The organism is Bradyrhizobium sp. UFLA05-109 (genome assembly GCF_054185165.1).
The window spans coordinates 115,344-171,144 of sequence record NZ_JBBIAR010000011.1 but is presented as its reverse complement, the minus strand read 5'-3'; the positions used below and the strand labels follow the sequence as shown (position 1 = coordinate 171,144).

At 61.3% G+C, this 55,801-nt stretch carries 59 protein-coding genes and 1 tRNA gene (1 of these 60 running past the window's edge); 25 read left to right on the top strand and 35 right to left on the bottom strand.

Annotated features, from left to right (window positions below):
• The 6 genes from Q3C01_RS10710 to Q3C01_RS10685 all read right to left on the bottom strand — a co-directional run.
• Positions 1-257, bottom strand: partial view of an enoyl-CoA hydratase-related protein gene (locus tag Q3C01_RS10710; RefSeq protein ID WP_458145286.1) — the 5' end (the start) only. The gene continues 580 nt to the left of window position 1, outside the view; only the first 257 of its 837 coding nucleotides appear in the window; its start codon is at positions 255-257; the stop codon falls past the left edge of the window.
• 58 nt (positions 258-315) lie between these two features.
• Positions 316-1,536, bottom strand: coding sequence for an acyl-CoA dehydrogenase family protein (locus tag Q3C01_RS10705; RefSeq protein WP_458145285.1), 1,221 nt, complete (start codon positions 1,534-1,536; stop codon positions 316-318).
• A gap of 681 nt (positions 1,537-2,217) precedes the next feature.
• Positions 2,218-2,562, bottom strand: coding sequence for a hypothetical protein (locus Q3C01_RS10700; RefSeq protein ID WP_458145291.1), 345 nt, complete (start codon positions 2,560-2,562; stop codon positions 2,218-2,220).
• A gap of 195 nt (positions 2,563-2,757) precedes the next feature.
• Positions 2,758-4,212, bottom strand: coding sequence for an NAD(P)/FAD-dependent oxidoreductase (locus tag Q3C01_RS10695; RefSeq protein ID WP_458145284.1), 1,455 nt, complete (start codon positions 4,210-4,212; stop codon positions 2,758-2,760).
• Positions 4,209-4,445: a hypothetical protein gene (locus Q3C01_RS10690; RefSeq protein ID WP_458145283.1), complete on the bottom strand. Its 237-nt coding sequence runs from the start codon at positions 4,443-4,445 to the stop codon at positions 4,209-4,211. The genes Q3C01_RS10695 and Q3C01_RS10690 overlap by 4 nt, the downstream gene beginning before the upstream one ends.
• A 167-nt stretch (positions 4,446-4,612) precedes the next feature.
• Positions 4,613-5,605, bottom strand: a complete 993-nt coding sequence (locus tag Q3C01_RS10685) for a helix-turn-helix domain-containing protein (RefSeq protein ID WP_458145282.1) — start codon at positions 5,603-5,605, stop codon at positions 4,613-4,615.
• A gap of 196 nt (positions 5,606-5,801) precedes the next feature.
• Between Q3C01_RS10685 and Q3C01_RS10680 the strand changes: the two genes are divergently transcribed.
• Positions 5,802-6,845, top strand: coding sequence for an AraC family transcriptional regulator (locus Q3C01_RS10680; RefSeq protein ID WP_458145281.1), 1,044 nt, complete (start codon positions 5,802-5,804; stop codon positions 6,843-6,845).
• Positions 6,846-7,422: 577 nt separating this feature from the next.
• Here Q3C01_RS10680 and Q3C01_RS10675 read toward each other — a convergent pair.
• The 20 genes from Q3C01_RS10675 to Q3C01_RS10580 form a co-directional block, all read right to left on the bottom strand.
• Positions 7,423-7,731, bottom strand: coding sequence for a hypothetical protein (locus Q3C01_RS10675; RefSeq protein ID WP_458145280.1), 309 nt, complete (start codon positions 7,729-7,731; stop codon positions 7,423-7,425).
• Positions 7,732-8,021: 290 nt separating this feature from the next.
• Positions 8,022-8,981, bottom strand: coding sequence for a class I SAM-dependent methyltransferase (locus Q3C01_RS10670; RefSeq protein ID WP_458145279.1), 960 nt, complete (start codon positions 8,979-8,981; stop codon positions 8,022-8,024).
• Positions 8,982-8,987: 6 nt separating this feature from the next.
• The gene (locus tag Q3C01_RS10665) at positions 8,988-9,482 is read right to left on the bottom strand and encodes a GFA family protein (RefSeq protein ID WP_458145278.1); all 495 of its coding nucleotides are present in this window, start codon (positions 9,480-9,482) and stop codon (positions 8,988-8,990) included.
• Between the two features lie 126 nt (positions 9,483-9,608).
• Positions 9,609-10,619: a methyltransferase gene (locus Q3C01_RS10660; protein ID WP_458145277.1), complete on the bottom strand. Its 1,011-nt coding sequence runs from the start codon at positions 10,617-10,619 to the stop codon at positions 9,609-9,611.
• Between the two features lie 72 nt (positions 10,620-10,691).
• Positions 10,692-11,807, bottom strand: coding sequence for an NAD(P)H-dependent flavin oxidoreductase (locus tag Q3C01_RS10655; protein ID WP_458145276.1), 1,116 nt, complete (start codon positions 11,805-11,807; stop codon positions 10,692-10,694).
• Between the two features lie 10 nt (positions 11,808-11,817).
• Positions 11,818-12,537, bottom strand: a complete 720-nt coding sequence (locus Q3C01_RS10650) for an SDR family NAD(P)-dependent oxidoreductase (RefSeq protein WP_458145275.1) — start codon at positions 12,535-12,537, stop codon at positions 11,818-11,820.
• Positions 12,538-12,685: 148 nt separating this feature from the next.
• Entirely contained in the window at positions 12,686-13,651 is a 966-nt protein-coding gene (locus Q3C01_RS10645; protein ID WP_458145274.1) for a helix-turn-helix domain-containing protein, read from the bottom strand.
• A 753-nt stretch (positions 13,652-14,404) separates the two neighbouring features.
• Positions 14,405-15,118, bottom strand: coding sequence for an SDR family NAD(P)-dependent oxidoreductase (locus tag Q3C01_RS10640; protein WP_458145273.1), 714 nt, complete (start codon positions 15,116-15,118; stop codon positions 14,405-14,407).
• Between the two features lie 119 nt (positions 15,119-15,237).
• Complete coding sequence (locus Q3C01_RS10635; protein ID WP_458145272.1) at positions 15,238-16,755, bottom strand: FAD-dependent oxidoreductase; 1,518 nt, start codon at positions 16,753-16,755, stop codon at positions 15,238-15,240.
• 137 nt (positions 16,756-16,892) lie between these two features.
• Complete coding sequence (locus Q3C01_RS10630; RefSeq protein WP_458145271.1) at positions 16,893-18,011, bottom strand: enolase C-terminal domain-like protein; 1,119 nt, start codon at positions 18,009-18,011, stop codon at positions 16,893-16,895.
• A 3-nt stretch (positions 18,012-18,014) separates the two neighbouring features.
• Positions 18,015-18,638, bottom strand: coding sequence for a GTP cyclohydrolase I FolE (folE, locus tag Q3C01_RS10625; RefSeq protein ID WP_458145290.1), 624 nt, complete (start codon positions 18,636-18,638; stop codon positions 18,015-18,017).
• Between the two features lie 158 nt (positions 18,639-18,796).
• On the bottom strand, positions 18,797-20,215 hold the full coding sequence (locus Q3C01_RS10620; protein WP_458145270.1) for an MFS transporter: 1,419 nt from the start codon (positions 20,213-20,215) through the stop codon (positions 18,797-18,799).
• Positions 20,212-20,499 (bottom strand): DUF1427 family protein, encoded by a 288-nt coding sequence (locus tag Q3C01_RS10615; protein ID WP_458145269.1) that lies wholly within the window; start codon positions 20,497-20,499, stop codon positions 20,212-20,214. Before Q3C01_RS10615 ends, Q3C01_RS10620 begins: the two co-directional genes overlap by 4 nt.
• Positions 20,500-20,519: 20 nt before the next feature.
• Entirely contained in the window at positions 20,520-21,179 is a 660-nt protein-coding gene (locus Q3C01_RS10610) for an isochorismatase family protein (protein WP_458145268.1), read from the bottom strand.
• 165 nt (positions 21,180-21,344) lie between these two features.
• Positions 21,345-22,301 carry a LysR family transcriptional regulator gene (locus Q3C01_RS10605; protein WP_458145267.1) on the bottom strand — a complete coding sequence of 319 codons (957 nt, stop codon included), beginning with the start codon at positions 22,299-22,301 and terminating at the stop codon, positions 21,345-21,347.
• Between the two features lie 16 nt (positions 22,302-22,317).
• On the bottom strand, positions 22,318-22,491 hold the full coding sequence (locus Q3C01_RS10600) for a hypothetical protein (RefSeq protein WP_458145266.1): 174 nt from the start codon (positions 22,489-22,491) through the stop codon (positions 22,318-22,320).
• A 192-nt stretch (positions 22,492-22,683) separates the two neighbouring features.
• Positions 22,684-23,793, bottom strand: coding sequence for a quinone oxidoreductase family protein (locus tag Q3C01_RS10595; RefSeq protein ID WP_458145265.1), 1,110 nt, complete (start codon positions 23,791-23,793; stop codon positions 22,684-22,686).
• A 27-nt stretch (positions 23,794-23,820) separates the two neighbouring features.
• The gene (locus tag Q3C01_RS10590; RefSeq protein WP_458145289.1) at positions 23,821-25,311 is read right to left on the bottom strand and encodes an enoyl-CoA hydratase-related protein; all 1,491 of its coding nucleotides are present in this window, start codon (positions 25,309-25,311) and stop codon (positions 23,821-23,823) included.
• Positions 25,312-25,449: 138 nt separating this feature from the next.
• Complete coding sequence (locus Q3C01_RS10585) at positions 25,450-26,769, bottom strand: epoxide hydrolase family protein (RefSeq protein WP_458145264.1); 1,320 nt, start codon at positions 26,767-26,769, stop codon at positions 25,450-25,452.
• Positions 26,770-26,800: 31 nt separating this feature from the next.
• The gene (locus Q3C01_RS10580) at positions 26,801-28,519 is read right to left on the bottom strand and encodes a GMC family oxidoreductase (RefSeq protein WP_458145263.1); all 1,719 of its coding nucleotides are present in this window, start codon (positions 28,517-28,519) and stop codon (positions 26,801-26,803) included.
• Between the two features lie 111 nt (positions 28,520-28,630).
• On the opposite strand from Q3C01_RS10580, the gene Q3C01_RS10575 reads away from it, so the two are divergent.
• Complete coding sequence (locus Q3C01_RS10575; RefSeq protein ID WP_458145262.1) at positions 28,631-29,677, top strand: GlxA family transcriptional regulator; 1,047 nt, start codon at positions 28,631-28,633, stop codon at positions 29,675-29,677.
• A gap of 39 nt (positions 29,678-29,716) precedes the next feature.
• On the opposite strand, the gene Q3C01_RS10570 is transcribed toward Q3C01_RS10575, so the two are convergent.
• Both Q3C01_RS10570 and Q3C01_RS10565 read right to left on the bottom strand, forming a co-directional pair.
• Positions 29,717-30,004, bottom strand: coding sequence for a DUF1330 domain-containing protein (locus tag Q3C01_RS10570; RefSeq protein WP_458145261.1), 288 nt, complete (start codon positions 30,002-30,004; stop codon positions 29,717-29,719).
• Between the two features lie 94 nt (positions 30,005-30,098).
• The gene (locus Q3C01_RS10565) at positions 30,099-31,031 is read right to left on the bottom strand and encodes a LysR family transcriptional regulator (RefSeq protein WP_458145260.1); all 933 of its coding nucleotides are present in this window, start codon (positions 31,029-31,031) and stop codon (positions 30,099-30,101) included.
• 100 nt (positions 31,032-31,131) lie between these two features.
• Here Q3C01_RS10565 and Q3C01_RS10560 point away from each other — a divergent pair, with 100 nt between their 5' ends.
• The 10 genes from Q3C01_RS10560 (at position 31,132) to Q3C01_RS10515 (ending at position 39,873) form a co-directional block, all read left to right on the top strand.
• On the top strand, positions 31,132-31,458 hold the full coding sequence (locus tag Q3C01_RS10560) for a hypothetical protein (protein ID WP_458145259.1): 327 nt from the start codon (positions 31,132-31,134) through the stop codon (positions 31,456-31,458).
• Between the two features lie 38 nt (positions 31,459-31,496).
• On the top strand, positions 31,497-32,333 hold the full coding sequence (locus tag Q3C01_RS10555) for an alpha/beta fold hydrolase (RefSeq protein WP_458145258.1): 837 nt from the start codon (positions 31,497-31,499) through the stop codon (positions 32,331-32,333).
• Positions 32,334-32,505: 172 nt separating this feature from the next.
• On the top strand, positions 32,506-33,036 hold the full coding sequence (locus tag Q3C01_RS10550) for a VOC family protein (protein WP_458145257.1): 531 nt from the start codon (positions 32,506-32,508) through the stop codon (positions 33,034-33,036).
• A gap of 39 nt (positions 33,037-33,075) precedes the next feature.
• On the top strand, positions 33,076-33,597 hold the full coding sequence (locus Q3C01_RS10545; RefSeq protein WP_458145256.1) for a DUF4142 domain-containing protein: 522 nt from the start codon (positions 33,076-33,078) through the stop codon (positions 33,595-33,597).
• A gap of 10 nt (positions 33,598-33,607) precedes the next feature.
• Positions 33,608-33,928, top strand: a complete 321-nt coding sequence (locus Q3C01_RS10540) for a cupredoxin domain-containing protein (protein WP_458145255.1) — start codon at positions 33,608-33,610, stop codon at positions 33,926-33,928.
• A 79-nt stretch (positions 33,929-34,007) separates the two neighbouring features.
• Positions 34,008-34,478, top strand: a complete 471-nt coding sequence (locus Q3C01_RS10535) for a (2Fe-2S)-binding protein (RefSeq protein ID WP_458145254.1) — start codon at positions 34,008-34,010, stop codon at positions 34,476-34,478.
• Positions 34,479-34,480: 2 nt separating this feature from the next.
• A complete protein-coding gene (locus Q3C01_RS10530; protein WP_458145253.1) occupies positions 34,481-36,652 on the top strand; it encodes a xanthine dehydrogenase family protein molybdopterin-binding subunit in 2,172 nt (723 codons plus the stop codon).
• A 58-nt stretch (positions 36,653-36,710) separates the two neighbouring features.
• Positions 36,711-37,316: a cytochrome P460 family protein gene (locus Q3C01_RS10525; protein ID WP_458145252.1), complete on the top strand. Its 606-nt coding sequence runs from the start codon at positions 36,711-36,713 to the stop codon at positions 37,314-37,316.
• 1,300 nt (positions 37,317-38,616) lie between these two features.
• Positions 38,617-39,387 (top strand): hypothetical protein, encoded by a 771-nt coding sequence (locus Q3C01_RS10520; protein ID WP_458145251.1) that lies wholly within the window; start codon positions 38,617-38,619, stop codon positions 39,385-39,387.
• Between the two features lie 27 nt (positions 39,388-39,414).
• Positions 39,415-39,873: a tyrosine-type recombinase/integrase gene (locus tag Q3C01_RS10515; RefSeq protein WP_458145250.1), complete on the top strand. Its 459-nt coding sequence runs from the start codon at positions 39,415-39,417 to the stop codon at positions 39,871-39,873.
• 270 nt (positions 39,874-40,143) lie between these two features.
• On the opposite strand, the gene Q3C01_RS10510 is transcribed toward Q3C01_RS10515, so the two are convergent.
• Positions 40,144-40,220, bottom strand: a tRNA-Pro gene (locus Q3C01_RS10510).
• Between the two features lie 80 nt (positions 40,221-40,300).
• Between Q3C01_RS10510 and Q3C01_RS10505 the strand changes: the two genes are divergently transcribed.
• The 6 genes from Q3C01_RS10505 to Q3C01_RS10480 all read left to right on the top strand — a co-directional run bounded on the left by Q3C01_RS10505 (position 40,301) and on the right by Q3C01_RS10480 (position 46,272).
• Complete coding sequence (locus Q3C01_RS10505) at positions 40,301-41,278, top strand: L-threonylcarbamoyladenylate synthase (protein ID WP_458145249.1); 978 nt, start codon at positions 40,301-40,303, stop codon at positions 41,276-41,278.
• A 102-nt stretch (positions 41,279-41,380) separates the two neighbouring features.
• Positions 41,381-42,808, top strand: a complete 1,428-nt coding sequence (locus Q3C01_RS10500; protein ID WP_458145288.1) for an FAD-binding oxidoreductase — start codon at positions 41,381-41,383, stop codon at positions 42,806-42,808.
• Complete coding sequence (locus Q3C01_RS10495) at positions 42,805-43,260, top strand: GNAT family acetyltransferase (RefSeq protein ID WP_458145248.1); 456 nt, start codon at positions 42,805-42,807, stop codon at positions 43,258-43,260. The genes Q3C01_RS10500 and Q3C01_RS10495 overlap by 4 nt, the downstream gene beginning before the upstream one ends.
• An 8-nt stretch (positions 43,261-43,268) precedes the next feature.
• Positions 43,269-43,850, top strand: coding sequence for an NUDIX domain-containing protein (locus Q3C01_RS10490; protein ID WP_458145247.1), 582 nt, complete (start codon positions 43,269-43,271; stop codon positions 43,848-43,850).
• Positions 43,851-44,133: 283 nt separating this feature from the next.
• A complete protein-coding gene (locus Q3C01_RS10485) occupies positions 44,134-45,063 on the top strand; it encodes a glycine reductase (RefSeq protein ID WP_458145287.1) in 930 nt (309 codons plus the stop codon).
• A 15-nt stretch (positions 45,064-45,078) separates the two neighbouring features.
• Complete coding sequence (locus Q3C01_RS10480; protein WP_458145246.1) at positions 45,079-46,272, top strand: CaiB/BaiF CoA transferase family protein; 1,194 nt, start codon at positions 45,079-45,081, stop codon at positions 46,270-46,272.
• A gap of 126 nt (positions 46,273-46,398) precedes the next feature.
• On the opposite strand, the gene Q3C01_RS10475 is transcribed toward Q3C01_RS10480, so the two are convergent.
• Positions 46,399-47,157, bottom strand: a complete 759-nt coding sequence (locus Q3C01_RS10475; RefSeq protein ID WP_458145245.1) for an SOS response-associated peptidase — start codon at positions 47,155-47,157, stop codon at positions 46,399-46,401.
• A gap of 63 nt (positions 47,158-47,220) precedes the next feature.
• On the opposite strand from Q3C01_RS10475, the gene Q3C01_RS10470 reads away from it, so the two are divergent.
• From Q3C01_RS10470 to Q3C01_RS10455, 4 genes are all read left to right on the top strand, one after another.
• Positions 47,221-47,721 (top strand): hypothetical protein, encoded by a 501-nt coding sequence (locus tag Q3C01_RS10470; RefSeq protein WP_458145244.1) that lies wholly within the window; start codon positions 47,221-47,223, stop codon positions 47,719-47,721.
• A 10-nt stretch (positions 47,722-47,731) separates the two neighbouring features.
• Positions 47,732-48,154, top strand: a complete 423-nt coding sequence (locus Q3C01_RS10465) for an NUDIX hydrolase (RefSeq protein ID WP_458145243.1) — start codon at positions 47,732-47,734, stop codon at positions 48,152-48,154.
• Between the two features lie 54 nt (positions 48,155-48,208).
• Positions 48,209-48,586 carry a TIGR02301 family protein gene (locus tag Q3C01_RS10460; protein WP_458145242.1) on the top strand — a complete coding sequence of 126 codons (378 nt, stop codon included), beginning with the start codon at positions 48,209-48,211 and terminating at the stop codon, positions 48,584-48,586.
• 385 nt (positions 48,587-48,971) lie between these two features.
• Positions 48,972-49,238 (top strand): hypothetical protein, encoded by a 267-nt coding sequence (locus Q3C01_RS10455; RefSeq protein WP_458145241.1) that lies wholly within the window; start codon positions 48,972-48,974, stop codon positions 49,236-49,238.
• Between the two features lie 157 nt (positions 49,239-49,395).
• Here the strand turns inward: Q3C01_RS10455 and Q3C01_RS10450 are convergent, their stop codons facing one another.
• The 5 genes from Q3C01_RS10450 to Q3C01_RS10430 all read right to left on the bottom strand — a co-directional run bounded on the left by Q3C01_RS10450 (position 49,396) and on the right by Q3C01_RS10430 (position 53,484).
• Positions 49,396-49,713, bottom strand: a complete 318-nt coding sequence (locus Q3C01_RS10450) for a cupredoxin domain-containing protein (protein ID WP_458145240.1) — start codon at positions 49,711-49,713, stop codon at positions 49,396-49,398.
• A 10-nt stretch (positions 49,714-49,723) separates the two neighbouring features.
• Positions 49,724-50,257: a DUF4142 domain-containing protein gene (locus Q3C01_RS10445; protein ID WP_458145239.1), complete on the bottom strand. Its 534-nt coding sequence runs from the start codon at positions 50,255-50,257 to the stop codon at positions 49,724-49,726.
• An 88-nt stretch (positions 50,258-50,345) separates the two neighbouring features.
• Entirely contained in the window at positions 50,346-51,068 is a 723-nt protein-coding gene (locus tag Q3C01_RS10440) for an RNA polymerase sigma factor (RefSeq protein WP_458145238.1), read from the bottom strand.
• 40 nt (positions 51,069-51,108) lie between these two features.
• Entirely contained in the window at positions 51,109-51,981 is an 873-nt protein-coding gene (locus tag Q3C01_RS10435; RefSeq protein ID WP_458145237.1) for a sulfurtransferase, read from the bottom strand.
• Between the two features lie 168 nt (positions 51,982-52,149).
• Entirely contained in the window at positions 52,150-53,484 is a 1,335-nt protein-coding gene (locus Q3C01_RS10430) for a dihydroorotase (protein WP_458145236.1), read from the bottom strand.
• Positions 53,485-53,587: 103 nt separating this feature from the next.
• Here Q3C01_RS10430 and ygfZ point away from each other — a divergent pair, with 103 nt between their 5' ends.
• The 3 genes from ygfZ to Q3C01_RS10415 are packed head-to-tail and all read left to right on the top strand — an operon-like array spanning position 53,588 to position 55,706.
• Positions 53,588-54,469, top strand: a complete 882-nt coding sequence (gene ygfZ, locus Q3C01_RS10425; RefSeq protein WP_458145235.1) for a CAF17-like 4Fe-4S cluster assembly/insertion protein YgfZ — start codon at positions 53,588-53,590, stop codon at positions 54,467-54,469.
• Positions 54,466-55,092, top strand: coding sequence for a DNA-3-methyladenine glycosylase I (locus tag Q3C01_RS10420; protein ID WP_458145234.1), 627 nt, complete (start codon positions 54,466-54,468; stop codon positions 55,090-55,092). Before ygfZ ends, Q3C01_RS10420 begins: the two co-directional genes overlap by 4 nt.
• The gene (locus Q3C01_RS10415; protein WP_458145233.1) at positions 55,089-55,706 is read left to right on the top strand and encodes a YfbR-like 5'-deoxynucleotidase; all 618 of its coding nucleotides are present in this window, start codon (positions 55,089-55,091) and stop codon (positions 55,704-55,706) included. Before Q3C01_RS10420 ends, Q3C01_RS10415 begins: the two co-directional genes overlap by 4 nt.
• Positions 55,707-55,801: the final 95 nt, after the last annotated feature.

The following is a 55,801-nucleotide window of genomic DNA, read 5'->3' as shown; positions in this document are numbered from 1 at the left end:
ATGTCGGCGCCGGCGATGAAGGCTCTGTCGCCCGCTCCCGTCAGAATGACGCCGCGCACATCCGGGTCGTCTTGCGCACGCTCGAAAACGATGCGTAGTTCCTGCCAGGTCGCCCCGTTCAATGCGTTCAGCACCTTGGGACGGTTGACCGTCACATAAGCCAGCCCGTCCTTCTTTTCGTAAAGGACGTTCGCAAGCGCTTGTGCCGGCGTTGACGAGACGGGTTGCGAGGCGACTATTGCTACTGTCGATGACATCGTGACTGCTCCTGTTTGATGGACGGGCCGGAAAAGTGTTGCCGGCCCGTCGGTGACCTCACACGAAGGCGCTGAACCCGGTGGCGGCCTTGGCGACGATCAGGTTCTGCATCTGGAACGTGCCTTCGTACGAATACAGAGCCTCGGCATCGGAGAAGAAGCGCCCGACATTGTTGTCGACGACGATGCCGTTGGCGCCGCACACCTCGCGTGCCCAGGCCACCGTCTCGCGCATCCGCGCGGTCGTGAACGCTTTCGCGAGCGAGGCATGCTGGTCGGTCAGCTTGCCCGCTTCTTCGATCTCCGCGAGGCGCAGCATCATCGACTGGCAGGCGGTGACATTGGCGAGCATCCTCGCGATCAGATCCTGGATCATCTGAAACGAAGCGATTGGCTTGCCGAACTGCAGGCGCTGCTGCGTGTATTTGAGCGCGGCTTCATAGGCGCCCATCTGCAATCCAGTCGCCATCCAGCCGACCGCGGATCGGGTCAGGCGCAGCACGTGCGCCGTGTCGCGGAACGAATTGGCGTGCTGCAGGCGGTTCGCCTCCGGAACGCGGCAGTCCGTCATGGTGATCAAGCCGTTCTGGACCACCTTGAGGGCCATCTTGTTCTGGATCTTTTCGACGGTGAAGCCGGGCGTCGCCTTGTTCTCGACGATGAAACCCTTGACCTGATGATCCGCGAGGTCGCGAGCCCAGATGATCGACACGTCGCACCAGGGCGCGTTGCCGATCCACTTCTTCTGGCCATTGAGAATCCAGGTGTCGCCTTCGCGCTTCGCGGTCGTGGTGAGACCGCCCCCGGTTCCGGAGCCGACCAGCGGCTCGGTCAGGCCGAAGCAGCCGATCTTCTCCAGGCGCGCCATCGGCGGCAGCCACTTCGCCTTCTGCTCCTCCGAGCCCAGGACGGCGATCGTGCCCATGGCCAGGCCGATATGGACCCCGAAGAACGTCGAGAACGACGCATCGACCTTGGTCATCTCCATGATCAGCATGCCGTGCAGCTTGTCGCTGGCGCGCTTGTAGCCGTAGCCATCGACGCCGAGGCCGCCGATATTGAGCTCCTTCAGCGCGGGCAGCACTTCGAACGGGAAGGCGTCTTCGACCCAATACTTGTTGATGATGGGCGCAACATTGGCCTCCATGAACTCACGCACCTTCTTGAGGATGGCCTGTTCATCGGCACTCAAAATTCCGGTGATCTGATAGAAGTCGCTGTTCGGCGCCGGAAGCGGCTTGTGGGCAGCGGTCGGCTTCAGTGTTGTTACCGTCGTCATATGGGTCTCCATTCGTTTTGCTTGGATCCTCTGCCGATCACCATGACGGGTTCGGCTTCCCACGGGTTATGGGGGATTTTGCCCTCCGCGGCTTTGATCTGGTTGCCATGGCTTTGCCCTTGGTTGCTGTTGGTGCTTGGGCTGCGCAAAGCTCCATGCGCTGTTCGTCGCACTTCGTTGCCTAGGATGGTCGGACAGAGCGCCGACCCCCTAACGCCTGGCGCATGCAAGCAAGCTCGGCCACGTCACCGCGAGCTATCTCAAACTCGTTCTAGATCATGATGGAGGCGTTCGAGATGAGGCCGTCAGCTACCTGCTTGCGGCTTCGCAACAAGGAACGATCGTCGTCATCACACCGACGACAGGCTCAGACCTGGCTCGGGGGACTGCAATCCCGGTCGGCGTAGCGCGATCATCGAGAGACCAATGGTCGATCTGTCAGCCGCACAACGCGCGAGTTCGAATGCAGTTTTGCGGCGCGCCTGAATGCGCTCGACAGACTTGGCCCATCAGAGTATCGCATGCGCAGATCCGAGCACCTCGACAGTTGCCGTGCCTCACGCAACGAACTCGTTCGGCTCGTCCGCACTGCGACCGCCATTCGGACGGGACACGCCTGGGTCGGTAGGCGCATCTTTTCAGATTCTACCGGTGCTGGCGGCAGTCAAACAATCATCGTCGCTAAATCGCGGCGCTTATCCTGGCACCCGGGGGCAGCGTTTCGGCGTGCAGCAGATCGAATGACGCGACACGGTTGATGTCGGCAAGGCGCCGATCCGAGTTCGCTGCCAGATCGAGACTTCCCAACAAGTCCAACAGACGATGATGGACGAGGTCGGCGACCGCCACCGGCAATGGCTCCTCGTCGAACGTTTCGATATAGCCGCCGACGAGATTGCTCAAAAGCCGATAGAGCCCGCGCTGCTCGGGCTCATCCCTGCTCAAAGTTTCGAGTTTTTGCTGGAAGGTTTTGAAGGTCCGCAAACCGTGGTGCTGTTGCGAAACCCAGCTATATAGTTCGTTCATGTCAGCCTCTTCAAATGATAGAAGAAGCTGTGGGTGGTTACACCGGACCGCGTTGTCGGACAAATCACAATTTTGAGCGCTCGGATTGTAGGGCCCGCGGCAAAAGCCGGCCTTCCGTGGCTTGGAAGGGTTACTTCCACGTTCACCACGTTGAGGCCGGCTCTTCCTTCCTTTTGCATATGCGTGGATGCCATCTCAGCAATTGCTCGCCGTGGGCCTGCACTGCCGGTTACATTCGGCATTCGCTGCACTCGGGCCGTGCTCGCGCAAGTGAATGCGCTTATTCGGCTCACGCAATCCCGCCGAGGGCTCCGGAATCAACTGCGAACTGCGCTGTCCGGTGAAATAGGACCAGAACCACTGACGCTGCACCCTCAATCGGTTTTGCAATTGGGGAAGAGCCATCAGATGCACGGTGGCCCAGACGAGCCAGGCGAAAAAGCCACCCACTCGAACGTGTCTTGTCTCCAGGATGGCAAAATTCTTGCCCACAACCGCCATGCTACCCTTGTCGGCGTAGCGGAACGGGGCCTTCGGCGTTCGCCCTTTCAGGTGACCCGCGATGACGCGTGCCACGTAGCGGCCTTCCTGGATCGCGGCCTGCGCCACACCGGGCACCGGAAGTCCATCGCTGACTGTCGAGGATGCATCGCCGACTACGAATACGCCGGAAGCGCCCTGGACGTTCATGTATGGGCCGACGGCCACCCTACCCGCCCGATCGGTTTTGGCGCCGAGCAGCTTGAGGAGCGGCGATGCGGCGACGCCAGCGGTCCAGAGCACCGTCGCGGCAGGAATTCTCTTCCCGTTCGCGACGACGCCGTCTGCATCGACCTTCTCAACTTTCACTCCGGTCAGGATCCGGACGCCGAGTTTTTCGAGCCGCCTCGCGGCCTTCGCCGCCAGGCGATCGGAAAACGTTGGGAGAATGCGCTTGCCGCCCTCGATCAGAATGATCGAACTTTCCGCGGGATCGATGCACCGAAACTGGCCGCGCAAGGTGATGGTGGCGAGCTGCGCTATTGACGCTGCGAGCTCCACGCCGGTCGGCCCCCCGCCAACCAGCACGAACGTCGTCTGTCGTGCACGCAGCGCTTCATCATTGGTCGTCTCAGCCGCTTCATAGGCACCCAGAATTCTTGCTCGAATGGCCTCGGCGTCGCCCAATGTCTTGAGACCGGGTGCATACCTCGCAAATTCGTCGTGATTGAAATAGCTCGGCTGCATCCCCGTCGCGACAACCAGATAATCGAACGGGATCTTGAGGATCCCGGATCCGGGACTTTCAGCTTCGATCGTTCTAGTTTCCAGATCCACACCCGTGACATCCGCCAGCAAGACGTTGACGTTTTCCTGTTCGCGCGCGAGTTGGCGGATCGGCGCCGCAATTTCGGAGGGCGCAAGGACGGCGGTTGCGACCTGATAGAGCAGCGGTTGAAAGATATGGTGATTGCGTCGATCGATAAGTATGACGTCCGCATCTGCCCCCTTCAGCCCGCGTGCCGCGGCAATCCCTGCAAACCCGCCGCCGACGATGACGATCTGCTTGCGCAGCATGCGAGTAGCGCGCACTGGCGACAGGACATTCCCGACTTGCGTGGTCGTGACATCGAAAATGGTTCGGCAATCTGCCCACATTGCTTTACTCATTGCCTTCTCTCGCCGATCGATTGGTTACCGTTCGAGTTCGACTGACCTGCGCCGCGCTGCATACGGCTGACGAACGATTGTTCGTTCAACTGAACGCGCTCCGTGACACGGCCGCGCGGGGGTTTCACCGGTGCCTGCACCGCCCCGATGCCCTCGGGCCGAAGGCTGGCCGCGAACACGGCGAGGCACAGGATCTTGCCGGCAAACGTGGCCAGGCTGAAAATGTCTTTCATGGTTGGTTCCTCAATCGAGTGTGACTGCGCCTGCAATACGATGCCTGACGGGCGGCGGCTTTGACCGGATTGCGCAAGGTTTGTCGTTCGTTGCTGACAGGATTGGCTCGCAGCGGCCTCCCTGGTGGGTTGAGGTCGTGAGCGCGTCGCCTCGTTGAACATGGGGTTCAAGCCAAGACCGGTAGAGATCGGCCGACGTCGACTGGCGAAGGTTTCGATCGCAGCAAACCGCCCGTTTGGCGATATCGGCCGGGGGGCTGACCTGTCGCCTGCGTAAAAGCGCGGGTAAAATGGGCTTGACTGGAAAAACTGAGTCCCAGCGCGATATCCACCAACGACCGATCGCCCTGAATCAACAGAACTTTCGCTCGTTCAAGCCGCTTGGCGCTGACGTAGCGAAAAGGAGATTGCCCGACCGCCTGCTTGAACGCACGGGCAAAGTGATAACGGCTCAGACATGCAGTCGACGCCATCCCATCAAGACTGAGATCGCCCTCCAGATTTGCTTCGATATAATCCAGCACACGAAGGAGCCTGCGCCGATCGAGCCCTTGTCCCGTCGGGGACGCGATGGCTTGGGCGGCTGGCGTGGTGGCGTGCATTTGAACCAGTCTTACGGCCATGCTGTTGGCTAGGGACTCAACAAGCAGCTTGCCGGCAGATGTTTCACATTGCAGTTCGGAGGTAATGGCTCGCGCCGCCCCGCCCAGCAGCGGGTCCTTGAAGGCGTTTTCATATCTCAGCGCGCTAAGCACCGAATCATCGCTGTCTATCCCAAGCTTGTTCTGGGAGAACTGGCCCGGGTGAAGATAGATATGAATGACCTCCGGCTGGTCGTCGGCGAACTCGACTGTGCCTTCCTGCCAACCGGCGGGACTAAGCCAGACCATATCGCGACCGGTTGCCATCTGGTCGACCATCCCGGAAGCTCGGCGCGTGATGAGCGATCCTTTCGGTCCGCGAATACCAACGCAAATTGCGGTATCGGACCGCGCACCCCGCCAAGGGATTACGCCTTTGTCATGAGCCCATAACTCGGCCGACAAGCCCGACCAGCCACGATCTACGGAAGACGACAGCAGCTTCGTCAGACCACGGCTCTGAAAAACGTCGCAGTAAGGCCGTGGCTCGCGGCTGACTGTGGCCAGTTGCTTCTGCATTATCTCCACGACACGCTCCTATAAAAAGGCATGCAATGCGGCGGGGTGAATATTTTCAAGCTTGGACATGGCAGTATCCTCTTGATTTCGCGTGGTGAATTTAGTTCGTTTTGGATGCTGGCAGGTAAGGACTGGACTGCCCTGAACAATGATGTCGGGAAGCCAAATGACTGGCTTGGGAAGGCCACACGAAACGGTGAACAAGCGCACGACGTCATCCACTTGGATGCGCGGTGTCGCCAACACGCTTTCCGCGCAGGGGCTGGACGCGGCCGCGTTATTCGCGCAAGCCGGACTCCAGATTGAGAATCTTGACCATTGCGATTTTCGCTGGCCGAGCGAACGAATCAGCAAACTTTGGACGATCGCGGCCGAACGCGCGGGCAATCCGGATATCGGTCTGTTCGACCCGCACAAGCCGCGGCCCGACCAGTACGGCGTCGTCGGCTATGCCATGATGTCGAGTCCCGACCTGGAGACCGGCCTTGCACGCTTGATTCGCTACCTCAGCCTTGTTAGCGACGCTGTGACGCTCACGCTGGATCCGGAAACGAGCGGCAAGTGGGCGCGCGTGGAATTGCTTGGCGGCGAATGTCCGATTCCCCGTCAGCGCTACGATTATGTGATCCTGACCCTCCTGACCTTCTGCCGCTGGATGCTCGGCCGCCCCCTGCGGCCCTTGGCTGCCGCCTTCAGGTACCCGGTGCCGAGCTCGCTTGCCGCCCATAACGAAGCCTTCGGCACGCCGTTGCGATTCAACGCGCCGTTCAACGGTTTGCTAATCTCCAGGGAGGATCTTGCGAGCAAGCTTCCGACCGCTGCCCCCGAACTTGCCGACTTGCACGACCGCATGGCCGTGCAGGCGCTGCGCGCGCTGGAAAAAGCCGGCATCAGCCATCGCGCACGCCAAGCGGTCGCACGCCATTTGCCGAACGGCGCGCCGCTGCGCGCGACCATCGCCGCAGAGCTGAAGATGAGCGATCACACGCTCCAGCGCCGTCTCGCGAACGAAGGCACTTCGTTCACCAAGCTTGTCGACGAAACCCGGTGCGAGCTCGTCCAGCATCATCTTTCCGATACCCAGTTGAGCTCTTCCGAGATCGCTTACCTCCTGGGATATGCCGACCAGAGCACCTTCTTTCGCGCGACTCTTCGCTGGTTCGGCGAGTCGCCGGGCGAATACCGCGCGCGTGTAACGGCGGGCCATATGGGGGGGATGGCTGATGCACGTGGCAATTAAGATACGTCGAGTGGCGGCGTGCGGCCTGCCGTCCGCCGGTGAGATCGGTGAGAAGCTCGGCGTACTCTTTGAAGGGTCCCTTGGAGCGGACGAGCCTCCTCAAAACCACCCCCGGCGATCCCATGGTCGGCTGGCTCGCGGCAGGGCGGGCGGCCATGACGGGTCTGGTCAGTTCGAGCGCATGTTTCGGACTCGCGCCGACGCTTCAATGATGGCAAGTTGAGCCCGTCGCGGTGCTCCACCCCAATGCTACACCGTGCTACACCGTCGATTTCCGGTGGTTCGGGAAACGCCTGATTTTGAAGGACTTCTTCGCGGTCGCGGTTGGCTGGCGGAGAGAGTGTCAGTCAATCCTCGTTGAAAGATAATGCATTTTTCGAGTTTCCTAGACTAGAACCCACTGTTTGAGCTACGCATAAAATGCATTTTGTGTCCAACAAGCCTGTTGGCCACTCATCGATAATCACGCCATCTCAAGCTCTGTTTCACACTCGCCGTGCCGGAGGGCTGAAGTCCGTCCCGGGCCATCAAGCGACGTTCGCGCTAGCGGCGGGCTCGCAGGCGCACCTAGCAGAATTCAGGGATAGGCTTGGGATTGTACTGCAAAAATCGCGGCTCTCTGCTCGGGTGACATACTAAATTCTGTTGCCAACGCCCAAACGAGCACAATCAGCATCAAAGTCGCGGCAAGAGGCCAGATGAATTTTCGGTCCCCCGCCACTCGATCGGCGACAAACAGTCGCCGGTCTTGCTCCATGTCGCGAGCGTCCTGCGCAACGACAGGCGCAAGCGCATGAGTGCGCGAAAGCATCTGATCCAGCGTGGCCCGATCGGAGTTTTGGGCGTTACCGATCGCCGACCCTTTCTTGTCGAAAAGTGTTGTCATCTGGTGATCCTTCTGAAATTGGCTTCGCCGAGCCCACCTGATTGCGCAGGACGAATTTTTGGATCTTGCCGGTGGATGTCGGAACGGGACCGAACACGACAAGTTTTGGTGTCTTGAAGCCGGACACTTGGCGCGGGCTTCCGCGCATGACGGCCGGCATCGGTGCTCCATGTTGCGTAGGTTAGCCCTCTCGCCCGAGAGATCACGCGTCGGGAGGAGCCATAACCGTCAGTTCATCCAACTTCGCGATGGACTGTTCGCGGCGGACGCGAACAGCCGCAAATGTGGCCTCAGCGCCGTATGGCGAGTGCTTCCAAATACGCGTTGCGGATCTGGGTATGGTTCTGGCCGTCGGCGGCAAGATTGTTGTCGATCCAGAGTTGCTCGAAGTCCTGCAAGAGAGCGGCCTGCTTCGGCGCGTCGAGGCGACCGAGCGCGAGTTGGATCCGGCCAGAATTATGCGCGAAGAATGCGGCGGAAGCGGCGGCGCCTGTCTGCAGTTCCCAGGTAATGGACACGACGCTGGTTTGGATGGAATCGAAGCTTGGCTTCAGCCGCTCGCGAACCGCTGCTTCCTCTCCCCAAAGGAAAGGAGATATCGCGCCTGGAGGGGGCGGGGGAAGATATCGGCCGACAACGGCAGCCATCTTCTCGCCAAAACCACCAGATTGGGGCCAGTTGGCCAAGACAAGGCGTCCGCCCGGCCTCAAAACGCGTGCCATTTCCGAAGTAACGGTCTCGGGGAACGGGGAAAACATGATCCCAAACATCGAGACTACCACGTCAAAACTTGCATCCGGGTAGGGAAGCGTCTCGGCAAAGCCTTCATCGAAGCGGATGTTGAGGCCTTCGCTAGCTGCCCGCGCGCGGGCTTCCTCCAGCAGATGAGGCGTCATGTCCAACCCAGTCACCGTGGCCCCCCGACGAGCCAATGGGAGGGTCACGTTGCCCGTGCCACAGGCGATATCCAACACACGGACGTCAGGTTCAAGTGCCAACCGAGCGACGAAGCCCTCGGCGTCGGGCGCGCCAATGGTTTTGGCTATTGCTCCAAAATTACCGGCAATCCAAGGGGCGCGCATAGCATCCTTCATCTGATCGATCTCTTGGCTTTTCGTGGTCATCTCCTTCTCCAACTCGATAGCGCCATTTTCACGATTGATGGTGGCTCTTCGGCCGCCGCTACCGCCCTCGCGTTGGAGCTGCACCCCTAAATTTCGTGTTCCCGGCCAAGTATTGTTACGGATCACGAACCGCTACTCGGAGTCTCCACCAGCACGGCCAGAACGCTCACTGGCGGGCCGTGACAGGTCCTTCGACCAGTCCACTCGGTGAAATGTTTGATGAGGCCTTCCACGTTCAAAGTGAAGGAGTTCGTGATTAAAAGTCACCCAGGGATGCCGGGTCGTCTCCCACACCGATAAAGGGGGCCAGGGCATCGACGGATCGGCGAACGCGCCAAAGGCGATGCCGATAAGCTCCGGCAAAGCTTCCGAGTTGTACCAGAACACCGTGGAACCGCAGTCGGGGCAGAAATGCTGTTCGATCTTGCGCCCCGAGTCGCTGCTACGCACGTAGACCTTGCTCGGCCCCTTGGCGCGCACTCGCTCTTTCGGGAAATAGGTGCCGACGCCAAAGGCCGAGCCAGTGCGGCGTTGGCACGCCGTGCAATGACACGCTCCCATAAGCGTCGGCTCGCCGGTCGCCTCCGCGCGCAGCGAGCCGCAACTGCAATGTGCGATTCTGATCATAGCTTAGCTAATCTCCCAGAGAGAAGCTTGCGTCGGCGCCAATCTGAAGCCGACAAACTACGGTTCAATTTCAGCTCACGGGAAGCGCCATGTCAGGCATCTGACGGCAAGCCGTGCTTGGACAAGCTACTTTAATCCGATCACCATCGAAACCGCACCGACAAGCGGTTCGACTCGCGTTTTTGAAAATCCGACTTCGCGCATCCAAGCCTGACAGTCTTCTCCCGTATAATCGAATCCACCGGGAGTTTCGATCAGCATATTCAGGCTCACCATGAGACCGAAAGCGTTTTCGCGGCGATCATCATCGATGATGTTATCATAAACGACCACTGCGCCGCCTGTCGGAAGAGCCTCAAACGCCTTGCCGAGAAGCGCCTTTTTCTGGGCAAGGTCCCAATCATGGAGGATGTGACCCATGACGATGGCGTCAACTTTCGGCAGAGGGCCCTCGAAGAAATTTCCAGCCTGAAACCGCACCCGGTCCCCCACCCCTCGGTGAGCAATGAATTCCTCGAAGACGGGTTTGACCGGCGGGAGGTCGAAACCGATGCCGGTGAGGTGGGGATGGGCGCGGGCAAGAGTGGCGGGAATCATGCCCTGAGCTGAACCAAGATCCATGAAGGTCTTGTAGTCTCTCCATGGGAAGTTGGCGGCGATGGCCTGGGCCGGACCCGCGCTTATTCCACTCATCGCGCTCAGAAATCTCCGCAACTGCTCCGGATCGGCATAGAGTGCGGCAAAGATGTCTTCTCCTCCATCCTTGCTCTCATTCTGCAATTCACCGGTGCGCAGGGCCTCCGTGAGCGATCCCCAGAAACGATAGAGCCGAGCGTTCGCCATCTCGAGCAGACCGCCGATATAGGATGGCTTGGCTCGATCGAGAAACAGATCGGTGTCGACGGTGTTGCTATAGATGCCGTTCTGGCGCTCCAGCAACTTGAGTGCCACCAGCGCATCGAGAAAGTCGCGGGCTGATCGTTGATGCAGGGCAAGCTTTCTTTGAAGCGTCGGCAGGTCGGCGGGTGCATCGGCCAAAGTGCTGAACACGCCCAGTTCGACAGCACTCAGCAGTGTTTTGGATGCCCAAAAGCCAAAACCAACTTGCATGATATGTTCCGGTGTTGCTGCGCTCACGATCTGATCCTCGAATTGGCTGTCACTTGGTACGTTAGGATAGTTGCGAAGTTTCGCGACGTCTGTCTAATTTCAAATTGCTTGCGCGGGTGTCGAGTTCGACAGGCGGTCAAGCAACCTCAACCGTTTGATTCCATCTTCCGCCAACTTGATCATGAGCTGCGTGGCCGGCAATTCGCTTGCAAGAGGCGCGGCCTGACCCGACCAGAATGGCGTGAAATCTGTGTTTCCCTCTTGCTCCGCTTTCGCACGCAGGGGTGTGAGCTCTCCGAGAGGCAGTGGAAACTCAGGCAACGGATCGAGGCTTGACGACAGATCGCCTGCGAGCCGGTTGGCAAGAGCGCGTGCTGGCCGTCCGGTGAAGACGCTCGTCAGAACGGTGGCATCCGCCCGCGTATCACGCAGGGCCTCACGATAGAGCGGCGGTGTTGCTGCCTCGGGACAGAGGAGAAAGGCTGTCCCAAGCTGTATTCCTGCAGCGCCCAAAGCAAAGGCGGCTGCAATACCGCGTCCGTCGGCGATTCCACCGGCGGCTATAACCGGCACCCGCACAGAATCAACAATTTGTGGCACCAGCGCCAGCGTACTTGGTTGCGAGGCGGCCGCCTCGTTGAGATTGCGAGCCAGGAACATGCCCCGATGTCCGCCCGCCTCACAACCTTGAGCGATCACGGCATCGGCCCCATGAGCCTCCAACCACCGCGCCTCCTCTACCGTCGTCGCGGACGATATGACACGACAGCCGGCTCTCTTGACCCGACCGAGCAACGGCTGTTCCGGCAAACCAAAATGAAAACTGACGATCTCGGGTCTGGCGCGCTCGACGATCGTGCACATCGCGTCACCGAACGGCGCGAGATCCAAACGGCGCGGCCGCTCATCGCCAATTCCGAGCTTGCGACGATATGGCGCCAGTCTTTCATGCCATGCAAGCTCGCAAGCCGCATCCGTTCTCGCCCGTGCATGACAGAAGAAGTTGACGTTGATCGGCTTGGTGGTGGAACGCCGCAGTTCCTGAATTGTCTCCGACGCGGCGCTGGGCTCCATCATCGCGCAGCCGATTGAACCCAATCCCCCGGCTTCGCAAACTGAAGCTGCGAGTCCGACTGTGCCCAAGCCAGCCATTGGCGCCAAGATGATAGGATGCTCGATTTTGAAAAGCTCGATCAGACGTCGGTCGGGCCACATCGCAATTCTCCTACCAACGGCCCGCCGACGCACCGCCGTCGACATCGAGGATTGCGCCGGTCACGAATGAAGCTTGCTCGAGATAGAGCACGGCATCGACGATGTCCCTGCTCTCGCCCATGTGGCCCACCGGCTGCAAGCCTGCGAGGAACGGATAGTTTTCCGGTGCATGCATCAGGGTCCGTATCACGCCCGGCGAAACGGCATTCACGCGCACACCCCTGGTCGCGTATTCGATTGCGAGCGACCGGGTGACCGCGTCGAGGCCACCTTTGGTCAGAGAGGCCAGCGCCGCTGGGAGGCAGGCCATCGGTTGCGCAACGATCGCGGTCGTGACGTTGACGATGTGACCCGAGCCTGCCCGCAACATCCTGGATGCTGCCTTTTGAGAGATATGAAAAAACCCTGCGAGGTTGACGCCTGTTGCCAAGGCAAAATCAGTTGCTGAGTAGTCGATGAAGGGTTTGGGGATGAAAACGCCAGCGTTGTTGACCAGCGTATCGATGCTGCCAAAGCGCTCGATGGCCGTGCCGACGACGCGTTCTGCGGTGTCGACAGCGGATATGTCTCCGTCGACAAGAACGATCCGCTCGCCGGCGATCTTGCTCTTGCTGATGGAGCGGGAATTGGCAACGACCGCATATCCGATATCATGGAATCCCTTGACCAAGGCAGCTCCGATACCTTGCGAGGCACCGGTCACAACAGCAACTTTTCGTTGAGCGGGCATGATCTCTCCGTTGTCGCCGGCACCAAGGTTTGAGGGAGGAAGAACATTGGCCGCGGCGCTACGAAACGGAGATAGCTAAACCACAAGTCGACGGCTTTGCCTCGAGTGCTGTCGTTTTGTCATTTGTTGCTGTCGAGAGAGGCTGCAGCTACGGTGTGTCGCGCGATCCAAGCTTCTCACGATATCGACCGGGTGATTGACCCGTCGCCTGCCTGAACGCCCGCGTGAAATTGGCCTGGCAGGAGAAGCTGAGCGCCAAGGCAATATCCACCAGGGGTCGCTCACTTTGAATCAACAAAGCTTTCGCACGCTCAAGACGCTTAACGCTGACATAGCGATGAGGAGATTGTCCCATTGCCTGCCTGAAGGCTCGCGCAAAATGATATCTGCTCAGGTGTGCAATCGATGCCATTGAATCTATCGTGAGGTCACCTTCCAGGTTTTCTTCGATGTAATCCAGCACGCGCAGCAGCCTGCGTCGATCGAGTCCTCCTCTAGCGGAGCGGGGAAAACGCTCGACGAATGATGCGTTGATATGCCTTTGAACCAGCCTTGCTGCTAGACTGGCTGCGAGAGCTTCAATGAGCAAACCGCCGCCTGCGGTCTGACTCTCCAGCTCTGATACGATGGCCTGTGCGATCTCCGCCAGCAGCGAATCCTCGAAGGCACTTTCGTAGCTCGGCACGCCGATCTCTGATCGATCGCAGTCGGCGCCTAAGCTGCTCGGGGAGAACCGGCTCTGTGGTAAATAGATATGCAAGATTCCCGGTAGATCGCCGTCGATTTCGACCGAGCCCTCCCGCCAACCCGGAGGAGACAACCAGATTGTGCCGCGGTTTGCGAATACCCGATTTTCAATGCTAGCGGCCCGCCGAGTGACCAGCGATCCGTTGCCGCGGACATCGACGCAAATCTCGATATCGGTTTGGGGGCCCTTCCAGGCGATCACACCTTTGTCATGCGACCGCAGTTCGGCCGACAGGCCGGACCAGGCTCGATCTGCAGAAGACAGCAGCAAGCCCGTGGAACCGTATTTCTCCCAACCTTTATCTAAAACATCGGTTCGAATAGCTCGCCGCTTTGGTTCAGGGCTGCATTCACACGTGTCCAGCATTGTCTTTGCTCGTTGCTAAAAATCAAAACCCGTGTCTCCTGCCCCATCGGCCAACGGTTTCCGCCTGTGCGACGAAAGGTGATGCCGGACACTTGGGGGTGGTCCTCTAACTTCACAAGAGGAAGTCGACCTGCAAAGCCGTACGAGAGGTCGTTTCGGGTCAAAATGCGAGGAACCCACTATGAGCAAATTTAATCCACTGCAGCAGGCTGCATCGCACGTGCCGATGATCTAGTTGGCCCGCCAAAAAGCGGACGCACTAACCGTCGCGGCTGCAACTCCAATAGACCTGCCGCAGCTTCGCGCTTCGCGTTCGAGGGCGATCAGATCCAGTTTGATACTGCTCCTCGGATAATCCGTTTTGCTCGCCCTGATATCCGATTTTACGACGCGCATCGGATTGACCTGTACCGATTGGTCGACGCGCTGTATCTCAGGGTGAGAAGATAACGAACGGGAATGGCACGGACTTTGGAAGCCAACCCGAGAGGCAAGCTAAAAGCCATTTTTGAATCAATTGGATGCGATGGCGGAGAGAGTGTCAGTCAATCCTCATTGAAAGACAAAGCATTTTCGATCTTTCAGGGCCAAAACCTACCGTTTGAGCTACGGCCGGAAAAATGGGTTTTTGGCTTCAAATCCCCGTCCGCGCTGCACCAGGAGCGGCCTCTCGCTAGGTGCTATTTATCGAACGAATCGTCCGAAGCGCGTCTTCACACACTTCGTCCTCAGAACGAATGTCAGAATTGCCGATCACCACTTTTCCCGGGAAGTGCGGACATCAATTTCAAATGACCAACCCCGAGGGGGTTGGCGGTAAAGGAACGCGAACGCATCCACGATTGCTTCGATGCTGATCAGGCTTTCTTCCCGGTTGGCGGCGTCCGGAAAATTCTGAAAGATCTTGTCTCCCGCTATCGCTCCGTCGACGAGGACATGACCGACATGAATGCCATCTTCGGCGTATTCCTTCGCCATGGCCTGCGCAAGCGTCCGCAGTCCCGCCTTTGCCGAATTGAACGCGCCATAGTTTGGCCTGCCTCGCAATGAAGCGCTGGCGCCCGTGAAGAGAAGCGTACCAGCTTTCTTGAGCCGCATTCGGCGGATCGCCTCCCGGCCGAATAGAAAGCCGCCGAAGCAAACAACCCGCCAGCTCTGCTCGAAGTAGGCGGCGTCCATGTCGATGATTTTTCCGGGGGTGTTGTTTCCGGCATTGTAGATCGCGAGATCCAGGTCAGTGCCCGCCGCATCGAATAACCTGCCGATATCGCTTTCACTGGTCGCATCGGCAACGATCGGGACTGATTGCCCGCCGCCTCGCGTGATTTCCGCCGCAACGGCGTCGATAGCCGATTGCGTTCGGCCGGCAACGATCACCTTCAGGCCGTCGGCGGCAAACCGCTTGCACAATTGCGCTCCAAGCCCGCGTTCCGGCCCCACACCAATCACAATCGCTGTTTTCGTCATCGCCTTTGCTCACCTACTTGCTGGTTTCCCGAGCTTAGGAGTGCCTGGACGGCAAAAACACAATAACAGTCATTTGGAGGTGGCTTGCAGTCTTTTTGATGCTGTAGACGGCGCCCACTCTAGTTTCTTCGCTCCATCGCCAGCTCCTGCTGAAGGCTCGTAAGGTCACGATAGATCGAGGCGACAGCCAGGACGCGGCCCTTCTGGCGGTATTCGACGAGGCAGTCGCGCCCCGCGATGCTGCCATCGATCCTGATCTCGTCCCACTGTTCGGCATGACCGACGTAGTTGATCGGAACGTCGTAGTGCTGGCTCCAGAAGAAGGGTACGGCATCGAAGCGCTCGCGCTGCCCGAGCATGTTGCGCGCCGCGGTTTGGCCTTGCCGTTCAGCGACGACCCAGTGCTCGACCCTGATATTCGTACCGCTGCGGGGATCAGGCCAGCGCGCGATGTCGCCAGCCGCGAAAATGCCTGACGCAGAGGTTTCCAGAAAGGCATCGACCGTCACGCCGCGGTCGGTCGCAAGTCCCGCCTGCTCGGCCAGCGACAGCCGCGGCCGCACGCCGACGCCGAGGACGACCATGTCGGTTTCGATCGTCCCTCCGCTCTTCAGCACCGACCGCTTGCCGTCCATCTGCACCACCGTGTCCTGCAGATGAAAGACGACGCCATGCTCCTCATGCAGCGCGCGCACGAAATCGCCCATCTGGACGCCCAGGACACGCTCCATCGGCCGCTTCTCCGGGGCAACGACATGAACCTCGAGATTCCGGGTACGCAAGGCGGCTGCGACCTCGAGACCAATGAAGCCCGCACCGATCACCAGCGCCCGCTTCGCGCTGCCCGCCGCGGCAATGATCGCGCGGCTGTCGGCGAGCGTGCGAAGGGTATGGACACGCTGCGCGTCTGCTCCGGGAATTTGAAGCCGCACCGGTTCGGCGCCGGTGGCAAGCAGGAGGCGGTCGAACGACACCGCAGTTCCATCGGCCAGTTGCACGTTGCGCCCCCTGGGATCGATGGACACAACCGACGTGTTGAGGCGGAGGTCGATGCCGGCGTCGGGATAGAAAGCGTCCGGACGTAACGGCATCCAGTCCTCGGGCGCCTGAGCCGCGAGATAGTCCTTGGACAGGTTGGGCCGGTCGACCGGCGCAGCCGCTTCGTCGCTGAGCATGGTGATGGCGTTGGCAAATCCCTCACGCCGCAGCATCTCGGCCGCCGCAAATCCGGCCCCGCCACCGCCGACAATCACGATCTTCCCGGGCGTAGCGACCGCACGCCGCGACGTGACGGGCGGCGTTTCCAGCCTGCGCCGCACGAATATCTTTTCCCCCTCCCGCTCCACCTGCCAGACCGAGAGCCGGCCCAGCGCCGGCGGCCGGATGGCTTCACCCGTCCGCAACGAGAAGCAGGCATGATGCCAGGGACAGCGGATGGTGTCGTCGACCACCAATCCGTCTGCAAGCGGACCGTGATAGTGGCTGCAGTAAGGATCGATAGCGAGCACCTCCCGGTCGACTTGCACCAGAAGCACTTCGTCATCAGCGACATGGCCAAGCAGCTTGCCTTCAGTGAAATCCGCAGGCAGCACGCCTTGCGTCAGATCGGGTCCAGCCGGCTTCTTTTCCTCGCTCATGACGGTCTCTCCTTGCGCATCCATAATTGTCGACGATGAATGGAACGACGTTTCAGTTGAGCGGCCTGGGCGAAAGAAGTTCCCGAGGACGCCAGGGGGAAGTCAGTGGTGCTGGCCTTGCCTTGGTCTGCCATCAGTCAAATCGTGTCGAGTTTGCGCATTTTTTCTTTGTCCCACGAAATTCCGCTGCCGGGCCGTTGCGATGGCAACACATTGCCATCGACGATTTGTAACGGCTCCTCCAAAAGCGCATCAGCCCAATCCACATATTCGAGCCAGTGAGCCGTTGGGGTTGCGGAAAGAAGTTGGGCGCTCACTTCAGGCATCAGGTGAGAAGACATCTCAATGCCTCTAGCCGCCGCAAGCGCCGCGGCCTGCATCCAGCCCGTGACGCCGCCAATCCTGGCAACGTCCGGCATGACGTAGTCGCAGGCGCGAGCGCTCAAGGCGGAGAGCATGCCTTCGGGGCCATTGAAATTCTCGCCGATCTGGACGGGTACCCTTAGCTCCCTGGCGATGGCCGCGCAGGCTTCATAGTCTTCATGAGGGATCGGCTCTTCGAGCCAGCAGATCCCTTCGCGCTCAAGTTGGCGTCCGCGCGCAATCGCCTCTGCCGTTGTCAGCGCCTGATTGTAGTCCGCCATGATGGCGACGGCGTCACCGACAACGTGGCGAACCGCTTTCAACGCAGCCAGGTCCTGTTCGGCTGACGGGTATCCCAGCCGAACTTTGACGGCCTTCAGGCCCTTCGCGAGTAGCGCATCTGCTTCCTTCGAAAGTCGGCCGGGCTCCATCAACCCAAGGCCGCGACTGTCATACGCCGGCAGATCCCGCGGCTTGCTTCCCAGCAGGCCTGCGAGCGGCACTCCCGCGGATCGCGCCAGCGCATCCCAGAGCGCCATGTCGAATAGCGAAAGCGCCATCCGGACCGTACCGGTGACACCAAGCAACGCGAATTGACGCCCGAGCGATCGCGACGCGTCGTAAGGTGTCACCGCGCTCCCCGCCAGCAGATCGACGACTTCCGTCAGGTGCGCAGCGATCGCGCGCACCCCTGATGGCCGGTAGCAGAAGGCGTAGGCATGACCGGTCGCGCCATCGTCGGTCACGAGATCGACCAGCAGAAGAGGAACCGTCCTGACGATCGCCGCACTCGTACCGAGCGTGAAGTTCAGCGGAACGAGCACGCCGCGTGAGGTCAGGGAGCGAAGCTTGACTGGCCGGATGCCGGCACCGGTGGGATTCGTTGCTTTCATCGTTCAGGTTGCCATACCGAAGAATTCCTGACGGGTCAGGGCGTTATCGCGGAAGCAGCCCAGCATGCGGCTGGTGACCAGGTCGGTGCCGGGCTTGTGGACGCCACGGGTAGTCATGCAGTGATGCGTCGCCTTGATGATCACCCCGACGCCCTGCGGACGAAGGACATCGTTGACAGTATTGGCGATCTGCGCCGTCAGCTTTTCCTGGATCTGCAAACGCTTGGCATATACGTCCACCACTCGGGCCAGCTTGGAGATGCCGACCACGCGGCCATTTGGAATATAGGCTACCCAGACGCGGCCGATGATCGGCGCCATGTGATGCTCGCAGTGGCTCTCGAAGCGGATATCGCGCAGCACAATCATCTCGTCATAACCTTCGATCTCCTCGAAGGTCTTTGCCAGCATTTCAGCGGGATTCTCCCGATAACCGGAGAAAAATTCCTCGAAGGAGCGGGTCACGCGCGCGGGGGTCTCGACCAGGCCGTCTCGTTCGGGATCTTCACCCGTCCATCGAATGATGGTTCGTACCGCTGCCTCGACCTCGGCCCGGCTCGGCCTAGCCGCGTGGAGTCCCGGCGATATTGCGCGATCCAGCGAGTGTACATTTTGACTCACAAGCATGCTCCTCTGTACAAAATTGCAATCAACACCTGTCGCATAACGTCCAATGCGCATTGGATGGTGGTTCGACTGATAGGTTCCCGAGTTTCATTTCAGGTGAGAAGGCAATTGGCGTGCGGATCCGGCTGCTGATAGTTGCGACGATCGGTCCATCGCGCTCACTCTCCTCGCGAGCCCTGTGCCCCAGCCAAACTGCCACCCTTCCTGGCCCAGGCCGTATCTCGCGTTACAGCGGCCAGCACTATGATGGAAATCAATCCAAAGCCTGCGATAAACCACAGCCCTCCAGCAAACTCTCCAGTCAAATCCTTGAGGATTCCCACAGCGTAGGAATTAACAAAGCCCGAGAGGCTTCCTACTGAGTTCACAGTCGCTATTCCTGCTGCAAGAGCGCTTGCAGGAACCACCGCTCTTGGCAGAGTCCAAAAGATCGGTATTGCTGCATAGATGCCGAAAGCCGCTACGCACAGAAACGCCAGCTTCAAGGTTGGCGGATCCACTATCGTGGAAGCGACCAGACCGCTGATTGACATCGCTAGCGGCAGAAAGAGGTGGAAGCGTCGCTCATCCAATCGATCCGACCGGTAGCTCCACCAGGCCATACCAACGGCCGCGATACCAAAGGGAATCGCCGTCACAAAACTCGTTTGCAGGATCGACAAGCCAAAGTGCTGAACAATTTGTGGTAAGAAAATGCTGTAGGCATAGTTAAGTCCAACGACACCGAAGTATGCCAACGCCAAGAGTAGTACGATAGGCAGGCGAACGGTTTGCAAAATTCCTAGTTCGTGACGCGGGAAATGAGCCGCGTCGGAGGCGAGTCGCCGAGACAACCAAACTTGCTCCGCTATAGTAAGCCATGGCGCTTTGCGAGGGTCGTCACTCACCATGCGAAGAGTGATGGGCGCCAACCCGAGAGCCGGAATTGCTTCGAGGAGGAACACCCATCGCCAGCCCGATATGCCGGCGACGCCGTGAAGCTGCATGATGATGCCCGATATCGGGGACCCGATCACGCTCGCGACCGGCATCGCCAATAGGAACCCGCCGATCATGCTGCCCAATGACGCGGCTGGCACCCAACGAGAAAGATAAAGGAAAATACCAGGTGCGAGCCCGGCTTCAGCTGCTCCAACAAGCAAACGCACGACATAGAACGACGTCTCGTCCTGCACCAACATCATTGCTACGGAGGCAATGCCCAGTGCGAACATAACCGCTGCGAACCAATAGCGGGCACCAAAGCGTTCGAGCATGACATTTGCGGGAATCTCCAGAGCAACATAGCTGAGGAAGAAAATGCCGGCGCCGAACCCGAAGGCTGCCGAAGACAGTCCGATATCCTTACTCATGGTGAGTGCCGCGAATCCGATATTCACCCGATCAAGCCATGCGACCACAAAACACGTAAAGAATAGCGGGATGAAACGAAGCCTCAATTTTCTCAACGTCGAGTTTGCAACTTGCTCCATATCTTCCGCTGGATTGGCATAGTTGGTGACGGATTCGAACGGCGGTTGATTAGGTGAAGGCGGCGTGGCCTGGCCGCGATGCAGGATCAGGTCGGGAGCGCTCATGATCCGTTCCCCACCAGCTTCACCGATGTTTGGTCGCCATCCAAGCCGCAGCCGGGCAGCGCACCGAACACGTAAGGCGTTGCGCATTTCACCTGCCGCCACATGGCCGTGGGGGTGTACTTCGCGACCACTTGCCTGGCGGTCGGGATGATCTGCTCGCCGCCGAGCATCCCGAGCAGGCCCACCAGCGCCACCAATGGCGGCGCTGGTGAACGCACGTTAAGGAGGTTGTAGATCACTCCGACCAGGACGCCGACCGCAAGTGAGGACATATAGGCTTTCATAACGTGCTCCCACGCGCCCATTACTTGGTGGCCGAGCCGACTTCCTTGGCCCGCTGGTAGCTTTCCATGACGGCCCGATAGTTCGGCGTGGCAATAGTGTAGATGTCTGCGATTTCGGCCGCTTCCGGACGCCTCCAGGTCCTGTGCAACTCGCAGATCACCGCATTGGTCGTGGTCGGCACAATGTCTGCCTGCACGAAGCGCGCGAGCGTCGTCTGAGAAGCCATGATGCTCGGATCGCCCGATGCATCCATGACGGCAAAGACGTCATAGCCGGCAGCTTTCGCGTCGAGCGCCGGAAACATGACGCACACGCTCGTCCAGACGCCGGCCATGATCAGCGTCTTCTTCCCGGTCTCGCGAACGGTCTTGACGAAGAGCTCGTTGTCCCACGCATTAACCTCGCCCCGGCGCGGCACGTAGACGGCGTGCGGCGCGAGTTCGGCGATCTCGGGCATGACCGGGCCATTTGGACCATCCGGTACAGATGCCGTCGTGATGACCGGCACCTTAAGCAGGGTTGCGATCCTGGCTAGCGCCGAAACGTTCGCCCTTAGTTCAGCGACGGTAACGTCCTTGACGGTTTGAAAGAGGCCCGATTGGTGATCGAGCAGGAGCAGCAGGGCGTCGTCGATGTCGATCAGGCCTTTGCCACCTCCACTGGGGAGAACGTGTGCCATTGTCGTGTCCTTAGCTAATCGGTTTGCATGCTACTGGGCGGTCTCTAGGACCGGAGTTGTCGGCGTTGGCCAACCAACTTCAAACCGTAGCTAATGGGAGTCCGACGACGCTGGAATTGTCGACGTGCTCATATCGTCTCTTACCGTTAGTATGAGCAGACGCTGCTAAACGGCCAGAGCGGGATGGGACAATTCGGCGGGAGCGATGGCACGCACGTCACCGCCATCCCTCATCGCGGGATCTCCCTGTACGATCTCGCTCAAGAATTCGATCATAACACGGACCCGCGGGGGCAGATTGCGACGCGAGGGATAGACGAGCGTCAAAGGAAAACGCAAAGGTGGAAATTCCGGCATCAAGACGCGCAGCCGGCCTGCGCTGATGTCGTCGTCAGCATCGAGATGAGACAGCAAGGCAATACCATGCCCATTGAGCGCAGCGAGGCGCACGGCCTCGGAGTCACTGGCGCGAAACCGACCCCGCACAGGCACTGGCACAGCACCTTCCGGCGACGTGAACCACCAGATATTGTCCTGTCCCCATCGACGATATTCGATGCAATCGTGCTTTTGCAGGTCCGAAGGCGCTTCCGGCGCAACACGTCCTTTCAGATAGCTCGGCGCCGCGACGAGCAACCCGACCGTGGTCCCGATCCGGCGCGAGATCAGTGCGGAATCGCTGACCATGCCGACACAAACCTGAAGATCGATCTCTTCTCCAATGAGATCGCGTGGACCGTCGTGCATGATGAGATCAATTGACAGCTCGTCGTGCTTTTCCAGCAGGGCGCCTAGCCGTTTGCTGAAATAGTGGCCCAGCGGCGACGGCACGCTCAGGCGGACGCAGCCGACAGCCTTGCCGCGACGGCGGCCCGTCTTCTCCATGAGTCCGTCGGCTGAATCGATAAGCTGCTGTGCCTCTGGGACAAGCCCTCGCCCCTCTTCCGTGAGCGTCACAGCGTGCGTGCTACGCTGGACCAGACGAGCCCCAAAATGTTCTTCGAGAGCGCTGACCTGCCTTGAGATCGCTGGCTGCGTAAGTCCTCGCTCCGTCGCCACGGCCGAGAACGAGCCGACCTGGCCGACACGAACGAACGTGCGAAGCGCAGCGATCAAATCCACGGCTCATGCCTCGACATCAACCGCCGTGAGGCGTCCACGCGCCGGTCGTATGGCCCACCGTCGCATCGCCGCTCTGCTCGCTGCTGGAATCAGCCGGAGGGAAGACGCTGTCATATATCGACCGGGCTTCCATGATCAGGCGGATGCGCTCGCGCTCGGATTTTGAGACAAATCGAATAACCTCGGCCATAACAAGCTCCATATTGGATTAAAACTATCATTCCTTAGCTCGATGTGGGACACTTGGGTCCCTCTCTGAAGTTCCGCCCATGGACACGAAGCAATAAAATGTGCGTGACAGGCCGAATGGTGGATTCGCCAAGCACTCCCTGGAGGAACGGATCGCGGGGTAACCTTTTGCACATTCCTGAGTGCGATTCGCCTACTGAAGGTCCAGGTCCGGATCCACAGTCACCGCGATCTTTCCAAGTGTGCCGCTGCCGGCTCTAAGCGACTCCAGACCCGCATTGATGGCCTGAATGGAGCTGTCGATGCTCCGTCCGATATGCGGAGTCACCAATCCCTGCACAGCCCACTCAGCTGCCAGAGTGAGACCGCGCTGGAGAAAAACCTTCGCGCTGGCATCGAGAGTGTCGGGTTCAGAGAAGTAACGTAGCAGATTGATATTGATGTGCCCCGCGCCGCGTTCAGCCAAGATGGAATCGACAGGGCTCTTCGTTTCGGCACGCCGAGTCGTCTTTCCGGGACCTACTCCGAGCACAATCCAGCTGCCCCCTCGGCGCACGGTCTTCGCCGTTTCGACGAACCCGGCCTCGCTGTAAGTGGCGTCGAATACGACGTCGGCGCCCCGTCCATCGGTCAACTTCGTTATCTCGGCAGAGATGTCGTCACGCTTATAGTCGAAGACATGGTGCGCGCCGAACTGCTGGGCCAATGCTATCGATTGCGCCGTGCTGCCGCTGCTGATGACCTGGTCGGCTCCCAGAACGCGAGCGGCCATCTGCACTGCGAGATGACCGACGCCACCGCCGCCGCCTGGGATGTAGACTGTGTCCCCGGCACGGACGGTTTCATAGAGACTGCAATACGCGGACAGAAAGCACATCGGAATGACCGCCGCCTGACGGTGACTCAGAGAACACGGTTTGCGGACCGTCAAGAAGTCCCGCGCCAAGGCGTAGCTACCGTTGTGCCCGTTTTCTCCCCCGGCGGCCCAGCCGCCGTCGCCGTTCAGATCGGCCATTGCCATAACTTCATCGCCGGGCCGCAGACCGCGAACCGCACGTCCGACAGCGACCACGACCCCAGAGAGATCGAGGCCCAGAACGACCGGGGGCGTCCGACCCATGAAATTGAGGTCTGCGAGTTTATACTCCAGCGGGTTGAGCGATGAGGCGGCGACGCGGACAAGTACCTGGTCCTCGGCCGGCTTGGGCACAGGGACACGAACAGCTTCCAGCGGGAGGCCAGCTCGATGCTTCGTATAGCCGATGCCGAGGAAACTCTCGGGGATATGCAGGGCTTGAGTCATGTTCCGTCTCCTCTCACCTGTTGCGCCTCAACCGCCCAATCGACCGACGTGATATCCAAGCCGGCTTTCGACATCGCCCGGATAATGAAAGCCGCGCTCAAGCAGAGTCTTGATCCTGTTCTGGCTGGCAGGACGTTGAACGGAAGCGATGAAGGCGTCCCATTCGGGCGCGATATCTGCATCGGATGGCAGGCTCGCCACGTTGACCAGGCGTTTGGTTTCGGCGATCGCCTGCTTGTCGAAGGAGGCGATCCGCGTCGCCAGCGCGTCGACGAAAGCATCGAGTTCGGTGTCCGGGAGCGATCGATTGACATAACCGTAGCGTTCGGCCAGATCGCCACGGATATCGTCGGCGCCAAGCAGCACTTCCAGCGCACGGCCCCGACCGATCAGGCGCGGCAACCGCGCCATCGGTCCACCGCCCGGCACCAGACCAGCACCGACTTCCCATTGCGAGAGGATGGCCTTTTCACGACTCGCAAACCGCATGTCGCTTGCAAGTGCAAGTTCACTGCCCACGCCTGTCGCGCGGCCGCGAATCGAGACTATGGATGCAACGGGCGCCCGGCTGAGACGAGCCAGCATGTCGGGCAGCGCCTGCAGCCCCGTCGGTCCGACCGGCAACCTCGTGGATTCCTCCAATGGCGCAAAAAAATTGTAGTGGGTCAGGAAGAACCCTTCGACCGCGCTGTCGAAGACCACGACCTTTACCTGTTCATCGGTTTCGAGCGCCGTGATGATCTCGTTCAGTTGCGGGACCGTCTCCGGACCAAAGATGTTGAGCGGCGGGAGGTCGAAGGTGACTCGCCAATAGAATGGCGAACGACGCTCGAGCCTGATCTTGCCGGCGCGGGTCGGCGCCAGAAGTTTCAGGAGCGCTTCGGCCGCAGCCCTGGATGAGGCCGGATTTTGGCCCGTGACAAGTCTTCCGTCGGTAATGACGAAGCTTGCCCAATCCGCTGCTCTTTCATACAGCCCACCGAGGCGCTTCAGCTCATCCTCAACAAGGAACGGCACGACTTTTGTGAGCCCTACCGCTTCCTCCTCGCTGTTGGTGAAGCCAGCCACCCGCTTGCCCTTCACGATCGGCTGGCCCCGGAATTTGACGCGATGGAGCACGGCGGGCGCATGACAGACGGCAGCCACCGGCTTGCCGGCATTGTAGAAGGACTCGATGAGCGCGATCGAATGCGGATCCTCGGTCAAGTCCCACATCGGGCCGTGGCCGCCCGGATAAAAGATCGCATCGTAGTCCACCGCCCTGACAGCGGAGAGCTTTCGCGTATTTGCGAGCGCCGCCTGGGCCGCAGGATCCTCCTTGAAGCGCCGCGTCAAATCGGTTTGCCCCTCCGGCGTATCGCTGATCGGATCGAGGGGCGGCTGTCCTCCCTTGGGCGAGGCGAGCGTGACGACCGCTCCAGCGTCGAGGAAAGTGTAGTAAGGCGCGGCGAACTCCTCGAGCCAGAATCCGGTCTTGCGGCCGGTGTCGCCGAGCTTGTCGTGAGAAGTCAGAACCATGAGGATTTTCATTTGGATGCTCTCTAGTGGTGGCGCCACCAACTGACGCGTTGCGTTTGATGGAGTTGCGATTCTGGTCGTATTAATCGTTCAGGTGATGAAGGAAGGACGCGCGTCTTGGTGCACGCCCTTCTGTTCTCAGCTCGATTGCCGCAACGACTTGAACGCCGTGCGCATCTCTGCTGTGAACAGCTCCGTCTGTTCCCAAGCGGCGAAGTGACCGCCTTTGGGGAGCCTGTTGTAGTGGATCAGTTTCGGATAAGCCTGCTCGGCCCAGGTCCGCGGCGCAGCGTAGAGCTCGTCAGGGAAGACGCTCACGGCGACCGGGATCCTGATGCCCCTGGGGTCGAAGAAGCCTCCCGTTGGATGGTGAGCGTTGTCCCAGTAGAGGCGCGCCGAAGAGATCGCGGTGTTCGTCAGCCAATAGAGCGTGATGTTGTCGAGAACGTCATCCCGCGTCAGCCCCTCCGTCTTTTCGTCGAACACGCGGGCGATCATTTTCTCGCTGCGATCATCATGGTCGATCATCCAGGCCGCGAGACCGACCGGGGAATCGACGATCCCGTACAGCGTCTGCGGGCGGTTGTTCATTTCGATGGCGTAGCCCAGACCATTCTTGTTGAAGAAATCGAGTTGGTCCCACGCATTGCGTTCCTCGACCGTGAGATCGGCGGTCGGCGCTTCACCCCGCGCCAGTGCCTTCGAGATGTTGGCCGGAACCGTGGCCGGCATGTTGGTGTGGATACCGAGTAGTCCCGCCGGCTCCTGCACGGCCATGTTCTCCGTGACGGCATTCCCCCAGTCGCCACCCTGCGCCACGTACCTTGTGTAACCGAGGCGCTGCATCAGCGTCGCCCACGCCCGGGCGATGCGAGGCGGATTCCAGCCAGGCGCTGTCGGCTTTCCTGAGAAGCCATAACCGGGCAGCGACGGGATCACGAGATGGAACGCGTCGGATGCGCTGCCACCGCGGGCCGTGGGATCGGTCAGTGGCTCGATGATCTTGATCTGCTCGATGATCGAGCCGGGCCAACCGTGCGTGACAATCATCGGCAGCGCATTTTCGTGCTTCGATCGAACGTGAATGAAATGAATGTCGAGCCCGTCGATCTCCGTGACAAATTGCGGAAGAGCGTTCAGTTTCGCCTCAATCTTGCGCCAGTCGTATTGCGTCAACCAATAGTGCGCGAGTTCGCGCATAGTGGTGAGCTGCACGCCCTGGCTCGTATCCTCCACTATTTCCCTTTCAGGCCACCTTGTCGCAGCGATCCGCCGGCGGAGATCAACGAGTTGCTCTTCCGGAACGTTGATGTGAAACGGGCGGATTTCGTCGCTTCGGGTGGCGGACGCTGCGTGTGGAGAGATCAGGCTCGCTGCTCCCGCGGCAACGATTCCCTTTGCGGCGGTGCCAAGAAGCTGGCGTCGGTCGACAGTGGTGTTGTTCAAGCGTTTGGTCATTGCGAACTTCCTTTCTCGGGAACGGGAGGCATCAGGCTGCGAGGATCTCGGCGAGACGTTCGCCGATAATCACGCAAGGGGCCTGGGTGTTGCCGGTGGTGATGGTGGGCATGATCGAAGCGTCGGCGACGCGCAGGTTTTTCACGCCGTAGACTCGCAGCTTCGCGTCCACGACCGAATGGTCGTCCTGGCCCATCTTGGCGGTGCTGGTCGGGTGATGCATCGACATCGCGCCGTCGCGGATCAGATTATCCAATGCCTCGCCTGCGATCGGTCCCGGCAGAATCTCGCGCTTGACGAACGGCTTCATCGCTGGCGAGTTGCCGAGCGCCCGGGCTATCTCCATGCCCTTGCGCAAGGCTGCCAAGTCGCGGGGATCGGCAAGCATGTTGGCATGGATCTCCGGCGCCTCGCGCGGGTCCGCCGATTTCAGCCGAAGGAAGCCGCGGCTTTCCGGGCGTACCAGGCCCGGGCTGATGGACCATGCGTTCGCGACGGCGTGGTGTCCCGTGACCTCTGAAAGATAAGGCGCTTCGATGTGCCAGATGTGGAGGTCCGGCGTGTCGAGGTTCAGACGGCTCTTCGCGAAGAGATTGGCCTCGGCCGCGTTGTTCCGGATGACGACTGGTTCGGGGGCCTCCCAAAGGCCGCCGCCAATGATCGGGTGATCCTGAAAATTTTGGCCGACACCTGGAAGGTGCGATGTGGTGGCTATGCCGAACCGAGCGAGCTCAGCACGAGCGCCGATTCCCGACAGCATGAGGATCTTCGGCGTCTGGATCGCACCCGCCGACAGCACGACCTCGCTTGAAGCTCTGATCGAGCGGACCTTGCCTTGCCATTCGAACTCAACACCGCTCACGGTGTCGCCGTGGATCGTGAGACGATTGACATAGGCGCCGGTCAGCACGGTCAGGTTGGCCTGATCCATGACCGGATAGAGGTAGCTCGAGGAGATGTTCAGCCGCCGACCGTCACGGATACGAACATTGGTGATGGCCGCGCCGGCCGGGCCTTCCTGCATAACGCCGTTCTGATCAGCGAAAGTCGGGATACCGATCGACTCGGCGGCTTTGAGGAAAGCGGGAGCGATGGGATTTGGATCGGGTGCAGGCTGAACGAAGACCTCGCCGCCGCTGCCGCGCCGCTCGGCGTCTGGAGCACCGTGCCAATCTTCGATACGCCGGTAGATGTCGAGAACATGCCGGTAATCCCAGGCGTCGTCGCCGGCTTCCCTTGCCCAATGATCAAAATCATTCTTGTGGCCATGGGCCCAGACCATCGCGTTGATGCTGGTGCCGCCACCCAAGGCCTTGCCCATCGCCTGGGTGATCGAACGGTCGTTGACACTCGCGTTTCGTTCAGCGCCAAAATTCCAATCGAGTTCGCCGCCCTGGTTGAAGAACCAGGTCTCGGTGATCAAAATGCCGGGCTTCAGGTCGTCGCCGCCCGCTTCGAGCAGGAGAACCTGCGCATCCTTGTTCTCGGCCAAACGACGAGCCACGACCGAGCCGGATGCCCCGGAACCGATGACGATGTAATCATAGGTGGAGCGCAGCCCCGCCCGGAGAGCTGTTTGGTTCGCGGCGATGGCGAGGTATTTATCTGCGGCTTCGGATACAGCCGCCGCGGGCAGCCCCAGTTGTGATGCGCGCTGAACGAAGGCCGTACGGTCGAGTTCCCGACTGAGCAGTTGGCCTTCCAAGAGCGCGAACTTCACCTGTTTTGAAGCGGATTCCGTCTCGAACATAGCGTTCTCCCGACGTTGAGCCGTGGCGGCTTCCGACCGGCCCCGTTGACAAGCGCAAATTAGGCATGACATAACCTGTCTGAAACGACATATACCCCTGAATTTCTGCCAATGATGTCACATGACGATCCCCTCGCCCGGCAGGCGCTCTTCGTGGCTTTCGAGGGGATGGGGTTGCTCGACCTTACCGGTCCGCTCACCGTGTTCTGGTCGGCGTCGAAGTTCATGGAGCAGAGTGGCCGGCATGGCTACGCGCGGCACACGGTCAGCTTGGATGGCGGGCCGATCGTGACTGCTGAAGGCGTGGCTATCGAGACAACGCCGATTGCGCGGTTCGACAACGCGGAAATCGACACGATCATCGTTCCGGGCGCGCTGGATATGGAGCCCACGCTCGCAGATCGTCGCCTGGTGGATTGGCTGGCAGCGCACGCATCGAGGGCACGACGAACGGCGTCGGTTTGCGCCGGCGCGTTCCTGTTGGCTGAAGCCGGTCTTCTAAATGGACGTCGAGCCGCGACGCATTGGGCCTCGTGCGATCTGCTGGACCAGCGTTACGACAACCTGAGCGTGGAACGTGACGCGATCTATGTTCAGGACGGTCCGATCTGGACATCGGCGGGGGTTAGTGCGGGGATCGATCTCTCGCTTGCGCTCGTTCAGGAGGACTGTGGGCGCGAGATCGCTATGCAGGTCGCCCGCCAATTGGTGATCTACATGAAGCGGCCCGGCGGACAGTCGCAGTTCAGCGAGCTTCTGAAAACCCAGACATTGAGTTCGACGGCTTTTGAAAATCTACACATCTGGATCTCGAACAACCTCAGTAATGAACGACTGAACGTCGACCTCCTGGCAGAGCGGGTGGGCATGAGTCCCCGAAACTTTGCCCGAAGCTACAAGGCCAAAACCGGCCGGAGTCCGGCGAAAGCAGTGGAGGTATTTCGGCTGGAAGCAGCCCGACGGCTGCTTGAGGAAACCGAACAGGGCGTCGACCGAATCGCGCGCAGTTGCGGCTTCGGCGATGAGGAGCACATGCGCACGACCTTCCAACGGCACTTGGCGATTTCGCCGCGCGATTATCGGCGGCGCTTTTCGACTCGACCGGCGTCGGCGAGCGAGCACGAACCAGATGAAAATCAGGGCGGAGGTGCAACTTGAGCTGACGGCAAGGCTGGCGCGATCTCTCCTAGATCTTTGTTAGATTCCGTCAAGGATAACCAGAGTCCCGCTGGTGCTCTTGAGTCTCAAACCAATGATCTTTTGGTAGTCGGCGGACTTATACCAACCTTCAGCCGACTCGCGTGACGGAAATTCAATGATCACAGTGCCGGGATGCTGCCACTGACCTTCGAGCACCGTCAGCTTGCCACCGGCGGCGATGAACTGACCCCCGAACGCTTTGACAGTAGCGCCAACCTGCTTTCGATACTCTGCAAACATCGCGTCATCGTGAACCGTCTCTGCCGCAATCAAGTAGGCTTTCATCTGACACGTCTCCGAGCTAACGAGTTCGCCGCACAACCCCTGCCAAGATGACATCAGGTCAGGGCGGCGCTTGCCGCCCTTCGAATTCCGCCTCTCACAACTCCGCGACCAGCTCGACCACCATCCGCCGGAACCAGATATGGGCGGGGTCGCGATCGTAAGACGCATGCCACAGCAGCGATACCTCAACCTCGCGCAACTCCACCGGAGGCGGGCTAAGGCCAAGCCCGAATTCGGTGGCGAAAAGGCGAGCCAATCGCGCCTGCATGGTTACGACGACGGGTGCGTGCGCCACGAGGGACGGGACCGTGAGGAAACGTGGCGTGGTCAGGACGACATTTCGCCGCAACCCGACCTTTTCCAGCGCCTCGTCCACAATGCCGCGCACGCTGCGCCCGGGCCTCAGGCTGGTCAGAACATGAGGAAGCCGCACGTAGTCCTCTAGCGAGATCGGAGGGACGATCTTCGTCCTCTCAGCGCTAAACATGCACAAAAAGCCCTCGGTGAACAGCAGACGCCGCTTGTGATGGACCTGCCCCTGCGGGAACACATCGTAGCCGATTGCGAGGTCCAGTTCGTCAGCGTCAAGTTCATCCAGGAGCCGGGACGAGTCGATGTTGTAGAGCCGCAGGTGGATGCCAGGCGCGACCTCGCGCATGCGCGCGAGAAGCCTCGGGACAATCAGAATTTCCATGCTGTCCGGCAATCCGAACCTGAAGGTTCGCACCGCCGTTGCGGGGTCGAATGCTTCGTCTCGCGCCACCAGCGTCTGGATCTGGGTCAGCGTGGCCCGCACCGGCTCAGCCAACGTCACCGCCCGCGGGGTGAGGCGCAGGCCTTCTGGCCCCCGTGTCAGAAGCTCATCATCGAACAGCTCCCTCAGGCGCGCGAGGTTGTGGCTCATCGCAGACTGACTAATGCCGACGCGGACCGCAGCGCGCGTGACACTGCGTTCCGTGAGCAGCGCATCGAGGTAAACAAGAAGATTCAGGTCGATATGGCCGAGATTGACGGCATCGATACTCATCATCGATCCAACTTGTTTGATCGATGATCATAGCCCGACCATCTCCGGCGGCAAGAGAGCGACGGGCATCGGCCCGCCGCCCAAACCAAAGGAGATTCCAATGTCGATCCGCAGCACTCTTTTTGCCGCCGCACTAACCGTGGCCTCGCTGGGGTCCGCTCACGCCAACGACCTGCGCCCGATTGCGGCCCAAAGCATCGGTCTCGCCGACGTGTCCGGCGTCGCCTACTACACCGTTGAGCCCGACGGATTCCATGTCGTCACCACGCTGGCACAGGGCGAGGCCGGGACGCCGATCCGCATCGTGTCCGTTCTGGCGCCAGGCCAGCGCGTGGTTCTCTCAACAGCGCACCAGTTGGACGCTCTCGAAATCAGCCGGACAGGCGACAGAGTGCAGGTCCGCAAGGCAACCGCAGCCTCCAATTGAATCCATCAAGTCGTTCAACAATCATCATGGAGAGCATTATGAGCAAGGATCTTGCCGATATGGGCAAAGTCGAGACAGCCACGATTGACGGCCTGCAAATTCGGTTCGCCCGTACGGGCGCGAGCGCAGGGGTGCCCGTGTTGCTGACCAGTCCCTGGCCGGAAAGCATCTACGCTTTTCGGGGCGCTACCGCAGAACTCGGCAAGCATTCCCCGTTGCTCCTCATCGATCTGCCGGGATTTGGCCGATCAGAGGGACGCGCCGACCTGTTTTCGCCTGAAGCAATGGGCAACTTCATCATCAAGGTGGCCGATCACTTCGGAATTGAGCGAATGCATGCGATCGGACCGGACGTGGGAACGACGGCGTTGCTCTTTGCAACCGCGCGCAAGCCGAAGCTGTTCGAAAGCCTGGTGGTTGGAAGCGGCGCAACGAGCCCCGACCTCGCGGCAAGCCACCTGACGGACCTGATCAACTCTCCCGTCGGCGCGTTTGCCGAAACCGAAGGCGGCGATATCGGCGCAGGATTCGTCGCGCAGTCTGCGGTGCGCAAGACACCCCCCGCTGTGCTTGAAGACTACCGATTGTCTTCGGCGGGCCGGCGGTTCGAGGACGCGGCCAATTTCGTCCGCGCCTACCCACGCGATTTACCGCGACTGCGGCAGTTACTCCCGAGCATCGAGACGCCCGTGCTGATCATTGCCGGAAAAAACGATCCGATCGTGCCACCGCCGAATGGGCAGCTGCTCGCCGATCATCTTCCGCACAACCGCTACACCCTTCTCGAAGGCGGTCACCTCATCTGGGAGGACGCACCCGAGGAATATGCGAGCCAGGTCTCCGCGTGGCTCAAGGCTGGATATCGGTCTGTCTGAATCTCACCCTCGCCCGTGTCGCGGCATCTGCTCATACCATCAGTAAGAGACGATATGAGCGGGTTGAGAGTTCCGGCGCCCCCGCGGTCTCCCTAGCTACAAGTTCAAGTTCTGGTTGGTCAGCGCCGACCCTACAGGCGGCGTTGCTTCAGTAAACATCTGGAGAACTATCATGGGTACCGAAATTGACATGAAGCTCGAAGTTGTCGTCATTCCCGTCTCGGATGTCGATCGCGCCAAACGCTTTTATAGCGACTTGGGTTGGAGGCTCGACCTCGACTACACTGCCGGGGATGATTACCGGGTGATCCAGTTCACGCCGCCAGGCTCTGGATGTTCGATCATGTTCGGGAGAAACGTGACCGCGGCTGCGCCCGGCTCGGCGAATGGACTCCACCTCATCGTCTCCAACATCATGGCCGCTCGCGACGAACTGCTCCGTCGCGGCCTGGCAACTAGCGAGCCATTTCACGACGCCGGCGGCGTGTTCCACCATGCCAGCGCGGAAGGCCTAAGCAGCGGCCCAAATCCGCAGCGAAAAAGCTACGCCTCGTACGCCTCGTTCAGCGATCCGGACGGCAACGGCTGGGTACTGCAAGAGGTCACTGCGCGGCTGACCGGACACATTGACGAAGGCGACACAAGCTTCACCCCCGAGCTCACGAACGCCGTCCGACGTGCGGAAGTCGGCAACCGCCCTTGAGATCCAGCTACCCATCAAATCATCCACAGGAGAAACATCATGTTAGTTCGATTTGGCGCAGCGGTCGTCGCGATAACGCTATTGAACAGCCCGGTGCTGGCGCAGAACGGCAAGCTCACCGACCCGCAAATTGCTCATATCGCCTACACCGCCGGCGTGATCGACGTCGCCGCCGGAAAACAGGCTTTGTCGAAAGCTCGCGACAAGGAGGTCAGGGCGTTTGCGGACAACATGGTGCGCGACCACGAAGCGGTCAATCAACTTGCGCTCGACCTGGTCAAGAAGCTCAACGTGACGCCCGAAGACAACGACACCAGCAAGGCTTTGTCCAAGCAGGCCGCCGACAAATCGGCCGAGCTCGGCAAGCTGAGCGGGGCGGCCTTTGACAAGGCTTATGTCGCCAACGAGATCGCCTATCACAAGGCAGTCAACGCCGCGCTCGAAACGCTGCTGATTCCATCGGCAAATAATGCCGAACTGAAGGGGCTGTTGCAGACTGGCCTCAAGATATTTCAGGGCCACGAGCAGCATGCCGAGCATATCGCGGCCAGCCTGAAGTAGGAGATCTTCCATGCGGCCTGGACGCGCTCGTCTCATCGTTGCCTCGCTCATCTGTTGTGCGATCGTCACTCCCGTGCGCGCGGCAACGGTCCAGATCACCATGGAGAATATGGAGATCAAGCCGGCCGAGGTGTCGGCCAAAGCGGGCGACACCATCGAATGGATCAACAGGGATGTCTTCGCCCATACCGCAACGGCGAAGAGCGGCGATTTCGACGTGATGCTCCCGCCGAAGCAAACGGCCTCATTTGTCGTGAAGAAGACGGGGACCGTCGACTATTTCTGCCGATACCATCCCAACATGAAGGCGGTGCTCAAGGTAGAGCCGTAGCCTCACTCTTGGTGGAAGCTGACAAGCGTCCTCAAGATCCAGCTCGCGATTTTGTTTTACGACGGCAAGGAGAAAGATCATGGCTTTCACGATTACTGTCAACGGAAGCACGCGCACAGTCGATGTCGACGGCGACACACCGCTGCTCTGGGTGCTGCGCGACGTCCTCGGCATGACCGGGACGAAGTTCGGCTGCGGCATGGCGCTGTGCGGCGCTTGCACGGTGCATATCGATGGGTCTCCTGCCCGCTCCTGCATCACATCGGTCGACAGCATCGGCGATTCCAAAGTCACGACGATCGAGGCGATCGGCGCAACGCCGACGGGCGCCAAGGTCCAGAAGGCCTGGCTTGATCATGAGGTGGCGCAATGCGGGTACTGTCAGTCCGGTCAGATCATGTCGGCCTCGGCGCTGCTCGCAAGCAACCCGCATCCGACCGACGCCGACATCGATGACGCTATGAGCGGCAACATCTGCCGCTGCGGGACCTATGTGCGCATCCGCCAGGCCATCAAGGTTGCCGCACAGGCGGCCGGCAAGGAGGGCTGATCATGATTCTCGATCGTATCGCATCGCGCGCCCACGACACCAATCTCTCGCGGCGCAACTTCCTGGTCGCCGGTGCCGCTGCCGGCGGCGGACTGATGTTGAGCCTGAGCTTGCCTTTCGGACGTGGCGAGGCCGCAGCCGCCGACAGCTTCGCGCCGAATGCCTTCATCCGCATCGGCAGCAACGGCGAGATCGTTCTGACCATGCCCTATGTCGAGATGGGCCAGGGCACCTACACGTCGATACCAATGCTGATCGCGGAGGAGCTGGAGGTGAACCTGAAGCAGATTCGTCTCGAACATGCACCGCCGAACGAGAAGCTGTACGTCAATCCGATGCTGGGTGTACAGGCGACCGGCAATTCGAATGCGATGCGCGGCGGATGGAAGCCGATGCGCCAGGCCGGCGCTACGGCGCGGATGATGCTGATCGCAGTCGCCGCCAAACGCTGGGCGGTCGACGCCAAGACGTGCCGGGCGCAGGACGGCACCGTGATCCATGATGCGACGGGGCGTCGCCTGACATATGGCGATCTCGCCGCAGACGCCGCGCTGATACCGGTGCCGCAAGACGTCCCCTTGAAACGGCCGGAAGAGTTCAAGCTGATCGGCACGCGCGCCCAACGGCTCGATGCTCCTGGAAAGGTCAATGGCTCGGCGATGTACGGCATCGATGCGCGTCCGCCAGGCGTTAGGATCGCGACCTTGGCGCAGTCGCCGGTGTTCGGCGGGCGTCTGAAGAGCGTCGATGACTCGGCAGCCAAGGCGGTGAAGGGCGTGCGGCAAATCGTTCGTCTCGACGACGCCGTTGCCGTCGTCGCCGACCATATGGGTGCAGCAAAGAAGGGGCTGGAGGCGCTCAAGATCGAATGGGACGAAGGTCCCAATGCCGGGCTCAACTCGGCGGATATTACCCGCCAACTCGAGCAGGCGACACTCAAACCGGGTGCCGTCGCGCAGAAGATCGGCGACGCCGACAAGGCGATGAATGAGGCCGCCACCAAGGTCGAGGCGACTTATCAGATTCCGTTTCTTGCGCACGCCACGATGGAACCGATGAACTGCACAGTGCACGTCCGCAAGGACGAGTGCGAGATCTGGATCGGGACGCAGGCGATCGCGCGATTGCAGGCATTTGCCGCCAAGGCTGCCGGCCTGCCCGTCGAGAAAGTCATCGTCCACAATCACCTGATCGGCGGCGGATTCGGTCGGCGACTGGAAGCCGATATGGCCGTGCGCGCCGTTCAGATCGCGCAGCAAGTCGATGGCCCCGTGAAAGTCGTGTGGACCCGCGAGGAGGACATCCAGCACGACATGTACCGGCCCTACTGGTTCGATCGCTTGTCGGCGGGCCTCGACAAGGACGGCAAGGTGACTGCCTGGAAGAATCGCTACGCCGGTCCATCCGTGATCGCGCGGTGGCTGCCGCCGGCCTACAAGGACGGTCTCGACCCGGATTCGACGGAGGGCGCGATCGGTCTTGTCTACGGCCTGCCGAACCTGCACGTCGAATTTGTGCGGACCGAGCCGCAAGGCGTTCCTACCGCGTTCTGGCGAAGCGTCGGTCCGTCGCACAATGTGTTCGTCACTGAAAGCTTCATTGACGAGCTGGCCGCCGCGGCCAAGCAGGATCCGATTGCCTATCGTCGCGCGCTGCTCGATCACAATCCGCGCGCGAAGGCGGTGCTCGATCTCGCTGCCGAGAAATCCAACTGGGGCCAGCCTTTGCCCAAGGGATATGGCCGCGGTGTCTCGATACAAAACGCGTTCGGCAGCATTTTAGCCCAAGTTGCCGAGGTCGAGGTGGCCAAGGACGGCTCGGTGCGCGTGCATCGTGTGGTCTGCGCGATGGATTGCGGCACGGTGGTCAATCCCGACACGGTCGAGGCGCAGCTTCAGAGTGGAGTCATGTTCGGCACGACAGCGGCGCTCTATGGCGAGATCACCATCAAGAACGGCCGGGTCGAGCAGTCGAACTTCGACACATATCAAATCCTGCGCATGAACGAGGCACCTGCTGTCGAGGTTCATCTCGTCAAGAGTTCGGAGCCACCCGGCGGCATGGGCGAGAACGGCGTGTCCGCGATGGTGCCAGCCATCGCCAATGCCGTATTCGCGGCCACGGGAAAACGGCTGCGCAAGATGCCCGTCGATTCCAACCTGCTCAAAGCCTGATTGCGGCGAAGGTTTCGATCATGCGCCAAGCTCCTCAAGAAATGCGGAGGAATTGATCATGCGGATGATAAGAGCACTTTGCGCGGCAGGATTCTCGGCAGTGGTCACTATCGCAGTGATGTCATCACTCTCGGCCAGCGGCCAGTCGAGGCCCGAGCCCGTCGCGGACGCACACGGTAATCTGCATGTGCCGAGCGCCTATCGAACCACGTATGAGTTTTTGGGTACCTGGGCGGCGGCCGCCGACCAAGGCCCGGGTTCGCAAGAACTTCACGTCGTCTATGCTTCGCCCGGAACCATCACGGCCTATCGAACAAGCGGACGTTTTCCAGACGGCACAGTGCTCGTGAAAGAAGTGTTCGGGGCAGCTACCGGGCAAATGACCACTGGCACGATCAGCCATTCCGACAGCCTGAAGGGTTGGTTCGTCATGATGAAGGACAGCAAGGGTCGTTATGCCGCGAACAAGCCTGTTTGGGGTGACGGCTGGGGTTGGTCTTGGTTCGATGCTGGTAACCCGTCGACCAACTCGCGTTCGCTTCCCCTCCCGGGCGGCGGCGTGGCCGCGACACTCGACTATCGAGACAATTGCAAGAGCTGCCATCAGCCAGCAGAAACGACAGACTGGATCTACGTTGACGGATACCCGCCGCTGAAGCGCTAGAAGGGCTTTGAACAGCAAGGCTCGATTCGACGAGACGAGCCTACTACTCTTCTCATCTTGGCATCAGTTATGCGCTGGATGACGGGGCCGCGAAGAGCACGATAGAGGACCATCAGAAGTCAAGAAAACAACCATGCTTCGCTTGAAGCAGCCGACATCTTGCTTATGGAAAGAGCGAACTTGGGCGGTTCGGGCCCTCCCCGCGCGATGCCTGCATTGCGAGCTAGGCGCGCATCTCTTAGCGACACGTCCTTGACCGAGCCTACGCCGAGCCAGTGCTGCTTGCCCTCCTTTTAGTACCTGTAATTTCAGTTCTTCAATGTGGCGCTTCGCAACGAAATCGAGCGGCTGGAGCTTGCGAGCCGTCTGTTTTTCCTTCGAGAGATCCATCCTCCGAACCCACAGCCAAAACCTACGGTTTGGGCGGAGATTAGCCGTACCATGGCGGCTAACTGCAATAGACTTGATCGCGCTACTCGTTGTTTTTGCTGTCGATTCGAACAATGGGAAACAGGGGAGTAGAGCGCAGTGACGGAAGAACCCTCTTCCGAACCCACGACCAAAAAATGCAGTTTGCCGGCCGATAGCGCGTTGATTTTGCTGCGGATTCGGAAAATCGGATACAGGGAGTACTGTAGCGTGGCGGAGAGAGTGGGATTCGAACCCACGGTCGAGGATTATGGCGCTAAACTTGAGCAAGATGTCAGCTATCCCTTTGAGGCGAGAGATTGAAAGCTGGCCAACCGCACCAATTTCGCACAAGAAACGACGTAAACAAACCAGGACAAACGCGATCAAAATCAACCGAAAACGCAGCAAAAGCAACGAAGCTGATCGATAGTCTGCCGCTGATAACGGTCTGGTTGCAGGTTCGCATCGGTAACCAACCTAGCCGTCGGATAGTACTGTCCCGGCTTGCAAAATCCGATTGTCCCATCTGCACTCTGAAGCCGCCGATTGCCGCACTCGCCAACAGGCAGCCTTTCTCGAAAAGCAAATCCCCCATACACGTAACTTAGCGGTCAATTCAAAGGCCTCGCCTTCCTGAGTGCCTCGTCCAAGACATGCCGAAGCGTAAGATCGACAAGCTCGCCCGCGCGAAAGCGCGCCCTGATCCCGCTCAATGGAACGAGGACGAAGTAATGACCCTCGTCGAAGCCGCCGTCGTATTTTTTCCACATGGTCCATTGACCTTGTCATCGTTGCGGAGAGCGGCGGCGACTGGGACTCTTGAAATTGCCAAAGTGGCAGGCAAAGATTTGACCACACCTCGCGCCATCCGCAAACTGGTCAAGCCGTCATGCCGGGCCGCAAAGCCAAGCCGCCACGACTCTGGTTCCGAGAGGACGATGAAACCTGGATCATCCTCGACCGCGGCCGGCAAATCCGCACAGGCTGCGGCCGCGACGACATTGACGGCGCTGCGAAGGCGCTCGAAAGCTACATCGGCGAACGGCATACCAGCACAATCGGCGCCACCGACCCCAGCGTCCTCGCCATAGCTGACGTCCTTACCGCTTATGAAATTTCAAAGCGCCCCAAGGACAAAAGCGACCAGCGAGCATGGGCGCAGCACGACTTGCTGCTCATTCGTTTGCTAGACCTCAATAACTTCTTTGGCGACAAGACTGTCAGCGAAATCAAAGCCCAGCTCTGCCGCGATTTCGTAGAATGGTCCATGGGCACGCCGAACGACAACAACAGCAAAGCCGACATCAAGCCTCGCAACGGCACGGTCTCAGACCAGACCGCGCGACGCCGACTTGAGGATTTGCGGGCTGCAGTCAACAAGTATCACGCGGAACACACACTCGGCGTGGTGCCAAAGATCACCCTGCCTCCAAAGGCAGAGGGGCGTCACCGATGGCTGACACGCAATGAGGCCGCGCGATTGCTTGGCGCAGCCATTGGCTTCGTGTGGGACGATGAGCGAGGGACCTGGAAACGCAGGGAAGATGGCATGCTTTTGAGACGTGATCGCTGGATGATCCGTCGCCGCTGTCCGGCTGCGCGCTTCACCCTTGTTGGTATCTACAGTGCCCGCCGCGAAGAGACGATCCGCCGCACATAGTGGCTGCCGACAACGACCCATCCCTGGATGAATCTGGATGCAATGGTGTATCAGGGCAAAGGAGCCTTGGAGCGGTCAACCAAGAAGCGACGACCGCCCGCAAAGATCGCAAGCCGGCTTCGCCCTCACCTGATCCGTTGGCGGAAGATCGACCAGGCGCGCTCGTCCGACCTCCGAGCGGCGGGCCTCATGAAGGACGGCGAGCAGATACGTTTCGTCGTCAACCGCATACACGATGGCCAGCCGCTTGCCGGCAAGATCAGATCGGCATGGGAGGGGATACTGGAGGATGCGGGGCTGGGTGATGACGTGGTTCGCCACTCCCTGCGCCACACCGCGGCGACTTGGCTCATGCAAGCAGGCGTCGATATGTGGGAAGCCGCTGGCTGGCTTGGGATGACCGTGGAGCAACTGGAGGCCAACTATGGCCATCATCACCCAGATTTCCAGGAAGAGGTCGCGGAGGCGTTTGGAGGAAGGCGCTGAGCTGAACTCCTATCGCCGCGGGCTATTCGCGCGCGGAGGTCAGCCAAAATAAGTCTGGAGGGAGGACGTCCGCCACGGCCCATTTTCCCTCGCGTTCCCCGATCGTCATTTTTCCGGCTTCCAGCGTGTAAGATCGTCGCGAATCCGCTTTATCTGCTCCCCGACGCCTTGGCGTAAGCCTTAAGGTCGACGGGCATGGCTGCCGTGCCCGAAATCATTGCGCATTTCATTGCGCCCAAAAAACATCGAAACTATAAGTACTTGAAATAATGGTCGGAGTGGCAGGATTCGAACCTGCGACCCCTGCGTCCCGAACGCAGTGCTCTACCGGGCTGAGCCACACTCCGACAAGAAGGCGGCTTATAGCGTCGGGTTCGGCACACCGCAAGCGGCCGATTTGAGGAATTTTGTCCCAGTGAAAACGGGCTTGACCACCCAGATTCTGCAGGCCGGACCGGCCGCTACTGACGCCGCTGCGCGAGCGCTTGCCGCAGGCCTGCTGGTCGCGTTTCCGACCGAGACGGTCTACGGATTGGGTGCTGATGCCGCCAACGCGACCGCGATCGCCCATCTCTATGCCGCCAAGGGCCGCCCCGCCTTCAATCCGCTGATCGCTCATGTCGCCGACCTCACGGCGGCGAAGCGCATCGGGCGGTTCGATTCGTGCGCCATCCGACTCGCGGAAGAATTCTGGCCGGGGCCGCTTACGCTGGTGGTGCCAAAGAGCGCAGGCTGTCCGGTCGCTGATCTCGCGACCGCCGGGCTCGATACGGTCGCAATCCGGATTCCCGCCCACCCGGTGGCGCAGGCGATCCTGCGTGCCTTCGGCGGGGCGGTAGTGGCGCCGTCGGCGAACATCTCCGGCCATGTCTCGCCGACGCTGGCGGCGCATGTGGAAGGCGATCTTGCGGGGCGGATCGACCTGATCGTCGACGGCGGGCCCGTCGAGGTCGGCGTCGAATCGACGATTCTCGGCTGCTTCGAGACGCCGATGCTGCTTCGCCCCGGCGGATTGTCGCGCGAAAAAATCGAGGCCGCGCTCGGCGCGCCGCTGGCGCGGCCGCCGCAGGATGTCGAAAGCGACGACAGCCAGCCGCTGGCGCCCGGCATGCTCGCCTCGCATTACGCGCCGCGCGCCGCCGTACGGCTCATTGCGCACGACGTCGCGCCCGGCGAGGCCCTGCTCGCCTTCGGACCAGCCGTGCTGCCCGGCATCGAACAGGCGGCAAGCGTCATGAACTTGTCAGCGAGCGGTGATCTCGATGAAGCCGCCGCCAATCTGTTCGGCCATCTTCGCGCCCTCGATGCGAAGAGCCCGCGCGCCATCGCGGTGATGCCGATCCCCGAGGAAGGGCTCGGCGAAGCGATCAACGACCGGCTGCGGCGCGCAGCGGTCGCGCGGTAGCACATGATCCGGACCGGAGGGCCGCGTTAGCGCAAAGTGTGCAGCGGTTTTCCGATAGGATCATGTGCAATAGAATGGATTGCGATGAAGAAAGAAGAAGAGATGAACGTCACGACACCTGCCGTCGCTCCGCTTGCGCCCGAGCTGATCGAGAAATTTCGCGCCATCGTCGGCGCCAGATATGCCGTGACCGACCCGGCGGACATCGAGCCGTACCTCACCGAGGAGCGCAACCTGTTTCATGGCCGTTCGCCGCTGGTGCTGCGGCCCGCGACGACTGCGGAAGTCTCCGCCATCTGCAAGCTCGCCTCAGAACACAAAATCGCGCTCGTGCCGCAGGGCGGCAACACCGGGCTCGTCGGTGGCCAGACCCCGCACAATGGCGAGGTGGTGGTGTCGCTGCGTCGGCTGGACAAGATCCGCGAGGTCGACACCGCCTCCAACACCATGACCTGCGAGGCCGGCGTGGTGCTGCAAATCGCGCAGCAGAAGGCGGCCGAGGTGGATCGGCTGTTCCCGCTCTCGCTGGGCGCGGAGGGAAGCTGCACGATCGGCGGCAATCTCTCGACCAATGCCGGCGGCACCGCCGCGCTCGCCTACGGCGTTGCGCGCGAGATGGCGCTGGGGCTCGAGGTCGTGCTGGCTGACGGGCGCGTGCTCAACGCGCTGTCGAAGCTGAAGAAGGACAACACCGGCTATAACCTGCATAACCTCTTCATCGGCGCCGAAGGCACGCTCGGCATCATCACCGCGGCGACCCTCAAGCTGTTTCCGAAGCCGCGAGCGATCGAGACCGCATTCGTCGGGCTGAAATCGCCGGCACAGGCGCTGAAGCTACTGACCATCGCGCAAGGCGAAGCCTCGAACGCGCTGACGAGCTTTGAGCTCCTGGCGGAAATGGCGGTCGACTTCTCGATCCGCCACGGCATCGACGTGCGCGATCCGCTGGAGCAAAAGCATCCCTGGTACGTGCTGATGGAATTGTCCTCGCCGCGCGACGACGCGCGCGCGATGCTGGAATCGATCCTATCTCGCGCGATGGAGGAGGAGATCGTCGACGACGCCGTGATCGCCGCGAACCTGACGCAGCGCGCCGGCTTCTGGAAGCTGCGCGACGAGATGTCGGCGGCGCAGAAGCCGGAGGGCGGCTCGATCAAGCACGACATCTCCGTACCCGTCGCGGAGGTGCCTGCCTTCATCGCGGAGGCTGATGCCGCCGTGGTCAAGCTGATCCCCGGCGCGCGGCCGGTGCCGTTCGGCCATCTCGGCGACGGCAATCTGCATTACAACGTCAGCCAGCCGATCGGGGCCGATGCTGCCGACTTCCTTGCCCGCTGGCACGACGTCAACACGGTCGTGTTCGAGATCGTGCTGCGTTTGGGCGGCTCGATCTCGGCCGAGCACGGCATCGGCGTGCTCAAGCGCGACGAACTGCCCGACGTGAAGGACAAGACCGCGATCGAACTCATGCGGCAGGTCAAGGCAATGCTCGACCCATTTGGAATCATGAACCCCGGAAAAGTGCTGTGAACGTGTCCGTCTCCCCTCTCCCGCTCGCGATCGCTCAAATCGCGGATGCCGATGTCGAAACCGTCGTCGCGCTGTGGCAGCGCTGCGGTCTGACACGACCCTGGAACGACCCGCATGCCGATATCGCGCTCGCGCGGCGCGAGGCGAATTCGACCGTGCTGATCGGACGGAACGGCAATGCGATGGTGGCCAGCGCGATGGTCGGTCATGACGGCCATCGCGGCTGGATCTATTACGTCGCGGTCGATCCCGATTTCCGCAAGCGCGGCTATGGCAGCATCATCATGGCTGCGGCCGAGGACTGGCTGCGCAATGCCGGCATCGCGAAACTCCAGCTCCTGGTCCGCCGCGAGAACAAGCAGGCCGGCGCGTTCTACACTTCCCTCGGCTTCGAAGAGTCAACGTCGGTGATGTTCGCCAAATGGCTCGACGGCCGCGACCCTACTCCTTAGAGGCCTCCATGTCCGTTTCCGACCGTGTCCGCGTCAAAGACGTCCGCCTGCTCTCGGACAAGAAGTACATCCTGAAAGCGACGACCTTCGAGTGGCGCCGCAACAATGGGGAATGGCAGACGCAAACCCGCGAGGTCTATGACCGCGGCAACGGTGCGACGCTGTTGCCTTACAACCGCAAGCGGCGCACCGTCGTGCTGGTGCGGCAATTTCGCTATCCCACATTCGTCAACGGCTATGACGACCTGCTGATCGAAGCCGCCGCCGGCATGCTCGACGACGCCGATCCCGAAGCGCGCATCCGCAGCGAGGCCGAGGAGGAGATCGGATATCGCCTGCACGATGTCCACAAGGTATTCGAGGCCTTCATGACCCCCGGCGCGCTAACGGAGAAGCTGCACTTCTTCGTTGCCGAATACGAGCCGGAGATGAAGATCGGCGACGGCGGCGGCCTCGAACACGAAGGCGAGGAGATCGAGGTGCTGGAGATTTCGATCGACGAGGCGCTCGCAATGATCGCCGACGGCCGCATCGTGGATGCAAAGACCATCATGCTGCTGCAGTATGCGGCGCTGCATGTGTTTCGCTGAGCTTGCTTACCCTCCCCTGGAGGGGGAGGGTCGCCGCGAAGCGTCGGGATGATCTCTCCACACTGGCAGTTTTCGATGCGGAGCGACCTTCACCCCACCCCCGCTCGCGCTGCGCGCGATCGACCCTCCCCCTCCAGGGGAGGGTAAGAGGCAGCGTCGGCGCGGCCCCACCTACGACTGCAATTCTGATCTGCATCACCCCGCTCGCTGTTGAGCAAATCGCCGACTATCTCTACTCTGTCCGCAACGAGAACGAGAGGAGACGCGCCCAATGTCGGCTTCCATGTCAGCTCCGCGCGACGATGAATTCGGCTTTGCGCCCGACTACGACGCTCCCATCCCCTATATGCAGCGGACGCGCGATTACTACTCGGCCATCGGCTACACCACGCCATATCGCTGGGCGCATTATGTCGACGCGCCGTTCCAGCCGCTGAAGAAGAGGCTCTCGCAATCGCGCGTGACCATCATCACCACGGCCGCGCCTTACGATCCGACCAAGGGCGATCAGGGGCCGGGGGCGGCGTACAATGGCGGGGCAAAGTTCCACAAGGTCTATGACGGCGACACCACGCAACCGCACGATTTGCGCATCTCGCACATCGGCTACGACCGCAAGCACACGAGCGCGACCGACAGCGGTACCTGGTTTCCACTGCCGCAGCTCCTGAAGGCCTCCGCCGCGGGGCGCATCGGCGAGGTGAGCCCGCGCTTCTTCGGTGCGCCAACCAACCGCAGCCATCGCGTCACCCTCGACACCGACGCGCCGGAGATTCTGGCGCGCTGCCTCGCCGACGAGGTCGATGTTGCAGTCCTGGTACCGAACTGTCCGGTCTGCCACCAAACCTCCGCGCTGGTCGCTCGGCATCTCGAGGAGAGCGGTATTCCCACCGTCATTATGGGTTGCGCCAAGGACATCGTCGAGCATGCCGCCGTGCCGCGCTTTTTGTTCTCCGACTTCCCACTCGGCAATTCCGCCGGCAAGCCGCATGATGCCGCCTCGCAGGCGCAGACGCTGGAGCTGGCGTTGAAGCTGCTCGAGTCCGCCAGTGGCCCGCGCACCACGATGCAATCGCCGCTGCGTTGGAGCGAGGACGCTTCCTGGAAGCTCGACTACAACAACGTCGCGCAACTCAGCGCTGAGGAGCTTGCGCGGCGGCGCGCCGAGTTCGACAAGCAGAAGGAGATTGCGCGCGGCAACCGTGCGGCCTGACGGGAGAAGCGCGCCGTGACGAGGCCCTTTGAAGGCGTCAAGATCCTCGACTTTACGCAAGTGCTGGCGGGCCCCTATGCGAGCTACCAGCTCGCGCTGCTGGGCGCAGACGTCATCAAGGTCGAGCGGCGCGAGGGCGAGGACATGCGCCGCACGCCGCTCAGCCGCGAATGGGCGGAGCGCGGGCTCGCGCCCGCGTTCCAGGCGATCAACGGCAACAAGCGCAGCCTGACGCTCGATCTGCAAAAGCCGGATGCGATCGCAATCGTGAAAAGGCTCGCCGCGCAGGTCGATGTCGTCATGGAGAACTTTCGCCCGGGTGTGATGGACAAGCTTGGCATCGGCCATGAGGCGCTGTCCGCGATCAATCCGAAGCTGATCTACTGTGCCGTATCCGGCTTCGGCCAGACCGGCCCCGACCGGCTGCGCCCCGGCTATGACGGCAAGATACAGGCGCTCTCCGGCATCATGGCGATCACGGGCCATCCCGAGACCGGACCGACACGTGCGGGCTTTGCGGTTTGCGACGTCCTTTCGGGCGCGACCGCGGCGTTCGCCGTCTCCAGCGCGCTCTATCAGCGCGACCGCACCGGCAAGGGGCAGCTCGTCGACGTCTCCATGCTGGAGGCGACGCTGGCGTTCCTGTCGGGCCAGATCGCGGACTGGTCGGTCGTGGGGCATCGCCAGCAGCTTTCGGGCAACCAGGCCGTCAGCCGCAAGACCACCGCGAACCTGTTCAGGTGCGGCGACGGCTACATCCTGCTCGCGGTCAACAGCGAGAAGCAATACCGCGCACTGATGACGGCCCTCGGCCGCGCCGACACGCTATGCGATCCGCGCTTTGCCGACTGGTTTTCCCGGAACGAGAATGAGCCCGCGCTACGCGCGATCATCGAGGAGGCGCTGGCGACGAAGAGCCCACGCGAATGGGAGACGCTTTTGGAGGACGCGGGCGCGCCCTGCGCCAGCATCTGGACTATCGAGGAGATCATCGACCATCCGCAGATCGTTGCGCGCGGCGCGATCCAGGAGCTCGACACGCCCTACGGCCGCGTGCGCTTCGCCGGCAGCGGATTCAAACTGGCGCACGGCGGCGGCAAGCTCGACCACATGGCGCCGGAGCTGGGCGCGGATACGGATGCGGTGCTGGGCGAGCTGGGTTTTGACGCAGCGGAGATCGCGGAGCTGCGGGCGCGGGAGATCGTGTAGACTGCCGCCGCAAACTCCGCAGCTGTAGGGTGGGCAAAGCGAAGCGTGCCCACCATCGCGTATCGCGAACGGGAGAGATGGTGGGCACGGCGCGTTGCGCCTTTGCCCACCCTACGACGCCTGCAATCAGAATAACGATCCCTGCCCGTCATCGGGCGACACGCCCACGGCTTTTCGCGCCGCGCGCTTCGGCTTCGGCGCTTCCGCCTCCATCTCTTCGGCGCTGATCGGCAGCAAAAGCTGCGCGTCGTCGTTGGCGACGCGGTTGACGCGGGTGGAGACCGGGTGCCAGGCGAATTCGCCAATGCGCGGGGCAGCCATCAGCGGCAGAATCCCATCGAGCTCGTCGCCGCGGCAGTCGAGCCATCGCTCGAAATCGTCAGGCGAAATCGTCACCGGCACGCGGTCATGCAGCGTGGCGAGGTCATCGCTCGCGGCGGCCGTGACGATCGCGACCGTGTCGAGCTCCTCGCCGTTCGGCCCGACCCAGGTCTCGAACACCGCGGCAAAACCGAGCGGCTGCCCATCGGCACGATGGATGAAATAGGGCTGCTTGCGGCCGTCCACTGCCTTCCATTCGTAGTAACCGTCGGCCGGAATCAGGCCGCGGCGCCTCCGAATCGCGTTCTTGAATGCGGGCTTTTCCAGCACCGTCTCCGAGCGCGCGTTGATCAGTAACGTAAAACCACGGGGATCCTTCACCCAGGTCGGCAGCAACCCCCAGCGCATCAGCTGGAAATGCCGCGCGCCCTTGTCGACCAGCACCACTGGAATCGGTTGTGTGGGGGCGACGTTGTACCGTGGCGGGAAATTCGGCTGCTCGAGGTAGCCAAAGAGTTGCCGCAAAGCCGCCGGGGCCGAGGTTATGACAAAGCGTCCGCACATCCTTGAGGGCCTATATGGGGTCCGTTCAGCACCTTTTAACCCCCAACGTCAACACTGTGGCCGATGAGCTCAATGGTCTCCGAACCCGCGCGGACTCTTGTAGTGACGGGCCCCGAGGCGGCGGCCTGGGCTGAGCGGCTGCGCGTGGCCAACATCAACCCACGGACCGGACTTGCCACCGACTATCTGAACCATTTCAATGAAGCCGTCATGCTGCTCGAAATGGTCCCGGACATGCCGGAATGCGCCGAAGACTTCTTGACCTGGACGCCATTGTCCTATGCCGAACATTTCACGGCCTCGAACTTCAAGGCGCGCGATCTCGCGATCGAGGCCTATGAGAAAGCCGCTCCCGACGTGCGCGCCCAGTTCGACCACATCACCGACACCATGACCTCGATCCTGACCGCGGTCGGCTCGGCCATGCGCGAGGTGGAAAAGGACGCCACGCGCGTCAAGCTTGCCGAGCAGGCCACGCTCTGGGTCAAGCCGCTGATCGCGGCCTGCGGCGGCATCATCAACGGCGGCGCGGAAGCCGACGTCGATACCATCATGTCGAATTGAGGCGGGCACCGTGCAGCCGAGCCATCCCCAGCTCGCGGTCAGCGCCGCGATTTTCCGCGACGGCAAGGTGCTGCTGGTTCGACGCGCCCGCTCGCCGGCCAAGGGCTTTTATTCGCTGCCGGGCGGCCGGGTCGAATTCGGCGAATCGCTGCATCAGGCACTGACGCGCGAGGTCGACGAGGAAACCGGGCTGGCGATCGACATCGTCGGTCTTGCCGGTTGGCGCGAGGTGCTGCCGTCGACGGGGGGCGCCGGCCACTACCTGATCATGTCCTTTGCAGCGCGCTGGACGGCCAGGGAGCCGGTTCTGAATGAGGAGCTGGACGATTTCCGCTGGCTCGCTCCCGACGCGCTGGGCAGCCTCGGCGACCTCAAGCTGACCGGTGGGCTGGACGAAATCATCCATGCCGCAAAGCGCCTGATCGCGCCCTGACGGCAAGGGCGGCTGCCTTGCGTCTGCCGCCCTTAAGGGGCATACACGCCCCCGATGTCCAAGCGATTTCCGGCCGTTTTGGCCCTGATTCTTGCCTGCGCCGTCCTGCCCGCCCGGGCCCAGGACGCGGCGGCGCCGTTCGACGGCGACTTGCAGCGGCTGGCGGAAATCCTCGGCGGCCTGCACTATCTGCGCGGCATCTGCGGGGCCAACGAAGGCAACAAATGGCGCAACGAGATGCAGGCGCTGATCGATGCCGAAACCCCCTCCGGCGAGCGCCGCACCCGCATGATCGCCGGCTTCAACCGCGGCTATAATGGTTTTCAGCAGACTTACCGGAGCTGTACGCCGGCCGCCACGGTAGCGATCCGCCGCTACATCGAGGAAGGCTCCAAAATCTCCCGCGACCTCACGGCGCGTTACGCGAACTGAATTGCCGACGCCTTCAACTGCCAACCCTGATCCTGACAGCTTGTGAGGTTTCTCGTTCTTCCGGGGCGCGACCAACGGATCTGCGCAAAGCGCGGCCCGATGACAGGCTCCGTCGCGAGCCCGGAAATCCATTGGGCCGCAGAAACCGCCGAACGATGGATTCCGGGCCCGCGCCTGATGGCGCGTCCCGGAATGACAAGAGTGAGGTGGACGCGCCTCCTCACCATGAGATTGGCACTACCGGATGTGTCGCCGGAGCAACTCATCCACATTGTTCGGCTCCGTTAACCTTTCCTAAAGATGTGGCCTAGGCGGCGTTAATCTGCGTGCTACACCTCTCACGCAGCGCATCGCCGTGGATTGCGCCTCCAGCCATTCGAGTTTCATGAGCATTCCCGTGTCCTTCGCCCCCGCCCGCGCGCCGCTGCCCGATCACGAGCAGAAGCAGGCTGCGCTCAGCTATCTCAACGAGGCCTGGGCGGAAGCGCGCCATGACGGCGTCGACGGCGACTGTCTCGCGCAGGCGAGCCTGTTCGCAGCGCTTGCCGAGCTCGTCGGCACCTATGGCGAGGACGCGGTGGCGAAGTTTGTCGAGGGCTTTCCCGCGCGCATCCGCAACGGCGAATTCTCGATCGCACTCGCCAAGCAATAGCTAAAAATCACCCCGCCGGAGGAAGCGGGGCGAAGTGGCGGCTGAATGAAAGGTCGCGATGGCTACGCCCATCGTCGCACGAAAGCGCGCATCTTAAGATAAGCAATAGCCCGCGACCGTCCGGGAGTATTCCCCCGAACCCGCCCGGGAAAATACCTCAGGGCGCGATCTCGAGCGTCGCCTTCATGTTAGGGTGATAGCGACAATAATACTCCACTGTCCCCGCCTTCTTCACGACAAAGGTCGCCGATTTCTTCGCCGGCAGGTTCACGTCGAAGTCGCCATTCCTCGCCGTCGCCGTGTGGGCCAACACGTCCTTGTTGACCCACTCGATGGTGTCGCCGACCTTCGCAGAAACGTCGGCCGGCAATATCTCGAGATTCTCCATCGATATCTGCACGGTCGCGGCACGCGCCGGGAGGAGCATCGACGCGAGCATGATTGCGGCCATCGCCAGCAGCCGTCCCGGCATCATCGCCTCCTACCTATTTCAGCTCGGCCGCGACGTGCTCGGCATGCTGCTCATGGCCCTGGAAGATCTTCAAGCCGGTTTGCAGCAGGCCCTTCAGCTCCGAATTGTCCGCGGAGGGAATGAGCTGGGTCTCCAGCGCGCTGTCGACTGACTTGTGGTAGGCGACCTCGTTGTCGACATAGGCCTTGTCGAAGTCCGCGCCTTTGAGCTTCGAAAGCTCGGCGAGCTTGTCGTTCGCCTGCTTCGTGAGCGTGCGGCTCGTGTCGTTGTCTTCGGGTGTCACCTTCAGCTTCTTCACCAGCGCGAGCGCCTGCTTGTTCACTGCCTCATGGTCCCGCACCATGTCCTGCGCGAACGCTTTCACGTCCTTGTTCTTGGCTTTCTTGAGAGCCTGTTTGGCGGCGTTGATGTCGATCACGCCCGCAGTGTAGGCGATATGGGCGATCTGCGGATCGGTCGGCTTGTCAGCCGCTCCCGCGCCTTGCACGTAGCCAGGGCTGACAAAAAGGGCGATCGTGGCGATCGCAGCGCTCCATCGGATGAACATGGCTTGACACTCCTGTGGTGCCGGAACTCATCCGGCGTATGACCTGCACAGGAGTTGGATGGGACATTCCGGCAAAGGTTCCCAAGAATTACGCGCCCATTGCGAGCCGCTTCAGCACGGCTTCGGTCAGACGTTCACACCGCTGGCCGGCGAACGGGAATGCATCCATCACCACCGGCCCAATCTTCTTCTCGACGTTCTCGCGCAGCATCGTGCGAGCGCGATGCAGCCGCGTCTTCACGGTCTCAGGCTTGACGGCTAGCAGCTCCGCGGTCTCCTCGATGGTCATGCCCTCCATCACGCGCGCGATGAAGACCATGCGGAACACATCAGGCAGCTCATCGACCGCATGCTCGACGACGCGCTGGATTTCACGTTGGGCCATGGATTTTTCCGGATCGCCTGCGGCGGAGGACACGGGAAACTGGATGATCTGGGCTTCGAGCGCTGCCTCGGGCAGCGCACCGAGCTCGACATGCACCTTCCGGCTTCTCACCCGGCCGAGCGCCTCGTTGATTGCAATGCGCGACAGCCAGGTCGACAGGCCGGATTCGCCGCGAAAGCCGTCGAGATGCGTGAACGCCCGAACATAGGTCTCCTGCACCACATCCTCGGCCTCGCTGTCGTTGCGCAGGATGCCGCGGGCGAGCCGGTAGAGCCTGCGGTTATTGGCTTGCATGATCGTGCGCAGGGCGGCCTCGTCGCGGGCCTTGGCGCGCTCAACCAGCTTGGCCTCGGCCAGGTCTGTGGCTTCCGATATTGCAGCGCGATGGATGGCGGTCACGGGCTCGTCTCCAGCTTTTCCGGACATTGGATGCAGGCCCGCCGAAAAGGTTCCCGCCAATCTACTCTCAGCCCGTCTCGATTGGCAGCTCGGAATCCCTGGCCCATTCGCCCATGGAACCGTCGTAGAGCGTGAGCTTGTCGTAGCCGAGCTGCGCCAGCAGCAAGAGATCGATGGTCGCGGAGATGCCGCCGCCGCAATAGCAGATCACGTTCTTGTCGCGCGTGATGCCTTGGCTTGCGAACTTCGGCTCGGCATCGGCAAGCGTGGTTAGCGTCTTGTCGGCGACATCGACGAGCGCTGCGGCCGGCACGTTCACGCTGCCAGGGATGCGGCCGGACCGGCCATAGCGGCTCGGTTCCAGTCCTCGATGAAACTGTGGTCCAAGCGCATTGACGATGATCGTGGAAGGATCGTCGATCCGCGCGAGCACGGCGGATTTGTCGATGAAGAAGCCTTCACGCCGCGCGGCCTTGAATGTCGTCGCCGGATAACCGCTCGGCGCCCCCTGCTCGACCGATCGCCCTTCGGCCTTCCATTTGTCAAAGCCACCGTCCAGCACACGCGCATCGACGCCGAGCGAGCGCAGCATCCACCAGAACCGTGTCGCCCACATCATGCTGCCGATGCTGTAGAGCACGATTGTCTTCGACGCATCGAGGCCATGGCGGCCGAACGCGGCTTCGAGCTGCTCCGTGCCCGGCATCATGAAGCGCAGATGCGTCGACGTGTCGGAGAACTCACCTTGCAGGTCGAGGAAGTCGGCGCCGGGGATATAGCCGGCCTCAAAGCTCCTTCGGCCGGACACGACGAGATAAGGATCGCTGCTGCCTTGCGGCGCGGGCTCGAGATAGGTCGTGCAGTCGTAAAGGCGGAGGTTCGGCTGGCCGAGCATGGCCGCGAGTTGCTCGGTGGAGACGAGGGACGATGGCTTGGTCATTGGGCGCTCTCCCAATTTCTGCTTGTACGTCCCGTGACACTGTCATTGCCCGCGAAAGCGGGCAATCCAGTAATCCGAGACGCCTGCGATCGAACCGAGAAGCCGCGGCGTACTGGATGCCCCGGTCAAGCCGGGGCATGACAGTCATGCGCGTGGGAAGCTTTGACCCTACTGCTTCAGCGTCTCCAGAAACCGCACCGGCTCGCCCTGTGACGGCGCCACGAGCTCGCCTTGCCACATCACGCGCTTGCCGCGGACGAAGGTGCCGACCGGCCAGCCCGTGACGCGTACGCCGTCGTAAGGCGTCCAGCCGGCTTTGGAGGCGATCCATTTGTTGGTGATGGTCTCACGGCGCTTGAGGTCGACGATGGTGAAGTCGGCATGATAGCCCGCCGCGATGCGGCCCTTGCAGGCGATGTTGAAGAGGCGCGCGGGGCCGGCACTGCTGAGATCGACGAAGCGGGCGAGCGACAGCCGGCCCGCGTTGACGTGGTCGAGCATCAACGGCACCAGCGTCTGCACGCCGGTCATGCCCGAGGGCGAGGCCGGATAGGTCTTCTGCTTCTCCTCCAGCGTATGCGGCGCATGGTCGGAGCCGAGAATATCGATGATGCCCTGCTCGATACCGCGCCAGATGCCGGCGCGGTGATCGGCCGAGCGCACCGGCGGATTCATCTGCGCGAGCGTACCGAGCCGCTCATAGCATTCGGGCGCGGCCATGGTGAGGTGATGCGGCGTCGCCTCGCAGGAGGCGACATCCTTGTGGTCTCGCAAGAACTCGATCTCTTCCTTGGTCGAGATGTGCAGCACGTGGATGCGCCTGCCCGTCTCGCGCGCGAGCTTCACGAGGCGCTGCGTCGCCATCAGCGCCGCGGTCTCGTCGCGCCAGACGGGGTGCGAGCGCGCATCGCCCTCGATGCGCAACGACTTGCGCTCGTTGAGACGATATTCGTCCTCGGCGTGGAACGACGCGCGGCGGCGGATCACCTGGAAAATGCGACGCAGGCTGTCATCGTCCTCAACCAGCAGCGCGCCGGTCGAGGAGCCGATGAACACCTTCACACCGGCGCAGCCCGGCGCGCGCTCGAGATGCGGCAGATCCTGCACGTTCTCGCGCGTACCGCCGATGAAGAAGGCGAAATCGCAATGCATGCGATGATGGCCGCGCTTCACCTTGTCGGTGAAATCGGCTTCCGTCACCGTGAGCGGCGAGGTGTTCGGCATCTCGAACACGGCGGTGACGCCGCCCATTACGGCGCTGCGCGAACCGGTCTCGAGGTCTTCCTTGTGCGTCAGCCCCGGCTCGCGGAAATGCACCTGCGTGTCGATCACGCCGGGCAGGATGTGGAGGCCCTTGCAGTCGATGACCTCCGCCGCCGCGCCTTGCGCGAGCGAGCCAATCTCCGCGATGCGGCCATCGACAATGCCGATATCGCGGACCCCCTCACCGTCCTGATTGACCACCGTGCCGGATTTCAGAATCACGTCAAAACGCTGGGTCATGGCTGTCAGTCTCTCTCATCCCTCAGGCGCAGGGCTCGAGGCCTTGTCGTTTAAGCAGGGCGGGCTTACGTTCGAAGCCGACATGTCGCAAGAGATTTTCGCAATGAAGGCAGCGTTTCTTCCCGATCGGGGCGTGATCAAGGTCGCAGGCGAGGATGCGCAGAGCTTCCTCAATGGCCTCTTCACCACGGATGTCGGCAGGCTCGAGCCCGGGCTCGGCCGATTCGGCGCGCTACTGACGCCGCAGGGCAAGATCATCGTGGATTTCCTGATCACGGAGGCGCCCGCCGGGCATGGCGGCGGCTACCTGATCGACTGCCCGAAGGCGCTGGCGGAGACCCTCGCCACCAAGCTGAAATTCTACAAGCTGCGCGCCAAGGTCACCGTCGAAAATCTCTCCGACAACCTCGGCGTGCTCGCTGGCTGGGACGGTAAGCCTGCCGCCGAGCCCGACCTTGCTTTCACCGACCCGCGCGACGAGCGGCTCGGGTTGCGCATCCTGGTCCCTGCGGAACTCCAGGAGAAGCTTGCTGCGCTGATCGGCGCCGAGCTCGTCGAGGCGTCCGAATATGACGCGCATCGCATCGCGCTGGGCGTGCCGCGCGGCGGACTCGACTTCATGTATGGCGATGCATTCCCGCACGAAACCAACATGGATCGCCTTGCAGGCGTCGATTTCGACAAGGGCTGCTATGTCGGCCAGGAGGTGGTCTCGCGCATGCAGCATCGCGGCACCGCGCGCACACGCAGCGTCAAGGTTCTGCTCGACGGGCCCTCGCCAGAGGCCGGGGCCACTATCCTCGCCGGCGACAAGCCGGTCGGCACCATCGGCTCGACGGCACAGGGCAAGGGCATTGCGCTCGTTCGCATCGATCGCGTCGCCGACGCGCTCGATGCCGGGCAGACGCTCAGCGCCGGCGGGCTCGATGTGAGGCTCGCGGACCCCGACGTCGTCCGCATTCCAGCGAAACAGCCCGCCGTATGAGCCGCGCTCCTCGCCTTCATGCCGACGGACTGACGCGCTGCCCCTGGCCCGGCGAAGATCCGCTGTATGTTGCCTATCACGACACCGAATGGGGCGTGCCGGAATATGACGATCGGGCGCTCTACGAGAAACTGATTCTCGACGGTTTCCAGGCCGGCCTCTCCTGGATCACGATTTTGCGTAAGCGCGACAATTTCCGTAAAGCCTTCGATGATTTCCAGCCTGAGAAGATAGCGCGCTACAACGCCAAGAAGGTGCATGCGCTGATGAACGATGCCGGCATCGTGCGCAACCGCGCCAAGATCGACGGCACGATTCTGAGCGCAAAGTCCTATCTGGAGATCATGGAGAAGGGCCCCGGCTTCTCGAAGCTGCTCTGGGATTTCTTCGACGGCAGGCCGCTCGTCAACCATTTCAAGACCACCGCGAGCGTGCCGGCCTCGACGCCGCTGTCGGTGCAGATCTCCAAGGAGCTGTCGTCGCGCGGCTTCAAGTTCGTCGGCCCCACCATCGTCTATGCTTTCATGCAGGCGACCGGCATGGTCAACGACCATCTCGTCGACTGCCATTGCCACGCGTCCTGCGGCAAGACGCAGCGCAAGCCGCGCCTCAAAGCCAAATGAAGGCCGGAAAGCGCGCCGTAAACGACGTGCAGTCCCGCGCCTGGCAGCGCATGCTGTCCGGCCGCCGGCTCGATCTGCTCGACCCCTCGCCGCTCGACGTCGAGATCGCCGACATCGCCCATGGACTCGCGCGCGTCGCGCGCTGGAACGGGCAGACCACGGGCGCGCACATCTTTTCGGTAGCCCAGCACACCCTGCTGGTCGAAACCGTGATGCGACACGAGAGCCCACGCGTCGACCAGCGTGTACGGCTTGCAGCGCTGCTGCACGACGCACCAGAATATGTGATCGGCGACATGATCTCGCCGTTCAAGGCGGTGCTCGATGGTCACTACAAGGCGGTGGAGAAGCGCCTGCTCGGCGCCATCCACATCCGCTTCGGACTGCCGGCGGTGCTGGCTGAGGAGATCACACTGGCCATCAAGGCCGCCGACCGTGGCGCTGCGTATCTCGAGGCCACCCAGCTCGCCGGCTTCAGCGACAGCGAGGCGAAGCGCCTGTTCGGCCGCGACCCGGGCCTGCCCGAAACCGTGCTCCGCGACTACCTGACGCCATGGACGGCCGCCAGGGCCGAGAAACGGTTTCTGGAGCGGTTCAATACGGTGTTTTCGTAGCTTTAGCACTTCGTAGGGTGGGCAAAGGCGCGAAGCGCCGTGCCCACCACCTCGTACCTTGCTCGAAAATGGTGGGCACGCTTCGCTTTGCCCAC

What these genes read in the sequence shown, in the direction of transcription:
- Q3C01_RS10705 (WP_458145285.1), bottom strand. Translation starts at nt 1,536, where the DNA reads ATGACGACGGTAACAACACTGAAGCCGACCGCTGCCCACAAGCCGCTT.
- Q3C01_RS10700 (WP_458145291.1), bottom strand. Translation starts at nt 2,562, where the DNA reads ATGAACGAACTATATAGCTGGGTTTCGCAACAGCACCACGGTTTGCGG.
- Q3C01_RS10695 (WP_458145284.1), bottom strand. Translation starts at nt 4,212, where the DNA reads ATGAGTAAAGCAATGTGGGCAGATTGCCGAACCATTTTCGATGTCACG.
- Q3C01_RS10690 (WP_458145283.1), bottom strand. Translation starts at nt 4,445, where the DNA reads ATGAAAGACATTTTCAGCCTGGCCACGTTTGCCGGCAAGATCCTGTGC.
- Q3C01_RS10685 (WP_458145282.1), bottom strand. Translation starts at nt 5,605, where the DNA reads ATGCAGAAGCAACTGGCCACAGTCAGCCGCGAGCCACGGCCTTACTGC.
- Q3C01_RS10675 (WP_458145280.1), bottom strand. Translation starts at nt 7,731, where the DNA reads ATGACAACACTTTTCGACAAGAAAGGGTCGGCGATCGGTAACGCCCAA.
- Q3C01_RS10665 (WP_458145278.1), bottom strand. Translation starts at nt 9,482, where the DNA reads ATGATCAGAATCGCACATTGCAGTTGCGGCTCGCTGCGCGCGGAGGCG.
- Q3C01_RS10655 (WP_458145276.1), bottom strand. Translation starts at nt 11,807, where the DNA reads ATGTGGCCCGACCGACGTCTGATCGAGCTTTTCAAAATCGAGCATCCT.
- Q3C01_RS10650 (WP_458145275.1), bottom strand. Translation starts at nt 12,537, where the DNA reads ATGCCCGCTCAACGAAAAGTTGCTGTTGTGACCGGTGCCTCGCAAGGT.
- Q3C01_RS10645 (WP_458145274.1), bottom strand. Translation starts at nt 13,651, where the DNA reads ATGCTGGACACGTGTGAATGCAGCCCTGAACCAAAGCGGCGAGCTATT.
- Q3C01_RS10640 (WP_458145273.1), bottom strand. Translation starts at nt 15,118, where the DNA reads ATGACGAAAACAGCGATTGTGATTGGTGTGGGGCCGGAACGCGGGCTT.
- Q3C01_RS10635 (WP_458145272.1), bottom strand. Translation starts at nt 16,755, where the DNA reads ATGAGCGAGGAAAAGAAGCCGGCTGGACCCGATCTGACGCAAGGCGTG.
- Q3C01_RS10630 (WP_458145271.1), bottom strand. Translation starts at nt 18,011, where the DNA reads ATGAAAGCAACGAATCCCACCGGTGCCGGCATCCGGCCAGTCAAGCTT.
- folE (WP_458145290.1), bottom strand. Translation starts at nt 18,638, where the DNA reads ATGCTTGTGAGTCAAAATGTACACTCGCTGGATCGCGCAATATCGCCG.
- Q3C01_RS10620 (WP_458145270.1), bottom strand. Translation starts at nt 20,215, where the DNA reads ATGAGCGCTCCCGACCTGATCCTGCATCGCGGCCAGGCCACGCCGCCT.
- Q3C01_RS10615 (WP_458145269.1), bottom strand. Translation starts at nt 20,499, where the DNA reads ATGAAAGCCTATATGTCCTCACTTGCGGTCGGCGTCCTGGTCGGAGTG.
- Q3C01_RS10610 (WP_458145268.1), bottom strand. Translation starts at nt 21,179, where the DNA reads ATGGCACACGTTCTCCCCAGTGGAGGTGGCAAAGGCCTGATCGACATC.
- Q3C01_RS10600 (WP_458145266.1), bottom strand. Translation starts at nt 22,491, where the DNA reads ATGGCCGAGGTTATTCGATTTGTCTCAAAATCCGAGCGCGAGCGCATC.
- Q3C01_RS10595 (WP_458145265.1), bottom strand. Translation starts at nt 23,793, where the DNA reads ATGACTCAAGCCCTGCATATCCCCGAGAGTTTCCTCGGCATCGGCTAT.
- Q3C01_RS10590 (WP_458145289.1), bottom strand. Translation starts at nt 25,311, where the DNA reads ATGGTTCTGACTTCTCACGACAAGCTCGGCGACACCGGCCGCAAGACC.
- Q3C01_RS10585 (WP_458145264.1), bottom strand. Translation starts at nt 26,769, where the DNA reads ATGACCAAACGCTTGAACAACACCACTGTCGACCGACGCCAGCTTCTT.
- Q3C01_RS10580 (WP_458145263.1), bottom strand. Translation starts at nt 28,519, where the DNA reads ATGTTCGAGACGGAATCCGCTTCAAAACAGGTGAAGTTCGCGCTCTTG.
- Q3C01_RS10575 (WP_458145262.1), top strand. Translation starts at nt 28,631, where the DNA reads ATGATGTCACATGACGATCCCCTCGCCCGGCAGGCGCTCTTCGTGGCT.
- Q3C01_RS10570 (WP_458145261.1), bottom strand. Translation starts at nt 30,004, where the DNA reads ATGAAAGCCTACTTGATTGCGGCAGAGACGGTTCACGATGACGCGATG.
- Q3C01_RS10565 (WP_458145260.1), bottom strand. Translation starts at nt 31,031, where the DNA reads ATGAGTATCGATGCCGTCAATCTCGGCCATATCGACCTGAATCTTCTT.
- Q3C01_RS10560 (WP_458145259.1), top strand. Translation starts at nt 31,132, where the DNA reads ATGTCGATCCGCAGCACTCTTTTTGCCGCCGCACTAACCGTGGCCTCG.
- Q3C01_RS10555 (WP_458145258.1), top strand. Translation starts at nt 31,497, where the DNA reads ATGAGCAAGGATCTTGCCGATATGGGCAAAGTCGAGACAGCCACGATT.
- Q3C01_RS10550 (WP_458145257.1), top strand. Translation starts at nt 32,506, where the DNA reads ATGGGTACCGAAATTGACATGAAGCTCGAAGTTGTCGTCATTCCCGTC.
- Q3C01_RS10545 (WP_458145256.1), top strand. Translation starts at nt 33,076, where the DNA reads ATGTTAGTTCGATTTGGCGCAGCGGTCGTCGCGATAACGCTATTGAAC.
- Q3C01_RS10540 (WP_458145255.1), top strand. Translation starts at nt 33,608, where the DNA reads ATGCGGCCTGGACGCGCTCGTCTCATCGTTGCCTCGCTCATCTGTTGT.
- Q3C01_RS10535 (WP_458145254.1), top strand. Translation starts at nt 34,008, where the DNA reads ATGGCTTTCACGATTACTGTCAACGGAAGCACGCGCACAGTCGATGTC.
- Q3C01_RS10530 (WP_458145253.1), top strand. Translation starts at nt 34,481, where the DNA reads ATGATTCTCGATCGTATCGCATCGCGCGCCCACGACACCAATCTCTCG.
- Q3C01_RS10525 (WP_458145252.1), top strand. Translation starts at nt 36,711, where the DNA reads ATGCGGATGATAAGAGCACTTTGCGCGGCAGGATTCTCGGCAGTGGTC.
- Q3C01_RS10520 (WP_458145251.1), top strand. Translation starts at nt 38,617, where the DNA reads ATGCCGGGCCGCAAAGCCAAGCCGCCACGACTCTGGTTCCGAGAGGAC.
- Q3C01_RS10515 (WP_458145250.1), top strand. Translation starts at nt 39,415, where the DNA reads ATGAATCTGGATGCAATGGTGTATCAGGGCAAAGGAGCCTTGGAGCGG.
- Q3C01_RS10500 (WP_458145288.1), top strand. Translation starts at nt 41,381, where the DNA reads ATGAACGTCACGACACCTGCCGTCGCTCCGCTTGCGCCCGAGCTGATC.
- Q3C01_RS10490 (WP_458145247.1), top strand. Translation starts at nt 43,269, where the DNA reads ATGTCCGTTTCCGACCGTGTCCGCGTCAAAGACGTCCGCCTGCTCTCG.
- Q3C01_RS10485 (WP_458145287.1), top strand. Translation starts at nt 44,134, where the DNA reads ATGTCAGCTCCGCGCGACGATGAATTCGGCTTTGCGCCCGACTACGAC.
- Q3C01_RS10475 (WP_458145245.1), bottom strand. Translation starts at nt 47,157, where the DNA reads ATGTGCGGACGCTTTGTCATAACCTCGGCCCCGGCGGCTTTGCGGCAA.
- Q3C01_RS10470 (WP_458145244.1), top strand. Translation starts at nt 47,221, where the DNA reads ATGAGCTCAATGGTCTCCGAACCCGCGCGGACTCTTGTAGTGACGGGC.
- Q3C01_RS10460 (WP_458145242.1), top strand. Translation starts at nt 48,209, where the DNA reads ATGTCCAAGCGATTTCCGGCCGTTTTGGCCCTGATTCTTGCCTGCGCC.
- Q3C01_RS10455 (WP_458145241.1), top strand. Translation starts at nt 48,972, where the DNA reads ATGAGCATTCCCGTGTCCTTCGCCCCCGCCCGCGCGCCGCTGCCCGAT.
- Q3C01_RS10450 (WP_458145240.1), bottom strand. Translation starts at nt 49,713, where the DNA reads ATGATGCCGGGACGGCTGCTGGCGATGGCCGCAATCATGCTCGCGTCG.
- Q3C01_RS10445 (WP_458145239.1), bottom strand. Translation starts at nt 50,257, where the DNA reads ATGTTCATCCGATGGAGCGCTGCGATCGCCACGATCGCCCTTTTTGTC.
- Q3C01_RS10440 (WP_458145238.1), bottom strand. Translation starts at nt 51,068, where the DNA reads ATGTCCGGAAAAGCTGGAGACGAGCCCGTGACCGCCATCCATCGCGCT.
- Q3C01_RS10435 (WP_458145237.1), bottom strand. Translation starts at nt 51,981, where the DNA reads ATGACCAAGCCATCGTCCCTCGTCTCCACCGAGCAACTCGCGGCCATG.
- Q3C01_RS10430 (WP_458145236.1), bottom strand. Translation starts at nt 53,484, where the DNA reads ATGACCCAGCGTTTTGACGTGATTCTGAAATCCGGCACGGTGGTCAAT.
- ygfZ (WP_458145235.1), top strand. Translation starts at nt 53,588, where the DNA reads ATGAAGGCAGCGTTTCTTCCCGATCGGGGCGTGATCAAGGTCGCAGGC.
- Q3C01_RS10420 (WP_458145234.1), top strand. Translation starts at nt 54,466, where the DNA reads ATGAGCCGCGCTCCTCGCCTTCATGCCGACGGACTGACGCGCTGCCCC.
- Q3C01_RS10415 (WP_458145233.1), top strand. Translation starts at nt 55,089, where the DNA reads ATGAAGGCCGGAAAGCGCGCCGTAAACGACGTGCAGTCCCGCGCCTGG.